Genomic DNA, 55,235 nt, shown 5'->3' with positions numbered 1-55,235 from the left:
GCGCTGACCGCCCACGGGATCGGGTACTGCCTGGTCTCCTCCAGCGGTCACGAGCGGATCCGTGTCGGGCACCGGGTGGCCGGCCTCGACGGGTGGTTCGAAGAAGAGTGGATCTTCAGCGCGGACGACGTGGGCCTCGGAAAGCCTGCGCCCGACCTCTACCTGCACGCCGCACGGCAGATGGGCGTCGAGCCCGCGCGGTGCGTCGTCATCGAGGACAGCCCCCGCGGGGTCCGGGCCGCCGTGTCCGCCGGGATGGACGTGTACGGGTACACGGCGCTGCTGCCCGCGGACGAGCTTCCCGGAGCCACCGGGTACTTCGGCGACATGATGCAGCTCCCGCTGCTCCTGCAACTCCCCGTGTGATCTCTCTACCCACGGGTAGCACCGGGGCCTACGCTGACCCGCCATGACTGATGATGTGCGGCTGCGCGGCGGCCGCGGCGCCCTGGGCTTCAGCTTCTTCGTTCAGGGCGTCACCTTCGCCCTGCTCGTCACCCGGATCCCGGCCATCCAGGACCGGTACGGGATATCCGACGGGCTGCTGCCCGTCTTCCTCGCCGCCGTCCCGGTCCTCGCGGGCGTGGCGAGCGTCGGCACCGAGCACCTGGTCAAACGGGTCGCGCCCAGTGTCGTACTGCGGTGGGCCCAGCCGGTGGTCCTGCTGTCCCTGCTCGGGGTGGGGGCGGGCGAGCGGCTGTGGCACGTGGCGGTGGCCCTCGGGGCGTTCGGGCTGTCGGTGGGGGCGCTGGACGCCTCGATGAACATGCTCGGGGTCAGCCTGCAGCGGGCGTACGGGCGCAGCATCATGCTGGGCTTCCACGCCGCGTACAGCCTGGGCGGGATCCTGGGGGCGTCGGCTGCCTGGTACGGGGCGCACGCGCACCTGGGCCTGTTCGTCGGCTACCTGCCGGCCGTGGCCGTGCTGTTGCCGCTGGTGCTCGTGGGGAGCCGGTCCTACGTGGACCGGGCGGGCCGCGCGGACCGGACCGGGCCGGAGGGCTTGCCGGAGAAGGGGCTGGGCGCCGGGGGGTTCGCGCTCCTGCTGCCGCTGTGCCTGGTGATGGCGTGCGCGTACATCGGGGACTCGACGGTCGCGAACTGGAGTGCCAAGTACCTCCAGGACGTGCTCGGGAGTTCGGAGCAGACGGCGACCGTCCCCTACAACGTCTACATGGTGACGACCCTCGTGGGGCGGGCCGTCGGGGACCTGGGCGTGCGGCGGTTGGGAGCCGTGGCCGTGGTGCGCGGCGGGGCGCTGCTCGCCGCCTGCGGGTTCGCCGTCGTGGCGGCCGCGCCGGGAGTGTGGACGGGGATGCTCGGTTTCACGCTGCTGGGGGTCGGGCTGTGCGTGATCGTGCCGCAGACCTTCGCGGCGGCGGGGCGGCTGTTCCCCGGGGCCTCCGACACGGCGGTCGCGCGGCTGAACATCTTCAACTACGTCGGGTTCCTGATCGGTTCGCCGCTCGTCGGCGCGATCGGCGACGCCTGGAGCTACCGGGGCGCGATGCTGGTGCCGATGGTCCTCGTGCTGATCACGCTGTTCCATGCCCGCTCGTTCGGGCCGCGGGACGCCCGATACGGTGTCGACCATGAGCGGCGAGCCGGTGACCGGGCTGTTGATGTGGGACGAGGCGGTAACGGGGTATGACTTCGGACCGGGCCATCCGATGGACCCGGTGCGCCTGGCGCTGACCATGGGCCTGGTGCGCGCCTTCGGTCTGGACCGGGCGATGGAGGTACGGGCGGCCCCCGCGGCCGGGGACTCGACGCTGAGGCTCGTCCACCGGGAGGACTACGTCGCCGCTGTGCGCGAGGTCTCGGCAGACCCCGGCGTCGCGGACGGTTCGTACGGGCTGGGCACGATGGACGATCCGGCCTTCCGGGGGATGCACGAGGCGTCCGCGCTGATCGCGGGGCAGTCCGTGGCGGGCGCGGAGGCGATCTGGCGCGGCGAGGCCGAGCACGCGGTGAACTTCGCCGGCGGGCTCCACCACGCCATGCCGGGCGGGGCGGCCGGGTTCTGCGTGTACAACGACGCGTCGCTGGCCATCGCCCGGCTGCTGGAGCTGGGGGCGGAGCGGGTCGCGTACGTGGACGTGGACGTCCATCACGGGGACGGAGTGCAGGCGGCCTTCTGGGACGACCCGCGGGTGCTGACCGTCTCGCTGCACGAGCATCCGCGGACGCTCTTCCCGCAGACCGGCTGGCCGGAGGAGACGGGCGGTCCGGCGGCGGAGGGTGCGGCGGTGAACGTGGCGCTGCCGGCCGGTACCGGGGACGAGGGGTGGCTGCGGGCGTTCCACGCGACGGTGCCGGAGCTGCTGGCGGACTTCCGGCCGCAGGTGCTGGTGACCCAGCACGGCGCCGACACGCACTTCGAGGACCCCCTCGCGCACCTGGCGGTGTCCCTGGACGCCCAGCGGGCCGTGCAGGAGGCCTGTCACGGGCTGGCGCACGAGTACGCGGACGGGCGGTGGCTGGCGCTGGGAGGCGGCGGGTACGCGGTGGTGGACGTCGTACCGCGGTCGTGGACGCATCTGGTGGCGATCGCCGCGCACCGGCCGGTGGACCCGCAGGCGGCGGTCCCCGCTTCGTGGCGCGAGGAGGTGTACGCGCGGACGCGGCAATGGGCGCCGGGGCGGATGACCGACGGGCGCAGTCCGTCGTGGCGGGACTGGGACGCGGGCTACGACCCGGCGGACCGCACGGATCAGGCCGTTCTCGCCACGCGACGGGCGGTCTTCCCGCTGCGCGGCATGCTGACTTGACCGCGGGGTGCCGGTGCGGTCCGTGATGCATCGTTACGCCAACTGTGGGGCTGTTCGCCGGAATTGATGCCCCGACATATGTGGTGGGGGAGCATCGGAGGGTGTTGAGCACCGGCGCGCTGCGTGCGCATCTGCTGGCCGCCCGGTTGGCCGGGCCCGTCGCCACCTCCCGGGAGGAGAGCCTGCGCAGTTACCGGCTGTTCGCGGCGCGGGACCCGCGGGTGCTGCTGGGGCTGGATCCCGAGGGGGGCTGGGGTGAGGGTGACCTGCTGGGGCTGATGGCGGACAAGTGCGGTGTCTCGGCGGATCCTTCGCACGTCAGCGGGCCGGACGTGATCGATCCGGAGCGGACGGTGGCCGCGCTGGAGGCGTTCGCGGGGCGGCTGCGGGAGGCGGCGAGGGCGCGGTCGCGCGTGCTGTTCGGGACGGGGCATCCGCATCGGCTCCTGGGCTTCTACGCCGGTTTGGCCGAGGCGATGTCGGCGGCGGGATGTGTTGTCCTCACACCGGCGCAGGGGGTGTGTGTCGACATGGCGACCCGGTTCGGCGTACGCACGCACTGCATCGACTACGTACGGGGGGTCGCGCTGGTGCGGGAACCCGGCGCGCGGGCGCCGGGTAGTGCGACCGGCGTGCACAGCCATTCACCCCTGCCGGTTCGGATGGCGCTGGGGGCCCTCGCGGAGGCCGGTGAGCCCCTCCCGGACCTGGTGGTGGGTGACCACGGATGGGTCTGCGGCGCAGGTCAGCTCGGCGTGGAGGCGATCGGGCTGGCCGACACGGACGATCCCGCTCTGTTCGTCGGGGAGGCCGAGGGGCGGGTCGCGGTGGCCGTTCCGCTTGATGATGCCGTGCGATCGGACTACTACCGTCCGCTTGCCCGGTACGTGTTGGGCCGGGCGTGTCTGACGGGATGACAGGAGTGGCCGCAGCTCCTCTTCCCCACTCGTATCACGCGCCCCTACTCTGGGGAGTGAGCGTGCGACGACGAGGAGTAACCGGAGGGGAAGCCGGTGCCCGTCATGCGCGGAAGGTCAAGGTGTGTCATGGCTGCTGGCGAGAGGCCTCTCAGTGAGGTTCAGTTCCTGACCGTGGCGGAGGTCGCCTCGGTGATGCGAGTGTCGAAGATGACCGTGTACCGGCTGGTGCACAACGGTCATCTGCCCGCAATCCGGGTGGGCCGGTCCTTCCGGGTCCCCGAGAACGCGGTCCACGAGTACCTCCGAGAGTCCTATGTGGGGGTGGAGTCGGCCTGAGACTGACGGGTCATGACGCCTTCGTAACCCCTGGGAAGCAGTCGGATTACGGGCTCGGAGCTTGGGCGGGTAGGCTAGGCCGACGTAGGTCGTGTGGGCCCAGACGCCCCGCACCAGTGAAGAGAAGTGAGCGAGGGTAGTCGTGGGCTCTGTTATCAAGAAGCGGCGCAAGCGGATGGCGAAGAAGAAGCACCGCAAGCTGCTCAAGCGCACCCGCGTCCAGCGCCGTAACAAGAAGTAAACGGCAGCTGTACGTGTTTCTCCGCAGCCCCTCCACCATCCTTGGTGGAGGGGCTGCGGTGCAGCCGGGTACTTCTTCGAGGGAGGCGCTGAGCTCGTGGGGAAGGTCGTACTCGTCACCGGGGCTGCCCGGCAGCTGGGCGGCCGCTTCGTGCGGCGCATCCAGCGCGACCCGGAGGTCGAGCGGGTGATCGCGGTGGACGCCGTGGCACCGCCGCACCGGCTGGGGTCGGCGGAGTTCGTGCGTACGGACATCCGGCAGTCGTCGATCGCCAGGGTCCTTGCCGAGCACGTGGTGGACACGGTGGTCCATCTGGCGGTCACCGGTGGCCGGCCGGTCGCGGGCGGCGCGCACAGCGCCGTCAAGGAGACCAACGTCATCGGGACGATGCAGCTCCTCGGCGCCTGCCAGAAGTCGCCGACGGTACGGCGGCTCGTGGTGAAGTCCAGTACCAGCGTGTACGGGGGCACCCCGCGGGATCCGGCCGTCTTCACGGAGACGACCCAGCCGAAGTCGCTGCCGTCGGGCGGCTTCGCCAAGGACGCCGCCGAGGTCGAGGGGTACGTACGGGGCTTCGCGCGCCGGCGGCCGGACGTCGCGGTGTGCGTGCTGCGGTTCGCGAACATCCTGGGGCCCTTCGCCGATTCGGCGCTCGCCGAGTACTTCTCGATGCCGGTGATGCCGACCGTGCTGGGCTACGACCCGCGGCTGCAGTTCGTGCACGAGGACGACGTGCTGGAGGTGCTGCGGCTGGCCGCGCGGGAGCCCCGGCGCGGGACGCTGAACAGCGGGACCTTCAACATCGCGGGTGACGGCGTGCTGCTGCTGTCGCAGTGCTCGCGGCGGCTGGGGCGGCCCACGCTGCCGCTGCTGCTGCCCGCGCTCACCTGGGTGGGGTCCGCGCTGCGGGCGGTCGGGGTCACCGACTTCTCGGCCGAGCAGACGAGGCTGCTCACGCACGGCCGGGTCGTGGAGACCACGCAGATGCGCGAGGTTCTCGGCTTCGAGCCGCTCTACACGACCACCGAGACCTTTGCGGACTTCGCGCGGAGCCGGGGCAACGGGCTGCTGCCGCCCGAGCGGGTCGGGCGGGCCGTGGACCGGGTGGCGGCCATCCTGGACGCGGGGGGCCCGCGGGACGACGTCGACACGGTTGAGGGAGCGAGACGATAGTGGCGGACGCCAAGGTCATTCCGTTCGACGAGGACCGGCCGCGCCGGCGGATGCCCCGCCGGGTGCGGTCGGTGCAGGCGGCCGAGCCGGTCGTGCAGGAGCCGCCGCCGATGGAGGTGCCGGCTCCCGCGCCGGAGCCGGAGGCGGCCCCGGTGGAGCGCGGTGACGTCTGGGACCGGCGGATCGCCGGCGGCCTGGCGTTCCTGCGCCGGCGGGTCACCGGGGAGTACGAGGTCGACGACTTCGGCTACGACAAGGAGCTGACGGACCAGGTCCTGATGTCCCTGATGCGGCCGCTGTACGACAAGTACTTCCGGGTCGAGGTCAAGGGCATCGAGAACATCCCGGCCGAGGGCGGCGCGCTGATCGTGGCGAACCACTCCGGGACGCTGCCGCTGGACGGGCTGATGCTCCAGGTGGCGGTGCACGACCAGCACCCGGCGGAGCGTCACCTGCGGCTGCTGGCGGCGGACCTGGTGTTCATGCTGCCGGTGGTCAACGAGCTGGCCCGCAAGGCGGGGCACACCCTGGCGTGCGCGGAGGACGCGCAGCGGCTGCTGGAGGCCGGGGAGCTGGTCGGCGTCATGCCGGAGGGCTTCAAGGGGATAGGGAAGCCGTTCGGGGACCGGTACAAGCTCCAGCGGTTCGGGCGCGGCGGGTTCGTGTCGACGGCGCTGCGGGCGGGCACGCCGATCGTGCCCTGCTCGATCGTAGGGGCGGAGGAGATCTACCCCATGGTCGGCAACGCGAAGACGCTGGCGCGGCTGCTGGGGATCCCGTACTTCCCGATCACGCCCACCTTCCCGTGGCTTGGGCCGCTGGGGGCGGTGCCGCTGCCGACGAAGTGGACGATCCAGTTCGGTGAGCCGATCCCGACCGACGGGTACGCCGCGGAGGCGGCGGAAGACCCGATGCTGATGTTCAACCTGACGGACCAGGTGCGGGAGCAGATCCAGCACACGCTCTACAAGCTGCTGGTGCAGCGCAGGTCGGTGTTCTTCTGACGGTGGTGGGCCGGGGCTGCACCGCCCGGCCCACCACCGTCTCCGCCGGCGTCCCTACTCCGCGTCCTCCGCGCCGAGGCCCAGGCCCGGGAGGAGACCCGGGAGCAGGGGCGGGAGGGTGATCTCCGGCTTCGGGTTCTCCGGGGTGCCGGCGGAGGGCTGTGCCGACTGCCCCGCGGGCGGGCTGAGCAGGTCGCCCGTACCGCCGAGGAGGCCGCCGTCGGCCGGTGGCCGCGTGCTGCCCGAGGGGGACGGCGCGGGGCTGTTGCCCGACGGCGTGCCCGCTGCCGGGCTGGACTGCTTGGCACCACCGGGCGTTTCCGGCTTGGCGGGGGACCCCGTCGAGCCGGTGCCGCCACGGGTCTGCTCGGGCGGCTTGGGGAGCAGGCCCTGGAGCGGTGCCACGTCTTCGTCTATGGCCTGGAAGACGGATTCCACTTCGCCGCCGACGTCGGTGAGCTGCACGGGCAGCTTCTCGCGCAGCTTGCCCCAGGCGTCGCGGTGGGAGCGGGAGAACGACGACAGCGTCTGGATCGGGCCGAGGGAGCCGTCCCGGTCGTACGCGGCCTGGAGGAGGCGGTGGCCTTCCTCCGCGTCGTGCTTGACGCCCGAGAGCGCCCGCCGGATCGCGCCCAGGGACTCGTGGTCCAGGGTGCCCGTCCGGCCGCGCTCCATCAGCCTGCGGGCCTCCGAGAGACGGTTGGAGGCCCGGTCGAGATAGAGCTCTCCGCGCTCGGCGTCGTCGTCGGCCATGCCCAGCTTCAAGTCCTCCATGCCCCGCTTCACGGGGTAGAGGTGGTCACCGGGCAGGGCGTCGGAACTGGCAGCGGCCACTCCGCTGAAGGCCCCCGCGGCCACACCCACGGTGAGGCCGCCCGCTGCGATGCCCTTGGACCAGCGGGAGCGGGGCCGCAATTTCCGGAGCGGGGTCGCCCGGTGGGCGCCGCGGCCGGTCCGCTGCTCGGGCATCAGAGGGTCCGAGGCGGCACCGCCCCCGGCCCTCTCCTCCAGCACCATGGCCTCCATGGCGGCAACGAGCTGCGCCCGCTGCACCACTTTGACCTCGGGGTCCAGCACTGGGCGCGGCATCCGTTCGCCGAGCACGCTCGCCAGGGCCAACAACCGGTCGTGGTCAGCAGGTTCGGCAGGTGCCTCGGACTGCTCGGCCGCCGGGTCCGGTTCCGAAAGGTCGGATGGGTTCCGATCCTCCAGGGCCTGGGCGAAGGCGTTCGCCCGCCGGTGCGGGGTCACGTTCGCGATCACTGGCGGCACCTCCTCTCGTCATGACGATCGACTCCCCAAGGTGTCCGGAAGGTTGCCTTCCTTGAGCACATCCACACTTTCGAGTGAGCGGCTTCAGGCAGGGCGTGTCCACAGGGAGCCTGCATTCCGCACAACGAGCGTCGCGGCAGTTGGGTTACGGACGAAGGATGATCGGACCACAGCGTCATCGAGGGGTCACCGGATGTGAGGTCGGTTGGTGTTGTCTGGACAGGTCCGTCAGCGGGCGTCTTCGGGGAGGAGGCGGGCCAGGGTGCGGACGGCCCGGTACTGGAGCGTCTTGATGGCGCCCTCGTTCTTCCCCATCACCCTGGCCGTCTCGGCGACCGAGAGGCCCTGCAGGAAGCGCAGGGTCACGCACTCCTGCTGCTGCGGATTCAGCTTCCGTACGGCTTCCAGCAGGGCCGCGTTGGAAAGGGACTCCAGGACGGAGTCCTCGGGACTGCGCTCCACCTCGTTGGCGTCGAGCATCTCCCCGGTGGTCACCTCCAGCCTGAAGCGGCTGGACTTGAAGTGGTCCGCCACCAGGTTGCGGGCGATCGTCACGAGCCAGGCGCCGAAGTCGCGGCCCTGCCAGGTGAAGGTGGAGATGCGGCGCAGGGCGCGAAGGAACGTCTCGCTGGTGAGGTCCTCCGCGGTCGCCTTGCCGCCGACGCGGTAGTAGATGTAGCGGTAGACCGTGTCGCTGTACTGGTCGTAGAGGCGGCCGAAGGCCTCGGCCTCTCCGGCCTGGGCGCGTTCGACCAGGTCCATCATGCGGGCCTGGTCGCTGTCCGCAAGGGGGCGGCGGGGGGCGGCCTGGGTGCTCGTGCCGGCTGCGCCGTTCGAGCCGCCGGCCGCCGAGCGGCCTCGTCTGCCCACCGTCGCCCCGCCGTCGGTCAGGGCGTAGCAGGGACCGGCCGGGCCGAGGCCGGCAGGAACCGCGGCGGCGAAGGCGGGGGCGGTGTACGCGGTGGGGACGAAGCCGCGCAGGTGGTCGAGGACCGTTGCGCGCAGCTGAGCCAGGCCCGAGGCGTCAACCCCGACAGGTGGGTACACGGGACTCCCAGAGGCAGAGCTTCCATCACGTGCAGTGCGGAACCGTTCACCCGTCGTGGCGACAGATGGCCGGTGGCATGCGTTTGAGGAGAATAACGCTTCGTACAGGCAGCGCTACACCCAGTTGCTCAAATCACCGGTTCCGACACTTCTGTTGCGTGTCGAGGGCATATTCGGTCGCGGTTGGTGATCGATTGTTGATCACTTGGGTGCGCGGAATGGACGCTTCAAAGGGGGCCCGCGACCGAGTCGGGCAGGGCGGAGTGCCGCGCCCGGGGCGCGGGTAGAGGTGAGCGAATGCCCGTGGCAGGGCGCGCGTGCGGCGCCGGCGTCCGGGGGTGCGGTGCGGGCGAGTTGTGGCCTGGTCCTGGGCCCGGAGCGGCTACTTGCGGCGTCGGTGCAGGGCGATGGCCGCGGCCGCGCCGCCCGCGATCGCGCCGACTCCGGCCGCCGCCGGGACGCCGACCTTCACGGCCTTGCGGCCGGTCCGATAGTCGCGCAGCCGCCAGTCGTTGGTCCGGGCATGCTTGCGCAGTTTTGTGTCGGGATTGATCGCGTACGGATGTCCGACCAGTGACAGCATCGGGATGTCGTTGTGCGAATCGCTGTAGGCGGCGCAGCGTTCGAGTTCGAGGCCCTCGGCGGCGGCGAGGGCGCGGACCGCCTCGGCCTTGGCGGGGCCGTGCAGCGGCTCGCCGACCAGGCGGCCGGTGTAGACGCCGTCGACTGACTCGGCGACGGTGCCCAGGGCGCCGGTCAGGCCCAGCCGCCGGGCGATGATCGTGGCCGTCTCCACCGGGGCGGCGGTGACCAGCCACACCTTCTGGCCGGCGTCGAGGTGGGCCTGGGCCAGGGCGCGGGTGCCCGGCCAGATCCGCTCGGCCATGTACTCGTCGTAGATCTCCTCGCCGATCGCCATCAGCTCGGAGACCTTGTGGCCCTTGACGATGGACAGGGCGCTGTCGCGGGCGTCCTGCATGTGCTCGGGGTCCTCGACCCCGGCGAGCCGGAACCAGGCCTGCTGCCAGGCGAAGCGGGCGAGTTCGCGGCGCCGGAAGAACTCGCGCTTGTAGAGGCCGCGGCCGAAGTGGAAGATCGCGGCGCCCTGCATGACGGTGTTGTCGAGGTCGAAGAAGGCGGCGGCGAGGTCGTCACCGGCCACGGGGAAGACGGGCTCGGCGGGGCCTTCTTCCGCTTGCCGTTCTTCGAGGAGGTCGAGGTCGGCTTCCTCGGCCTCGGCTTCGGTGAGCCGGTCGGCCCCGGCCTGCGCGGTCTTGCGGGCGGCTTCGGCCGAGGCCTCGCCTGCCAGCACGCTGCGTGCGGTGGCGGAGCGCCTGCGAGTGGGGAGCCATCCGAGAGCGGCCATGACGCGAGCATAGCCACTGTGTTCGGGAGTTCCCGAACCGGTGGGAAACGGAGGCGTTAACTCTTCGCGGCGCCACCGGGCGCGGCGGGCCGGCTCGTCCGAGCGGCCGGGCGGGACGCGCGGGGCGGCCGGGCGGGCGCGGGAGAATGGGGACATGAGCCCTTTGTTGCGCCGCAAAGAGAAGAAGAGCCCCGGCGAGCGGATGGTGACCCTCATCGGGAAGCCGGGGTGCCATCTGTGCGACGAGGCCGAGGAGGTCGTCGCGAAGGTGTGCGCCGAGACCGGTGCACAGTGGGAGAAGAAGGACATCTCGCAGGACGAGGAGCTCTACCGGCTCCACTGGGAGCAGATTCCGGTGGTCCTGGTTGACGGCGAACAGCACACCTTCTGGAGGGTGAACCCGGACCGCCTTCGGCGGGCGTTGGGTGGCTGACCCTCTTCCCGGTTACCATCATGGGCGATTTGTGGGGTCTGGGGGCGTATCTGTGAGGAGTGTGCACGGTTTTGCCCCCTTTGGTATTTGAACGGGTTCGGCGTGCCGTCGGTTCCGGGATTGCGTGCCGATGTCGCGTGACCCCGGTCACTTTGGCCGGACAAAGCGGACACAATCTTTGTGCACGCGTTCACAAAGGCATAGCCTGCTATCGACGGGGCGGTCCTGGGACAAGAGGCCGCCTGCAGCCCCGCTCATCCCGCAGGAGCATCGTGGCAACTGGCCGAACTCACCGACCGGCGACCCGCAGCCGAGGTATTCCCGAGGCCACTGTCGCCCGGCTTCCGCTGTACTTGCGTGCCCTGACCGCGCTCTCCGAGCGATCGGTCCCCACGGTGTCCTCCGAGGAGCTCGCGGCCGCGGCCGGAGTCAACTCCGCCAAGCTGCGCAAGGACTTCTCGTACCTGGGTTCCTACGGCACCCGCGGCGTCGGCTACGACGTCGAGTACCTCGTCTACCAGATCTCGCGTGAGCTCGGCCTGACCCAGGACTGGCCGGTCGTCATCGTCGGCATCGGTAACCTCGGCGCCGCCCTGGCCAACTACGGCGGCTTCTCCGCGCGCGGCTTCCGCGTCGCGGCCCTCATCGACGCCGACCCGGCGATGGCCGGCAAGCCGGTCGCCGGCATGTCCGTGCAGCACACCGACGACCTTGAGAAGATCATCGAGGAGAACGGTGTCTCGATCGGTGTCATCGCGACGCCCGCCGGCGCCGCACAGCAGGTCAGCGAGCGGCTGATCGCGGCCGGGGTCACCTCCATCCTGAACTTCGCCCCCACCGTGCTGTCCGTGCCCGACGGCGTGGACGTGCGCAAGGTCGACCTCTCCATCGAGCTTCAGATCCTCGCCTTCCACGAGCAGCGCAAGGCCGGCGAGGAGGCCGCCGCGGCCGCGTCCGAGCCGGGCTCCGTCGTGGGCGGCGCCGCACCCGCCGCGGCCGTCGTGCCGCCGGCCGGGCGCACCGCCGCCGAGGCGCGCAAGGGCGGCCCCGAGGGCGACGTCCCGGCGGTGATGCCGGCATGAGCCTGCTCGTCGTCGGGCTGAGCCACCGCAGCGCACCCGTGAGCGTGCTGGAGCGCGCCTCGCTGTCGGCCGACGCCAAGACCAAGCTGCTGCACGACACCCTCGCCGCCGAGCCGGCGACGGAGGCGACGGTGCTCGCCACGTGCAACCGCATCGAGCTGTACGCGGACGTGGACAAGTTCCACGCCGGCGTCGCCGAGCTGTCCACGCTGCTCGCCCAGCACAGCGGTGTCGCGCTGGAGGAGCTCACCCCGTACCTGTACGTCCACTACGAGGACCGGGCGGTGCACCACCTGTTCTCGGTGGCGTGCGGACTGGACTCGATGGTCGTGGGCGAGGGGCAGATCCTCGGTCAGATCAAGGACGCCCTCGCGCTGGGCCAGGAGCTGCACTCCGCCGGCCGGCTGATCAACGACCTGTTCCAGCAGGCGCTGCGGGCCGGCAAGCGGGCGCACTCGGAGACCGGGATCGACCGCGCCGGCCAGTCGCTGGTGACCTTCGGCCTGGAGCAGCTCGCGGTGCGCACGCCGGTCGGCGAGTGGGCCCACGGCAAGCGGGCCCTGGTGATCGGCGCCGGATCGATGTCCTCGCTCGCAGCGGCGACCCTCGCGCGGGTCGGCGTCGCCGAGGTCGTCGTGGCGAACCGGACCGCCGAGCGGGCGGAGCGGTTGGCGGAGATTCTGGTTGCCTCAGGCACGGGTGTGCGGGCTTCCGCCATCCCGATGGCCGAGGTCGCCGATGAGCTGACACGAGTCGACGTGGTGGTGTCCTGCACCGGGGCCACCGGGCTCGTGCTGACCGCCGACGACGTGCTCGCCGCCGTGTCCTGGGGCGCCGCCCCAGACCCCGCGCCTCAAACGCCGGCGAGGCTGGATTCGGCTGCCGCCACCGGTTCCGTGCAGGCGCCGCCGGGGCTGGACGCCGACGTGCTCGCCCGGCTGGTCGCCGCCGCCGAGGCCGGCGGACGGCTCGCCGACGCGGGCGCGGCACGGACCATCAGCGCGCCCGTGGACGCCGACGCCGACGGGTGCCCCGTGGGGCCCGACGGACGCTCCGCGCTGACCGGGGTCGACGCCAACTCCCTCGAACTGCACGGGACCTGGGCCGACCAGGGCGAGGCCGCCGCACAGCGGCAGCCCCGCAGGAGCGCCCGTACGCACACCGACGCGACCGCCGTCCGGCTCGCGCTGCTCGACCTGGCCATGCCCAGGGACATCGACGCGGCCGTGCACCGGATCCCCGGCGTGCGGCTCGTGGACATCGAGTCCCTCGCGGAAGCCTCCGCGGACGCCCCGATGGCGGCCGACGTCGACGCCGTGCGCGGCATCGTCTCCCAGGAGGTCGCCGCCTTCGGTGCGGCGCAGCGGGCCGCGCACATCACGCCCACCGTCGTCGCCCTGCGGGCCATGGCGGCCGAGGTCGTGGCCATGGAAGTGGCCCGCCTCGACGGACGGCTCCCCGACCTCGACGAGCGACAGCGCGCCGAAGTCACCCAGACCGTGCGCCGCGTCGTGGACAAGCTCCTCCACGCGCCGACCGTGCGCGTCAAGCAGCTCGCGAGCGAGCCCGGCGGCGCCGGGTACGCCGAAGCGCTGCGCGAACTCTTCGACCTCGACCCTCAGACGGTTGCTTCCGTCAGCCGGGCGGACGCGGCCGATCCGAAGAACGACGACGACCCAGGACGGGCATCATGAACACACGTCCCGACCAGCCGCTGCGGCTCGGTACGCGGCGGAGCAAGCTGGCCATGTCCCAGTCGGGGCACGTCGCCGACGCGGTCCGGGCGATCACCGGCCGGCCCGTCGAGCTCGTGGAGATCACGACGTACGGCGACGTCTCGCGCGAGCACCTCGCTCAGATCGGCGGGACCGGTGTGTTCGTCACCGCCCTGCGCGACGCGCTGCTGCGCGGCGAGGTCGACTTCGCCGTGCACTCGCTGAAGGACCTGCCGACAGCGCAGCCCGACGACCTCGTCATCGCGGCCATGCCGCGGCGCGAGGACGCCCGCGACGCGCTCGTCGCCCGCGACGGACTGACCTTCGAGCAGCTGCCCGACGGCGCCCGCATCGGTACCGGCTCGCCGCGGCGCACCGCCCAGCTCAACCACCTGGCGCGCTCGCAAGGCAAGCGGATCGAGACCGTCCCGATCCGCGGCAACGTCGACACCCGCATCGGATTCGTCCGCGACGGCGAACTCGACGCCGTCGTCCTGGCGGCCGCCGGCCTGAACCGGATCGGCCGCGGTGACGAGGCCACCGAGCTGCTGTCCGTCGACAGCATCCTCCCCGCCCCCGGCCAGGGAGCCCTGGCCGTGGAGTGCCCCGCGTCCTCCACGGACCTCATCGCCGCGCTCGGCCGGCTCGACGACCCGCACACCCGGGCCGCCGTGACCGCGGAGCGTTCTCTGCTCGCCGCCCTGGAGGCCGGCTGCAGCGCACCCGTGGGCGCGTTCGCCGACCTGCTGGCCGACGGACGGATTGTCAATGAAATGCGCCTGCGCGGCGTCGTCGGAACCCTCGACGGCTCGACGCTGGTGCAGCTGTCCACCACCGGTCCCGTGCCCCAGTCGTACGACGAGGCCATGGCGCTCGGCCGCGAACTCGCGGACGAGATGCTGGCCAAGGGCGCGGCCGGTCTGATGGGGGAGCGATCGCTTTGAACCCCTCAATTCCGACCACCTCCGCTTTTCCGGCCGTCGCCGCCCACGGACGCGTCACCTTCCTCGGTGCCGGCCCGGGCGACCCGGGTCTGCTGACGCTGCGCGCCGTCGAGGCGCTCGCCGCCGCGGACGTACTGATCGCGGAGCCCGAGGTGCTCGAGGTCGTACGGACGCATGCGCGCGCGGGTGTCGACACGCCGCAGCTGACGGTAGCTGACGAAGTGTCAGCAGCCGCCGGGGTCCCGGTGATCCGGGACGCGTCCAATCTTGTCATGGAGGCCGCACGCTCCGGCAGGCGGGTCGTGCGTGCCGTCACCGGCGACCCCGGACTGGACGGCAACGCCGCCGACGAGATGCTCGCGTGCGCCAACGAAGGAATCCCCTTCGAGGTGGTGCCCGGCGTCGCGACCGCCGTCGGCGTGCCCGCGTACGCCGGTGTTCCGCTGCGCGACAAGCAGGGCGCGGACGTCCGGTTCGTCGACGCGAAGACCGCCTCGGCGCGCTGCTGGAGCGAGGTCGGGACCAGCGACGGCACCCTCGTCGTCTCCGCGACCCTGGAGACCGTCTCGGCCGCCGCGGCCGAGCTGGTGAGCGCCGGGCGCAAGCCCGACACCCCGCTGACCGTGACGGTCTCCGGCACGACGACGCGGCAGCGGACCTGGTGCGCGACCCTGGGCACGATCGCCCAGGTGTTCAAGCAGGGCAAGGTGCTGCCCTCGCCCGAGGGCGCCCGCCCCGTCATATGCGTGGTCGGCGAGCACGGCGCCGCCGCGCGCCGCGAGGACCTGTCCTGGTTCGAGTCGAAGCCGCTGTTCGGCTGGCGCGTCCTCGTACCGCGGACCAAGGAACAGGCCGCTTCGCTCTCCGACCAGCTGCGTTCCTACGGCGCGGTGCCGCACGAGGTGCCGACCATCGCCGTGGAGCCGCCGCGCACCCCGCAGCAGATGGAACGCGCGGTGAAGGGCCTGGTGACGGGCCGCTACGAGTGGATCGCCTTCACCTCGGTCAACGCCGTGAAGGCCGTCCGCGAGAAGTTCGAGGAGTACGGGCTCGACGCCCGCGCCTTCGCGGGCATCAAGGTCGCCGCCGTCGGTGAGCAGACCGCGGCCGCGCTGGTGGAGTTCGGCGTCAAGCCCGACCTGGTGCCGAGCGGCGAGCAGTCCGCGGCCGGACTGCTGGAGGACTGGCCGCCGTACGACCCGGTCTTCGACCCGATCGACCGCGTCTTCCTGCCGCGGGCCGACATCGCCACGGAGACGCTGGTCGCCGGGCTGATCGAGCTCGGGTGGGAGGTCGACGACGTCACCGCCTACCGGACCGTGCGCGCGTCGCCGCCGCCGGCGGACACGCGCGAGGCGATCAAGGGCGGCGGCTTCGACGCCGTTCTCTTCACGTCCTCCTCGACCGTCCGCAACCTGGTCGGCATCGCGGGCAAGCCGCACAACGTGACGGTCATCGCGTGCATCGGGCCGGCGACGGCCAAGACCGCCGAGGAGCACGGCCTGCGGGTCGACGTCCTCTCCCCGGAGCCGTCGGTGTCGAAGCTGGCGGAGGCCCTCGCCGAGTACGGCGCGGCGCGCCGCGAGGCGGCCAAGGCTGCCGGCGAGACGGTGTTCCGCCCGAGCGAACGCCGCCCGGGCGCGCGCAGGCGTCGTACGACGTGAGCGGCTTAGGCGGCCGGACACGGCCTACGGTACGGGTGAGGGGCCCGGGTGCGGACGGATACCGCGCCCGGGCCCCTCGCGCGTAATCCCGTTGTGCGGCGGACTCCTGCCCGGAAAGGATCGCCGCCAGACGGAACGGGAACAAGGGGGAGCGGAATGGCGGACGGGGACGCGCAACTGGTGGCGGCGGTTCGGGCAGGGAACCTCCGGGAGGTCAACGCCCTGCTGTGGCCCGGGGGTAATCCCGACGCGGCCGACGAGGACGGCCTGCCGGTGCTGTGCACGGCGGTGGCCGCAGGCGAAGAGGAGATCGCCGAGGCCCTGCTGCGCGCCGGAGCCGATCCCGACGCGGTGGGCGCGGACGGCGCGCCCGTGCTGTGGACAACGGTAGCCGCGTTCGCCCACAGGCCCGTCGCAGCCCTCGTAACGGCAGGGGCCGACCCCCACCAGGTACTGCCGGACGGAACGACCCCGCTGCTGCGGGCCGTCGAGGGCGGCTCCCCGGCCACGGTCACGGCGCTGCTGTGGGGGCAGTACCTCCCGGCGCCGGAACTGCCCCTGGCGCAGCCGGTGCGCGAGCGGCTGCTCGCCGCGGCCCGCCACTGGTACGAGACGGGCGCGGAGGCGGAACTGCGCCGCCGCACCGGCGCCACCGGCCCGGCGAAGACCTCGACCGTCGACGACGACTGGCACGAGGTCGAGCAGATCACGCTTGGCGGGCGGACCGTCCGCGCCGGACACGGCGCCGTCCTGACCACCCTGGAGGCGGCCTTCGGCGTTCCGACCCCGCTGACGGAACTGGTGGCCCGCGCCGTCCGGCACCCCGACCCCGGCCACGTGGACTGGCGCGAGTCCAGCACCCGGCTGGGCAGACGCTCCGACGAGGAAGCCCGGGAACTGGTGACGTCCCTGCGGCATCATCCGTCCGCAGACCATCGGCGCTTCGCCGCCGACGTGCTGGGGTCCCGGCGGTACTTCCTGAAGGGCACGGCGTACCCGCACCACTCGGAAGACCGCGACTTCCTCGCCGCCTGGGCGGAGACGGAGACGGACGCCGTGGTCCTTGCCGAGGTGCTCCGGGCCCTCACCGAGCACGCCGAGGAACACCCCCGACTGGAGGCCATCGGCCTCCGGCACGCCGCCCACCCCGATCCGCTGGTGCGCCGGATGGTGTCCGACTGCCTCTGGTGGCCCGACCGGCACCTGAGGGTCGAGGCCGCTGCTGCGCTACGGGCCCTGACACACGATGCGGATGCCGAGGTGCGCTTCCAAGCCGCGCTGATCCTGGTCGGGGACGAACGCCAAGACCTGGACGGACCCCGGGCTGTCGTACGGGACCTGGTCCGCGACCCGCACAGCCCGATGCGCGGGGGAGCCGCCGAGGCCCTGGCCGAGTCCGACGACTGCACGGCCGACGCCACGGAGCTGCTGCTGTCTCTCCTGGACACCGACGACCGCATCCTGCGCCTGGTCGGAGCCTACGGCCTGGCCCGGCGGGACGACCCTCGCACCCCGGAGGCGTACGCGCGGGTGGAGGAGCTCGGCCCGATCCACCTGCCCGACCACCGGGCGAACGCGCTCGAAGACTGGCTCGGACGCAGTGAGGCGTTGCCCCACGGAGGGAACGGATGACGGAGGGGGACGCCGCATTGCGGCGGCGGTAAGGGCGGGCGATTCCGAGCCGGTACGCGACCTGCTCGGCGCGGGCGCCGCCCCGGCACGGTGGGGGACGACGGCCTGCCGGTGCTGTGCGCGGCGGTGGCGGCGTTCGCGTACGGGGTCGCCGAGGCACTGGTCGCGGCAGGCGCCGACCCGGACCAGCGACTGCCGGACGGCACGACCCCGCTCCTGCGGGCGATCGAGGCGTCCGAGGCTGCCTGCGCCACCGCTCGGGGCGCGGACCGCGCGCCGGAGATCACCGAGGACCAGGACGTCCGGCTCAGCGGCGCCTACGGCCTGGCCCTGCGCGACGACCCGCGCACGGCGGAGGCGTACGCGCGCGGGGGCCGACTCGATCGGCCGGAGTTCGAGCACGACCCCCGGGCGGACGGCCTGTGGCGCTGGAAGCTCAGGAACGCACCCAGCGGGTGAGGCCCGCCCAGGCGGTGGAGGCGAGGGTGAGGACGGGCCCGTCGGCGACCTTGGAGTCCCGCACGTGCACCTGTGCGGCGGGGCAGGCGGCGATCTCGACGCACTGCCCACCTTCGTCGCTGCTGTAGGAGGACTTCCGCCAGGCGAAGGCGGCCTCCAGGCACTGGCCGCCCTCGCTGCCGCTGTAGCTGGACTTGAACCACTTCAGTGGGGTGCTCATGTCTCTCCTAGCAGCCGGTCCAACAGGTCCTTCGTCTCGCCGAAGTTGAGGGCCTGTGACCGCAGCCTCGCATACTTCTGGGAGAGGATGCTGACCTCGTTCGGGTCCCTGACGAGGAAGCTACCGCGCTGGGTTTCCGAGTAGGCGAGGTGCTGGAACTCGGGTGTCTCCAGCAGGGTGAAGGCGCCGTCGAGACCTGCCTGGGCGGTGAGCCCGAGGGGCAGCACCTGAAGGGAGAGGGCCGGGCGGTCGGCGCAGGCGCGCAGGTGCCGGAGCTGCTCCCGGTGGACCTCGTCCCCGCCGATCCGGTCCCGCAGGGCCGCCTCCCAGATCACGAAGCTCAGGGTGGGCGGGACGGCGCGGCGCAGGATCTCCTGGCGCTTCATCCGGTGCGCGGTCTGCAGCTCTATCTTCTCCTCCCCGACGAAGGGGACGCGGCAGCCGAGGACGGCGCGGGCGTAGGCCTCGGTCTGGAGCAGCCCCGGAACGGTCAGGGTGTCGTACCACGACAGCGCCAAGGCCTCCGCCTCCCGCGCCATGTACTCCTCCGCCCAGGCCGGGACCATGTCCACCTCGGGGAGGCGGTTGGCCGCGACCGACAGGAGGCCGGGCAGTGCGAGAGCGCGGTCCATCTTCTCGGCGACGTTGGGCATCAAGGTGCGCCTGCCCTGCTCGATGGAGGCGATGGTCTCGACGTCCATGTGCAGCGCCTCCGCGAAGGCGCGCTGGGTCAGTCCTTTGGCGATGCGGGCGGAGGCGACCTGAGCCCCGACCATCTTCATCGCCGTCTCATTGGGCCGCGGCCTCTTGCGTACTGGCATGTCCGTTGAACTCCCCGCCTCGGCGCGCGAGATACCCGTCCCAACCCGTACTCCTCAAGGAGTACGGCTTGCTCGTCTCCTCCACGCTAGTCACGCAGGGCGACGATCGACGGGTGAACGTGGAAATCCAACCGGCCCTGCTGCGCGAGCGGTTCTATCCCCGCAGCCGCCAGACCGTGCGCCCTGCCAGGGAGTTCGCGGCAGAGACACTTCACGCGTGGGGTGTCACATGCCGCCACGACGACGTGTTGCTCTGCGTGAGCGAGCTGGCGACCAACGCCCTGCTGCACGGCGTCCCGCCCGGCCGCGGCTACCGGCTGCGGATGCTGCGCTACGAAGGGGCCGTACGGGTCGAGGTCCATGACAGCGGTGGCGGCCGGCCGCAGATCGCGGATCGCGACCCGGGCGCCGAGGGCGGGCGCGGGTTGCTGCTGGTGGCGGCGGTTGCGGACCGGTGGGGGACCGGGGCACGGGTACCGGGAAAGGTGGTGTGGTGCGAGTTCGTCGTCGGGGCGGGCGGGCCCGGGGTCGGGCTCTAGGCTTGTGGCGACTGCTGTCGAAGCTCGAAGAGGCGACTGAAGATGAGCGCGTACGGATCCTTCCCCGGTTCGCGGCCCCGCCGGCTGCGCACCACCCCGGCGATGCGGCGGATGGTCGCGGAGAACCGGCTGCACCCCTCGGACCTGATCCTCCCGGCGTTCGTGCGCGAGGGCATCAGCGAGCCCCTCGCCATCTCGGCCATGCCGGGCGTGGTCCAGCACACCCGGGACACCCTGCGGAAGGCGGCCGTGGAAGCGGTCGAGGCGGGCGTCGCGGGCATCATGCTCTTCGGCGTCCCGGCCGACGAGAACAAGGACGCGCTGGGTACGGCGGGCACCGAGCCGGACGGCATCCTGCAGGTCGCGATCCGCGACGTGAAGGCCGAGGTCGGCGACGACCTGGTGATCATGTCGGACCTGTGCCTCGACGAGTACACCGACCACGGCCACTGCGGCGTCCTCGACGAGCACGGCCGCGTCGACAACGACGCGACGCTGGAGCGCTACGCCGAGATGGCGCAGGTCCAGGCCGACGCTGGCGTCCACGTGGTCGGCCCCAGCGGCATGATGGACGGCCAGGTCGGCGTCATCCGCGACGCCCTCGACGAGACCGGGCACGAGGACGTCTCGATCCTCGCTTACACGGCGAAGTACACCTCCGCCTTCTACGGCCCCTTCCGCGAGGCCGTCGCCTCCTCCCTCCAGGGCGACCGCAAGACGTACCAGCAGGACCCGGCGAACGCCCGGGAGTCCCTGCGGGAGCTGGCCCTCGACCTGGAGGAGGGCGCCGACATGGTGATGGTCAAGCCGGCCGGTCCCTACCTCGACATCCTGTACCGGGTCGCGCAGGCGGTGGACGTACCGGTGGCGGCGTACCAGATCAGCGGCGAGTTCGCGATGATCGAGGCGGCTGCGGAGAAGGGCTGGATCGAGCGGGACCGGGCCATCCTGGAGACCCTGCTCGGCATCAAGCGCGCGGGCGCGGACACGATCCTCACCTACTGGGCGACCGAGGTCGCGGGCTGGCTGCGCGAGGCCCGCTGACGCTCCTTTCGTCCTACGGCCAGTCGACGAGGCCGTGGAAGACGATGAAGTCGAAGACGACGGCGGCCGGGGCGATCACGGCCGGCCACACCCTGGCGGCGGCATTGCCCCGCCGCCAGGGCAGCGCCCACGCGGAGAGCAGCACGACCAGGACCACCACCAGGCCGAACCCGAAGACGGGGAAGGCGAGGTTGTAGGAGTCGTCGAACCGGCCGCTCACCGCACCCCCGCAGGAGTCGCAGGCCATCGGAGCCAGCCCGACGAAGAAGAACGCGACGGCCGCCATCGGCAGCGTCAGCAGGGTCGAGACGAGCGGCGCGACGAACGCGCGCGGATGCCGGTCGGCGCCGCTGTCCGGGGCCGGGGCCGGGGCCGTGGTCGGGTTCATGCCTCCAGTGAACTCCGCGACAGAACGGCGAACATGAGTGCGCGTACTCAGGTGCGCGGCGCGGAGGTCTGTGAACCTCATAGGCATACGTGCGCACTTTGCACGTCGTACCGAGAGGTTCTGTATGCAGGCTGAACACCTGTCCGTTGCCGACCAGGCGTCCTGGGAAGGGGCGATCCGGCACCTGTACGAGGACGCGACCACCTTCAGTGCGACCGGTCCGCGCGCGCACGAGGACTGGCGGGCAGACGTGCTCGCCGTCATGGCGCGCGCCGTCCCCGACCCGCGCGGCTGGGCGGGGCTCGACGACACCGCGAACGAGCGCTCTCAGGAGCACCCGGACTTCCCTTTCTGCCGTCCGGCTTTCAGATCCGATCCGTCCCGCCCGCTCACCCCGGCCGACATCGCGGAACGGTTGCACGAGATCAACCGTGCGAGTGCCGAGAACCTTCTCCTTGCGCTCACCGACGGCGGCTGCACCCTGCGGAACCTCGAACGGTTCACCGAGAGCTTCGACGAGCTGCAGAACATGGCCCGCACCATCCTCGCCCGCTACGGGGACACGTTCACGTGCTACACCAACGTCACCGTCGGTGCGCGCAAGGACGACACGCTGGACTTTGGGGCGTCCCACTGGGGCTACATCCCGATGACCTTCTACTGGGAGGACGCCGGCCTGGTCATCGTCTCCGACACAGAGGTCGGGTTGTTCTGGACCTTCGCCTGCTGAGCCGAGAGGAGGAATCCATGCAGACACGATCCACCGATGCCGCCACCTGGGAAGCAGCTCTGCTGCGGCTCCTGGAGGAGGTCTACACCTTCGCTTGGAGCGGGCCTCGGTTGCACGAGGACTGGGCCGAGGACGTCTGCGCCGTCATGGAGCGGTCGGTCGCCGACCCACGGGGGTGGGCCGTCCTGGAAACGCACACGCACACGGTGGTACGGGAGAGCGGCTATCCCTCTTATCCATTCCATGCGCTGACTGCCGAGGAATTGCGGGCCGGGCTCCGGCCGATCACGGCCGGCGCCGCCGTCGAGCTGCTTGCCTCGCTCGCGCAGGAATGGTTTTTCGAGAGCAACCCGGTCCGGTTGAGGGAAGACCGGGACATGGTGCTGGCGGACGCCCGGACCCTGCTGGACCGCTTCGGCCCGGACGCGGCGTTCTGGACCTCTTCCCGCCTCGCCCGTACTAGCGACGCGCCCGACTTCCTGGCACAGGACCTCAGAAGCGGCCACCCCTTCACCGGCTACATGATGGACCTCGGCCTGATCGCGGTGTCCGCCGACGAGGTCGGAGTCTTCTGGTCGTTCAACGCGCTGTGAGCGCGGGGCGGTGGATCGGCCGCTACGCGCTCCTCGACGACCGCGTCTGCCTCTCATCTGAGCTGACATGGGCAGACCGGGCGGGCGGAAGGCTGATTCATCGGCCGGTTCGGAAGGCGCGGGCGAGCCGGCCGGAAGCCTGAGTAGCGCAGCTTCCCGTGAGACCGAGTCGGCCACCCGCAGCTCCCCGGCTTGCAGCAAGAACCCTTCGGGCGTCGACGTGTCAAGTACGCATGTGGGCCTGGGAGGTTCACGCCGTCTCTGGCCGACACGCCTGAGTACGCGCACTCAGGCGTGCAGTTCGACAATATGCGAACCTCATAGGCAGTACGTACGAATTCGGCACGGCAGTGCTGGCGAGGGGTGGACATGCAGGACAGCGATCTGAGGGTTTCGGAGGACGGCCTCACCCGGCTCGCTGACGACCTGGACCAGATGCAGGGCCATCTGGAACGGCAGATCCGCGACATGGACCGGGTGGTCGACAGCATCGCGGCCGGCTGGCAGGGTCCCACGGCTACGGCCTACCGCTCCTTGCATCGGGGAGCGGCAGAGGACGCCGTGCGGATCCGGCAGGTGCTCGCCCTCCTCGAAGAGGCCACCCGGGCTGCTCGTGACGGCTTCACAGCCCAGGAACTGGAGATCTTGGCCGCGTTCAAGCGTGTACAGAGCCAGGAGGACGTGGCGGCGTCTGCCGAGGAATTGACCGTGCCCGACCAGGCTCCAGCGGCTCCGCAGAGCCGTCTGCAGGACATCTGAGAGCAGCGAGGAACAGCCCCACCATGTCGGACGACGACCGCATAACCGTCGATTTCGCCACCTTGCAGCGCCTTTCCGGCGACCTGGAGGAGATCCTCAAGAACCTCAACGAGAAGCTCGACCTGCTCTACGAGCGCACCAAGAAGGCCGTTCTGAGCTGGGACGGCGAGGCACGGCAGGCCTTCATCGACGAGCTCGACAAATGGGATCGCTCGGCCCAGGACCTCAAGGCCGCACAAGCCTGGCTCCACGAGGTCGTGGTCAAGGGACACCTCAACTACGCGGCGGCGAACAAATCCGTGCTCCAGGGTTGGGGAGGCGGCGCCTGATGGCCGGCCCCACCCCGGGCCCCACCCCGGCGCAGCCGCCTGCCGGAGGCGGCAACATCGACGTCAAGCCGTCGAGCCTGTGGACCGTCTCCGGCCGGGTCGCCGGTCAGCAGGACCCCATGATGCGAGGTGGGAACACACTCGTGCAGGAGCTGCAGAAGTACCCGGACGCCGGTGGGGCGGGCACCAGCGCCGAGAAGTTCGCACAGGCCTACAAGAAGATAGGCAACCGCTGGCTGGAGGTGTTGGGCAAGAGCGTGGTCAGCATCGGTGGTGTCGCCGTCGGCTTCACGGAGACCGCCAACGCCTACACCAAGGCCGATGCGGCGGCCCATCCCAAGCCCGGGAAGGCCGCGGAGCAGCGCCCCCTGCCCACGGTCATCGACAAGGACCCCAAGTTCGCCAGCGTCCCCGACATCAAGTGGGGTGACAACGACGGCGGAGACGACCTGATCCGCGGGGCGATGGAGGGCATACCGGAGATCGTCCGGGATGTTCTGCAGCCCGCCGCGAAGAACATCTTCCGCGTCGGCAAAGTGGCGGACGTCTACCCCTTCCCGCAGCAGCACTACCTCAACTCGCACTGCCACAGCTGGATGAACGCCTCGACCGTCCCGGGCAACACGGCGGCCGAGCTGACGAGCATCATCGGCACCATCACCAACCACGGCCGGGCCGACTGGGAAGCCGCCATGCGGACGTTCTGCAGTGCGCTGTGGGGTGCGACGGCCTGGGGGCAGTCCGGTCCGTCCCGGCACGGCTACCAGTGGGCGCACACCACCGGCCCGCACGGGGCACAGGTGGCCACGGGCAGTCAGCCGGTGATGGCCGTCCTGGCCGACGTGGCGATCAAGATCAGCGACTGTCTGCGCGAGTATGCGGAAGCCGCCGTCGAGCTGAACCACGACGTCTTCGAAGAGCTCAAGCGGGCCATGAAGAAGGCCGCCATGAGCATCATCGACGACCTGGAGAAGGCCAAGGAGAAGCCCAGTCTCAAGACCATCGCCGGCGCCGTCACCAGCGTGGCCAGCGGGGCGGGTGGCGCCGTCGGGCTCCTTCTGAAGTTCGACGTCAACACGGTCCTGAACCTGGACAAGGCCAAGCTCAACCGGATCGTGGACGAGTACACCGGCATCGTGGACGGCCTCACCACGCGCATGGAGGCGCTCCAGAAGGTCCTGGACGAAGCGCACATGAGCACCCCGAAGTTCGAGGCCGGCGTCGCCCGCGCCCACGGATTCGGCTCCCGGTCGCTCAACGACTTCAAGCACGAGCAGCAGTGGACCGTTCCGGGCTCGAACGGCAACGTGGCCTTCGACCTGGCCGCCAACGAGTACCTCGGCGGTGGTCACACCCTGGACAAGCACGTGGGCAAGACCGACGAGCAGCTCGCGCAGCGCTTGCGCGACCAATCCGAATCGGCAGCTTCGTGGCCCGAGGGCAGGAGACCCACCATCGGTGGTTCGTCAAGTTTCAAGACGATCGGGGACGCGCAGCGGCTTACCGAGCAGAACCTCAGGATGAAGCAGTCCGAGATCGATGCCTGGCTCGCCTCCAACCCCCAGGACGGCCAGAACAAGCCCTTCGTGAGCGAGATGCCCAACGGTGAGGTCAGCGGCACCTACGTCTCCAAGCAGCAAATGGACAACCAGGACGGGTCCCCTGGCAAGATTGCCGGGACGGGCTACAAGGACCACGGCCTCAAGGCGCCGGCGGTCGACGTCACATGGGTCAAGACCGTCCTCAAGTACGATTCCAGACTCGATCCGCCGTACGTCATCTACACCTCGATGCCCGCGCCCCGACCGAAAGACCTCCCGGCACCCTGATGAATTCCCTGGACAGCACCGCTTGGGAAGCTGCACTGCTGCGGCTTCTGGAGGAGGTCTTCACCCTGGCCAGGAGCGGCCCCCGGTTGCACGAGGACTGGGCCGAGGACGTCTGCGCCGTTATGGAGCGGTCGGTCGCCGACCCACGGGGCTGGGCTGGCCGCGAATCGGATGCGTTCGACGTGGGTTGGGAGAGCGGCTATCCCTTCTATCCGTTCCGTGCGCTGACTGCCGAGGACCTGCACGCCGGGCTCCGGCCGATCACGGCCGGAGCCGCCGTCGAGCTGCTCGCCTCGCTCGCGCAGGAGTGGTTCTTCGAGAGCAACCCGGTCCGGTTGAGGGAAGACCGGGACATGGTGCTGGCGGACGCCCGGACCGTGCTGGACCGCTTCGGCCCGGATGCGGCGTTCTGGACGTCTTCAGATCTGGCCCGTACCTGCGACGCGCCCGACTTCCTGGCACGGGAACTCGAAGGCGGCCACCCTTTCACCGGCTACATGATGGACCTCGGCCTGATCGCGGTGTCCGCCGACGAAGTCGGTGTCTTCTGGTCGTTCAACGCGAATTGAGACAATGATCCGATGCTGACCCGATCCGCCACCTACCCCGACCGGGAGACCGCACAGTGGGCCACCCAGCAGGTGGTGACCGCCAATGAGCAGGTCATCCACCGCTGGCTCGCCCAGGGAACGCGGGCCCGACTCACCATCGAGGCCGCCTGGCCGTCCCGTGAGGAGCCCGTCGGCCGGGTGCAGTTGGAGGCCATGCTCCTTGCCGGACAGGGGCCCGTCGACGTCCGCGCCGCCCGCGTCGTACTGCGTCGCGAGCCGGACAGCCCGTACGGATTCGTCGTCCAGACCACCGTCCCGTTCTACCTGTAGAGGCAACCGACCGTGCCCATGAAGCCCCTCGAACACGACCGGCGCTACGGCGAGCTGGACCAGGTGATGCGTGCCTACCTCGGCCGGCAGGGGGAGGACACGGCCGAGCGTCGCAGCCCTGCGCTGGACGCCTATCTGCGCCACACCTGGCACACCCGCCCCTGGGCCATCGCGGAGGCGGAGCGCCAGCTGCGCGAGTACAGCCGCAACCCTCCGGGGCGCCTGCGGATCGACCTCGGAGAGTTCTACGCCGTCCCCGACGTCGGGATTCCGCAGGCCGCGATCGGGGACTGGCTGCTCGTGCTCGCCGACCACCTCAAGCAGAGCGTCGAGGACGGCGAGGTGCCCCCGCCGGCGATCCCGCAGACGCACTGGGAGTGGCACGCGCGGTTCCCGGAGACCGCCCAGCTGCTGGGCGGCTGGTTCTCGCAGGACATCGTCGACGAGTTCCCCGACCACGCAGCGGCGGTCGCGGACTACGCCGCCACCACCGACCCGCAGCTCGTCGCCCGTCTCGTCGGTGAGCTCCACGAGCTGATCGCCCTCCCGATGGACGAGGGCGACTACGCCCTGGCCGCTGCGGAACTCGGCATGGAGGTCAACCCGCCCGAGCCGTTCTCGTACGGGGCGTGGTTCCAGTCGGTGGCGACAAGCCTGGCCGGCGGCTGACCAGCCCGAAGAACCGCCGTGCGCGGCTCTGATGCTGCCGGGCCTTACCCCGCCGGTCCGGCCGTTTCGAGCGGCTGGCGCCGTGCCTCGCCTGGTCTGGTTCCGGTCGCGTCCGTCGGGGCGTGGGCGCACTCTGGAGGGAACAGGTGACCCTGGAGGTGATGCACCATGGCCACGCTCGTCGGGTGGCATGTGGAGCTCGAATTCACCGAGGAGGGCCACCGCACCAGTGCGGCGGCCCTGGTAAGGCTCGGGGACGGCTCCGAGATCAGGGCGCGGGGCTATGCCTTGCGTCATCCCTCCGACCCGGAGCAGATGAGGGTCGGGGAAGAGATCGCGGGCGCTCGTGCGCTCATGGATCTCGCGCAGCAGATGTTGCAGAAGGCCCACTCGGAGATCGACGAGGCGACGGGCCGTCATTCCTACCCGCTCAACCGCTGAGCGGGCGGGCACCACCGGCCCGCTGAGGGGCTCCTGACGGAGCCGCTCAGCGGGTCCTGCTGCGGAACAGGACGCCGGCCAGGACCACGGCCACGGCGGTGATGCCCGCGCACCAGGTCAGGGCAGTCCAGGGGGCGCTTCCCGCGGGCTGCGCGAGGAGCAGCGCGCGCAGGGATTCGATCACCGGGGTCAGCGGCTGGTGCTCGGCGAAGCCGTGCAGCCAGCCGGGCATGGTCTCGATGGGGACGAAGGCGCTGGACGGGTAGGGCAGGAACATCATCAGGAAGGTGAAGCCGCCCGCCGCCTCCGGCGTCTTGGCGAGCAGGCCGAGTACGGCGGCCAGCCACGAGATCGCCGTGATGTAGGTCAGCAGCAGCCCGGCGGCGGCCAGGAAGGCGGCCGGGCCGGCCTGGGGCCGGAAGCCGATGGCGAGGGCGACGGCGAGGACGAGGGTGGTGGAGAGCAGGTTGCGCAGGACGGAGGCGGCGACGTGTCCGGCCAGGATGGGGATGCCGCCGATGTCGAGGGTGCGGAAGCGGTCGATGATGCCGGTCCGCATGTCGTCGGCGACGCTGACGGCAGTGGAGGCCGCGCCGAAGCCCGCGCAGAGCAGCATGGCGCCGGGGACCACGTACGTGACGTACTGCGTCCCGGTGTCGATGGCCCCGCCGAAGAAGTAGACGAAGATCAGCATCAGCATCACGGGCAGCATCAGGGCGGCGATCAGGGCGTCCGGGCTGCGGCGGCTGATGCGCAGGCTGCGGCCGGCCAGGGCGAGGGCGCTCACGGGTGTGGCGGTGATCATCGGTCGGCTCCCGTCAGGGCGAGGAACACGTCGTCGAGGGTGGCGGTGCGGACGGCGAAGCGGTCCACGGCGGTGCGGTCCGGGTCGAGTTCGTCGAGGAGCGCGCGGACGTGGGCGGCGCTCCCGTCGGTGGTGACGCCGAGGGTGAGCTCGTCCGGGGCGAGGTGGACGGCGCGCGGGACGAGCGCCTCGTAGGCGGCCCGGTTGGTGAGGGTGAGGTCCAGCCGGTGGCCGGCGACGCGCGCCTTGAGCTCCGCGGGCGTCCCCTCCGCGGCGATCCGCCCGTCGGCGAGGACGGCGACGCGGTCGGCGAGCCGGTCGGCCTCCTCCAGGTACTGGGTGGTGAGCAGGACGGTCGTGCCGTCGGCGCGCAGCTCCCGTACGAGTTCCCACAGGTCCTGGCGGCTGCGCGGGTCGAGGCCGGTGGTCGGCTCGTCCAGAAAGATCACCTCGGGGCGGGAGACGAGGCTCGCGGCGAGGTCGAGGCGGCGTCGCATGCCGCCCGAGTACGTCTTGGCCGTGCGCGCGGCGGCGTCGGCGAGGCCGAAGCGGGCGAGGAGTTCGTCGGCGCGGGTACGGGCGGCGCGCGGGGTCAGCCCGCAGAGCCGGCCCATCATGCGGAGCGTTTCGGCGCCGGTCTGGAGGTCGTCGACGGCTGCGAACTGGCCGGTGAGGCTGATGCGTTCGCGCACGAGGGCCCGCTCGGTGACGGTGTGGTGGCCGGCGACGCGGGCGGTGCCCGCGTCGGGGGTGGTGAGGGTGGCGAGGATCCGGACGGTGGTGGTCTTTCCGGCGCCGTTGGGGCCGAGGAGGGCGAGGACGCTGCCGCGGGGGACGGCCAGGTCGATGCCGTCGAGGACGCGGACGTCGCCGTATGACTTGGCCAGGCCGGTGGCGTGGATGCCGAGGGCGGGTGGGGCGTCGATGCTGGCGGCGGTGACGTGGGCGCCGAGGGCGCCGGAAGGGTGTCCGGAGGCGCCGGAGGGGTGTCCGGAGGCGTGTGTGGTCATGAGGGATGGGGCTCCCTTCTCCCTCTTCTGCGTATGCCTTACGCTCTTCTGTGTAAGTAATACACAGAACTAGGATGGGGGTCAATCGAGGAGTGGGCGGTCATGGCGGACGAGGACGACGAGGGCAGCGCGACCGGGCTTCCGGCCAGCCTGGAAATGGCCTGGGGGCTACGCGAACGCCCCGGCAAGGGGCCGCGCCCCACGCTCACGCTGCCGCGCATCGTGGAGACGGCCGTGGCGCTGGCCGCCGGTGAGGGGATGGACGCCGTCTCCATGGGCCGGGTGGCCAAGGAGCTGGGCGTCTCGACGATGTCCCTCTACCGGTACGTCACGGCCAAGGAAGAGCTCTACATCCTGATGTCGGATGCGGGCGTCGGCGCCCCGCCGGCACTGCCGCCCGAGGCGGACGGGTGGGGCTGGCGCGAGCTGCTGACGCAGTGGGCCTACGCCCAGCGGGCGGTGCTCATGGCCAACCCCTGGATCCTTCGCATCCCGATCACCGGGGCGCCGGTCAGCCCGAACCAGCTGGCCTGGATGGAGCGTGGGCTCGCGGCGCTGGCGGACACGGGGCTGGGAGAGGGCGAGAAGATCTCGACGATCATCCTCATCGGCGGCCTGGTCCGTAATGAGGCGACGATGGCAGCCGACATGATGGACGCCATCGTGAAGTCCGGCGTCGCGCCGGACCAGGTCCTGGGCCGGTACGTGCGCACGCTGCGGCTGATGACCGGCCCGGACACGCACCCGGCCGTGACGCGGCTGCTGGAGTCGGACGCGTTCACCGGCTCGGACGAGCAGGACTTCCAGTTCAGCTTCGGCCTGAACCGCATCCTGGACGGCCTGGCGACGCTGGTCGCAGGGCGGGCGGAGGCGGGGGCGGGGGCGGGGGCGGGGGCAGCGGGGTCGGGGCCGGAGGCGGGGGCGGGCGGGGTGTGAGCCGGACGGGATTGCCGGGTGGGGCGGGGGCTTTGGGAGGTCGGGAGCCGCTCGGGCGGTGTCAGGGATGTGCTGGGGGTTTCCCTGATCCCGCCCTAGCGGATTCCGCCCCCAGGCCGCCCCGCGCTTTCGGATGCCGCCCTGTGTGAACCCCTCGCCGGGGCGGGCGTCAGGGGGTGTGTCCCGGCCGCCGGTGGTCGTGCCGTGGCTGCTGCGAAGTCGGCTGGTGGGAGTTTTGGGGGGTATTCGCGTCCCGGGTTCCTTCCGCCCGCTGTCGCGGATGGCGCGGCGGCAGGCGGAAGGGAGGGGGGCCGGTCAGGCGGGCTGTTCCGGGGCGGTCGCCGTGATCACCGAGAAGACGCCGCCCTGGGGGTCGGCGAGGACGGCCATGCGGCCCGCCACCATGTCGAAGGCCGGGGCCATGACGCTGCCTCCGGCGCGTTCGGTGGCGCCCTGGATCTCGTCGACGTCGTCGACGTGGAAGTACGGCATCCAGTGCGGCGGCACCCCGGCGGGCAGCTTGGCGAGGTCCATCATCCCGCCGACGGCTCGGTCGCCGACCTTGAACTCCGTGTATTCCCCGGCGTCAGGCATCTGGGACTTGGCCGTGGTGACGGGGAGGACGGCGGTGTAGAAGGCGGCCGCGGCGGGGACGTCGGCGGTGTTCAGCTCGTTCCAGATGAGGGCGCCGTGCTCGTTGACGATTCCCGCGCCGTCGAAGGTGCCGGCCTGCCACAGGCCCACGGCGGCGCCTGTCGGGTCGGTGATCACGGCCATCCGGCCGAGGTCCATGACGTCCATCGCGCCCATCATCACCGAGCCGCCGGCGTCGATGACCGACTTGAGGGTGGAGTCGATGGAGTCGGTGGCCAGGTACGTGGTCCACGCGGTCGGCGGCATCGGGTCGGGCACGGAGCCGTCCGGGTTCGACGCCTTCATGATGCCGGCGACGGGCTTGCCCTTGAGGAGGCAGACGGAGTAGCCGCCCTGCTCGGCCGGGCCGACCTCGCCCTGCCAGCCGAAAAGGTCGCAGTAGAAGTCGAGGGCCGCCTGCTGGTCGGGGACCATCAGGTCGATCCAGCACGGGGTGCCGGGCTTGTAGGGGCCGTTCATGTCGGGCACGGATGCCTCCGCTGGTGGATGGGGGAAGGACGCGCCGACCCCTACCCGGCCCCTGCGGCCCGAATCGACCCGTTCGGGTGATGGGCGAACCCTGCACCCTTGGGGTGGCTCACCCACGCGATGCGGTGTGGAGAGCGAGACGGAAGCCCGCCAGCGGCAGTTGGCGGACAAAGGTGCACACCAGTGCGCGAGCCCCGTGCACCTGCTTATGGCCGTCGTCGCGCGGCAGCACGGGCTGACGGTCCTCCATAAGGACGCCGACGGCCCCCGGCGCGGAATGCGCCGGGGGCCGTCGTGCGGTTCAGGGCACGATGTCAGAGCTTCTCGGGGGTGCGGATGCCCAGGAGGGACATGCCCTTCGAGAGGGTGCGGGCCGTCAGCTCGCACAGGAACAGGCGGTTCTCGACCTGCTCCGCCGTGTCCGCCTTCAGGACCGGGCACTGGTCGTAGAACGTCGTGTACAGCGACGCCAACTGGTACAGGTACGCCGCCACCTTGTGCGGGGCGTGGTCCGCGGCCGCCTCGGCGATCAGCTCGCCGAAGTGGTCCAGGTGCAGGCCCAGCGCGCGCTCGGCCGGGGCCAGCCCCAGCTCCGGGTGGGCGACCGGCCGCAGGTCGCCGGCCCGGCGCAGGATCGACTTGATCCGGGCGTAGGCGTACTGGAGGTACACCGACGTGTCGCCGTTCAGCGAGACCATCTGGTCCAGGTCGAACTTGTAGTCGCGCGAGGCCGACGTCGACAGGTCGGCGTACTTCACCGCGCCGATGCCGACGTACTGGCCGTTCTCGACGATCTCGGCCTCCGTCAGGCCGACCTTCTCCGCCTTCTCCCGGACCACGGCCGTCGCCCGGTCCACGGCCTCGTCGAGCAGGTCCACCAGCCGGACCGTCTCGCCCTCACGGGTCTTGAACGGCTTGCCGTCCTTGCCGAGGACGGTGCCGAAGGCCAGCTGCACGGCCTTGACGTCGTCGTTCAGCCAGCCCGCCCGGCGCGCCGTCTCGAAGACCATCTTGAAGTGCAGCGACTGCCGCGCGTCGACCACGTAGATCAGCTCGGTCGCCCCGAGGTTGGTCACACGGTCACGGATCGCGGACAGGTCGGTCGCCGCGTAGCCGAAGCCGCCGTCCGACTTCTGCACGATCAGCGGGGTCGGGTTGCCGTCCGGGCCCTTGACGTCCTCGAAGAACACGCACAGCGCGCCGTTGGAGCGGACCGCGACGCCCGACTCCTCCAGCAGCTTGCACGTCTCGACCAGCATGTCGTTGTAGCCGGACTCGCCGACCACGTCCGGGTCCTGGATGTCCATGTCCAGCTTGTTGAAGACGGAATAGAAGTAGATCTTCGACTCGTCCACGAACCGCTGCCACAGGGCCAGCGTCTCCGGCTCGCCCGCCTGCAGGTCCACCACACGCGCCCGGGCCCGCGTCTTGAACTCCTCGTCGGAGTCGAAGAGGGCGCGCGAGGCCTTGTACAGGCGGTTGAGGTTGGACATGGCCTCCTCGCCGGAGGCCTGCTCGTCGCCGTCCCCGGACGTGTGGTCCAGCTCGTGCGGGTGCTCCAGCAGGTACTGGATGAGCATGCCGAACTGGGTGCCCCAGTCGCCGATGTGGTGGCGCCGGACCACCTTCTCGCCCGTGAACTCCAGGATCTCCACCATCGCGGCGCCGATCACGGCGGACCGCAGGTGTCCGACGTGCATCTCCTTGGCGACGTTCGGCTGCGCGTAGTCGATCACCGTCGTGCCCGCGGACGCGTTCAGCGGGACGCCGAGCCGGTCGTCCGCCGCGCGGGCGGCCAGCGTAGAGATGATCGCCCGGTCGGCGACCGTGATGTTCAGGAAGCCGGGGCCCGAGACCTCGATCTCCTTGATCAGCTCACCGGTCGGGATGCCCTCGACCACGGTCGTGGCCAGCTCGCGCGGGTTGGCCTTCGCCTTCTTCGCGAGCGCCAGGATGCCGTTGGCCTGGAAGTCGGCCCGGTCGCTTCGTCGCAGCAGCGGGTCGGCGCCACCGGCCTCCGGCAGGGCGGAGGCGAGGGCGTCGGCGACGCGCTGGTTGACGGACGAAGCGAGCGAAGGGACCGAGGCCATGAGCTGCCGTTCCTGTGAGGTTTCGTACGCGGGTCGTACTTGGTTGTACTTGGGTCTTCCGACAAGTGCCGAGTATCCCACGCGGGCGCCATCCGTTTCGCGGGATATCACTGGGCGGAAGCAACCCCGGAGTGGCTGCTTCCGTCTGGGAGAATGGCCGAAGCCAGCATTCGAGATAGAAGGACGTGTCGTGGCTCAGAGCGCGCAGAGCAGCACCGAGACCGACTGGGTCTCCCGTTTCGCGGACGAGGTCATCGCCGAGGCGGAGCGCCGAGCCCCGGGCAAAACCGTTGTCGTCGCGTCCGGTCTCTCCCCCTCCGGCCCGGTCCACCTGGGCAACCTCCGCGAGGTCATGACCCCGCACCTGGTCGCCGACGAGATCCGCCGCCGCGGCCACGAGGTCCGCCACGTCATCTCGTGGGACGACTACGACCGCTTCCGCAAGGTCCCCAAGGGCATCCCCGGCGTCACCGAGGAGTCGCACGCCCAGCACATCGGGCGCCCGCTGACCGCCGTCCCCGCCCCCGAGGGCTCCGCGTACCCGAACTGGGCCGAGCACTTCAAGGCCGCCATGGCCGAGTCGCTGGACGAGCTCGGCGTCGAGTACGACCCCATCAGCCAGACCGAGCAGTACACCACCGGTGTCTACCGCGAGCAGATCCTGCACGCGATGAAGCACCGCGGCGACATCGACGCCGTCCTCGCCCAGTACCGCACCAAGGTCAAGCCGGGCGGCAAGAAGCCCCAGCAGAAGCCGGTCGACGAGGCCGAGCTGGAGGCCGCCGAGGGCTCCGGCGCCGCCGCCGAGGACGACGGCAGCGCCGGCGAGGGCGGCTACTTCCCGTACAAGCCGTACTGCGGCCAGTGCGGCAAGGACTTCACCAAGGTCACCTCGTACGACGACGAGACCACCGAGATGACCTACGTCTGCACCGAGGACGAGTTCACCGAGACGGTCAAGCTCAGCGAGTTCAACCGCGGCAAGCTCGTCTGGAAGGTCGACTGGCCGATGCGCTGGGCCTACGAGGGCGTGATCTTCGAGCCCTCCGGCGTCGACCACTCCTCGCCCGGCTCCTCCTTCCAGGTCGGCGGCCAGATCGTCCACATCTTCGGCGGCGAGCAGCCGATCGGCCCGATGTACGCCTTCGTCGGCATCAGCGGCATGGCCAAGATGTCCTCCAGCAAGGGCGGGGTCTTCACCCCCGGCGACGCCCTGAAGATCATGGAGCCGCAGCTCCTGCGCTGGCTCTACGCCCGCCGCAAGCCCAACCAGTCCTTCAAGATCGCCTTTGACCAGGAGATCCAGCGCCTCTACGACGAGTGGGACAAGCTGGAGGGCAAGGTGGCGGACGGCTCCGTGCTGCCCGCCGACGCCGCCGCCCACAGCCGCGCCGTCCGGGTCGCCTCGCACGAGCTGCCCCGCACCCCCCGCCCCCTCCCCTACCGCACGCTCGCCTCGGTCGTCGACATCACCGCGGGCCACGACGAGCAGACCCTGCGCATCCTGGCCGACCTCGACCCGTCGCAGCCGCTCACCTCCCTCGACGAGGTACGGCCGCGCCTGGACCGCGCCGAGAACTGGATCACCACCCAGGTCCCGGCCGACCAGCGCACCCTCGTACGCGAGGAAGCCGACACCGAGCTGCTGTCCTCCCTGGACGACGAGGGCCGCGAGTCCCTGCGCCTCCTCCTCGACGGCCTCGACTCCCACTGGTCGCTCGACGGACTCACCACCCTCGTCTACGGCGTCCCCAAGGTCATGGCCGGCCTCGAACCCGACGCCAAGCCCACCCCCGAGCTCAAGGTCGCCCAGCGCACCTTCTTCGCACTGCTCTACCGGCTCCTCGTCACCCGCGAGACCGGACCGCGACTGCCCACGCTGCTCCTGGCGGTCGGCGCGGACCGCGTGCGCAAGCTGCTCGCCGTCTGACGCCCCGCCGCCGACGGCGGCCACGGCGACCGGACATACGGAAGGGCCCGCACCCCTCGGGGTGCGGGCCCTTGCGCGTACTGCGTCGCGCTATGCGATGTGCTCGTTCTCCAGCTCCCGCTGGTAGCGCAGCTTCAGCTGCGGGAAGATCTTGCGGATCAGCGAGCCGCTGCGCGGGTGGACCACCCCGTAACGGTCGGCCAGCAGTATGTCGAGCTGCTCGGCGGTCAGCATCTCGCCGCTCTCCACCAGGTGGGTGCGGAAGACCTCGTACGCCGCCTCCGCGAACTTCTCCGCGTCCCCGTCGACCTCGGCTCCGGCCTCGGCGGCCGGGTCCGCCTCGGAGCGGGGACCGGGAACGGGCACCTGCATCTGCTGCTCGTCCGGGCCCATCGGGGGCAGCACCGGGGTCGGCTCCAGACCCTCCACGTACTGCGGGTTGTAGCCGCCCTCGTACGCGGCCTGCGGCGCCTTCGGAGCGGCGAACCAGGCGCTGTTGTGGGCCGCCGGCATCGCCGTCGGATCCACCGCGAACGCCGGCGGGGCAGGGGCGGCCGCCCCGGACACCGCCGCCTGCTGTGCCTGGACCAGGGCCTGCGCCTGCGCCTGTGCCTGGTTCGCGTTCGGCTGCGGCACGTCCGCCGCCGACGCCTCCAGCGCCGGAGCCGCACCCGTGAGCTGCTGCTCCAGCGGCGGCAGCACCGCCGGGTCGATCCCCGTCGCCGCCAGCGCGTCCGGCGCCGTCTGCGAGAGCGGGACACCGATCCGCGCCAGCTTCAGCGGCATCAACGCCTCCACCGGCGCCTTCTGCCGCCAGAAACGCCCGTACCGCGCCTGCAGCCGCGCCTGGTAGATCAGCCGGTCCTGCTCCATGCCGATCGCCTGCTCGTACGAGCGCAGCTCCCACAGCTTCATCCGCCGCCACAGCTTGAACGTGGGCAGCGGCGACAACAGCCACCGCGTGATGCGCACGCCCTCCATGTGCCGGTCCGCCGTGATGTCCGCGATCCGGCCCACGGCGTGCCGGGCGGCCTCCACCGTCACCACGAACAGGATCGGGATCACGGCATGCATGCCGACCCCGAGCGGATCCGGCCACGACGCGGCGCCGTTGAACGCGATCGTCGCCGCCGTCAGCAGCCACGCCGTCTGACGCAGCAGCGGGAAGGGGATCCGCATCCAGGTCAGCAGCAGGTCCAGCGCGAGCAGGACGCAGATGCCGGCATCGATGCCGATCGGGAACACCAGGGAGAAACTGCCGAAGCCCTTCTTCTCCGCGAGCTCGCGCACCGCGGCGTACGAGCCCGCGAAGCCGATGCCCGCGATGACGACGGCTCCGGCGACCACGACACCGATGAGTATTCGGTGCGTACGAGTCAGCTGCATCGCGGCCACCCGCGATCCCCTCCCCTTGTCGAGCACAGACCGAGCGCTTACCGCGCCTTTACGGAGCAGCGGCAGGCACAGCGTACGGGTGACTGGATGTCAACGCTCCAGGAGGCCCCGACCCCGACCCACCACGCTCCTACTGGGGCTGGGGGGACTGCGGCTGCTCCGCCGGCTTGTTGGCGGTCGCGACCGAGGCCACGGCCTCCTTCGCCGCGGCGAGTGCGTCCTGCAGCAGCTTCGCCTGGTCCGGAGCGCCGGCGCCCTCGTAGGCCGCGCCGTTGTAGTCGAGCGTGATCACCACGTTCTGCGTGCGCGCCACGATCGTGGTGTTGAAGAAGTCGACGTCCTTCTTCACCGAGTAGACGACCGACGTGCCCTGGTCGCCCAGGCCCTCGGCCGGCTCGGCCTTCACGTTCTGCGCGCCCTCGGTGGCCTTCGCCGCCTCGACCTGCTTGCCGTACTGCTCCTCGGCCCGCTTGTTGGCGTTGCCGAGCGAGGCGTGCGAATCGGTACGGAACAAGGAGAGCGAGAGCCAGCGGTACTGCGAGCCCTTCAGACCGTCCTCGTCCAGACCGTTCCAGGAGCAGCTGGCGCGGCTGGCCAGGTCGTTCGACTTGGTCGCCGTGCCGTTCTTGTCCTTCGCCTCCGGCACGAGCGTGTCTATCGTCGCCGTCTGGAGCGCCTTGCAGGGGTCCGGGAGCGCGGCGAACGCCGCCTTCTCCAGCTCCGGCTTCTTCGACTTCTCGCCGGGCTTCGAAGAAGCGGACGAACCGGACTTCTTGTCGCCCTTCGCGGCCGATTCCTTGCCCGAGTCGGAGGAACACCCGGCCATGGTGAGGATCACCGGGACGGCTGCGCAGGCGAGAACGCGGGTGAGGCGCGAGGCTGATCGGTGCATGGTTCCTTCAGTGCTCTGGGGGTCTTCTTCGGTCTTCTTCGGGTTTTCTTCGGACGCGGGACCCGGTCAACGGTAGCCCGATCGGGTGCCCGACTGCTGTGCGCGCCGTCACGCCGGGGCGGGGCGCGCACCGCTCACTCGTTGAAGCGCTCGGCGAGCGCCAGCGCCAACTGCCGTGCTCTGTCCTGGGTTTCGGTGCTCGACGGGACCGTGCCGGACACGGCCGGCTGCACGCTGTACTCGACCTTGACGATGACATTCGAGGTACGGAACACAATCCGCACGGTGCGCGACTGCGCGGCCGTGGCCCCGGCGGGGCTCAGCTTGTCGTCCAGGAAGGCCTCGGTGCCGAGCCCTTCCAGGACGCGTGAGCCGAGCTCGGGCTGCGGGGACGGACTCGTGCCGGGGGCCGGGGTTCCCGCGGCCGGTGCTCCGGCCGGTGCTCCGGCCGACGGTGAGCCGCTCGCGGGCGGGGGCGTGGAGGCGGCCGGGTTGGCCGGGTTGCCGGGATTGGCCGGGTTGGTGGCGCCCGGGCCGGGGGTCGTGACCGGTCCGGGGAAGGGCAGGTGGGCGTCCGTGAGCAGGCGTACGTACACCTGCTTCGCCTTGTCGTCGTCGCTGGTGGTGGCGCGGTCGTAGGAGACGACGCGTTCGAAGCCGACCGACAGCAGCCGGGTCTCCTCGGTGGTCTGCGCGGTCCAGCGGCAGCCGACGTGCCGGTCGCCGTCGTAGGAGGAGTCGGCGACGCCTGCGTAGAGCTGGTCGAGCTGTTCGGGGGTGAGGCCGTCCGGCTCGGGGAGCATGGCCTTGAGCTTCTTGCTGTCGGCGGCCGCCCTGCAGGGCGCGGGCAGGCTGCGGTACTTCCCCGGCTGGGCGGGTGCGGCGGCGCCACCGCCGGCCTTCGAGTCGCTTGTGCCCGCCCTGTCGCTCCCGCCGGTGCACCCGGTCAGGCCGGCCGCCCCGGCCGCGAGCGCGGTGATCATCGCGATGCCGGGCAGGACTCGCCGTACCGCCTTGCGCTGCACGTCCACTGGCTCCCTTCGACCGGCGGGCCCCCCGACGGTCAGGAAAATGCGTTGCCGCGACTTGGGCACGGCTGGACACAATGTCTATCGCACACGCTGGTGCTGGCGCCGGTCCCCTGTCGTCTTTGGGATCAAGAGCGAGGCTTTTGCGCATTCTCACCTTTCTGTTGTTTTCGGGGGATTGATTCCTTATGTCGTATGTAGAGGTACCGGGCGCACAGGTCCCGATCCGGATGTGGACCGACCCGGCGTCGGTCGAGGCCGGCGCGATGCAGCAGCTCCACAACGTCGCCACCCTTCCGTGGATCAAGGGCCTGGCCGTCATGCCGGACGTCCATTACGGCAAGGGGGCCACGGTCGGCTCGGTGATCGCCATGAAGGACGCGGTCTGCCCGGCGGCGGTGGGCGTGGACATCGGCTGCGGCATGTCGGCGGTGAAGACGTCCCTGACGGCCAACGACCTCCCGGGGGACCTCTCCAAGCTCCGCTCCAAGATCGAGCAGGCGATCCCGGTGGGGAACGCGATGCACCGCGAGGCAGTGGATCCGGCACGCCTGTACGGGTTCGCCGACTCGGGCTTCGGGGATCTGTGGGAGCGCTTCGACTACGTCGCGGATGCGGTGAAGTTTCGGCGGGATCGCGCGATGCGGCAAATGGGAAGCCTTGGTCAGGGCAACCACTTTTGTGAGGTTTGTATCGATACATCCGGTTCGGTGTGGCTCATGCTGCACTCGGGCTCGAGGAACATCGGCAACGAGCTGGCTGCCTTCCACATCGGTGTCGCCCGCGGACTCTCGCACAACCAGAACCTCGTCGACCGGGACCTGGCGGTCTTCCTCGCGGCCACGCCGGAGATGGAGGCGTACCGCAACGACCTGTTCTGGGCGCAGGAGTACGCCAAGTACAACCGTGCCGTGATGATGAGCCTGTTCAAGGAGGTCTTCCGGAAGGAGTTCCGGAAGGCGAAGGTCTCCTTCGACCGCGAGATCAGCTGCCACCACAACTACGTGGCGGAGGAGCGGTACGACGGCATGGACCTGCTGGTCACCCGCAAGGGCGCGATCCGCGCCGGCAGCGGTGACTACGGGATCATCCCCGGCTCCATGGGCACGGGCTCGTACATCGTGAAGGGCCTCGGCAACGAGAAGTCCTTCAACTCGGCCTCGCACGGTGCGGGCCGGAAGATGAGCCGGACGGCGGCGAAGAAGAAGTTCTCGGCGCGTGACCTGGCGGAGCAGACCAAGGGTGTCGAGTGCCGCAAGGACTCGGGTGTCGTGGACGAGATCCCGGGTGCGTACAAGTCGATCGAGCAGGTCATCGACCAGCAGACGGACCTCGTCCAGGTCGTGGCCAAGCTCAAGCAGGTCATCTGCGTCAAGGGCTGAGGCCGGGCGCGATCGTCGGGGGAGTGGAGGGGCCCGGACCGGTGAAGACCGGTCCGGGCCCCTCCGCGTCGCCGCTCAGACCTTGTCTGCGCGCAGACGCCACATCCGCATGTTGCAACTCTGCTCGGTCCGGTCGAGTGCGACGGCTGCCGCAGCCGGGTCGTTCAACCGCAGGAGGGTCTCGTCGTCCTGCGGACTCCACCGCCGACGGGGCGGGGCGACCCGCATATTCGCCGGCCGAACCCAACTGTGGATATCGGCGGCCTTGTCCTTCTTACGTTCCAGGCCCAGACAGCCGTCGTAGTACAGGTGCGCAGCCAGGCCCTGGGCCGCCTCCTTGGTGTAGAGGATGTTGTAGATGCCATCCCGCGCATTGCGCTTGATGGTCCGCTCGGCTCCAGTGATCTTCTTGGCGTAATGGCACAGGTAAGCACCCAGCGCCGTGCTCGCGGTGGTGAGCGAGACGAACGGCAGGCCCGTGCTCGTGTAGCCGACGGATCCGTCGGCGTCGATGACTCCCCGGAGGTAGTCGCGGCGTGAGAACTCCACACGGGGAGGCCTGATGTTCATGGACTTGCGTCCGTAGGGGAGCCCCAGTTCGTTGAGCGTTCTCCGGCCTTCGAGGGAGTAGAGGTTCCACGTGGCTGAGATGTGGGAATCGGAGAAGTTGGTTGCCCGGGTGCGCTCGGAGATCGAGCTGTAGTAGGGCGTGAGGCGTTGGAACTCGCGAAGGATCTCGATGTCCCGCGCATTGACCTCGGCGGTGAGCTTGCCCTTCTGCCCGCTGCCCTGCGCCAGGTGCCCGTCGGCTTGCAGGAAGCCGAACATGTAGGCGTAGCGGGGGTCCTGGAGGTCCATGAAGCGCGCGGGGGCGCTAGGGTCCTGGTCAGCCATGAGGAAGGTCTCTCTTCCTGGTTGGTGAGGCCCTCGGGCGGGACTGCAATCCCGGTCGGGGGCCGTTCGCGTTGAGGCTGAACCTAGGCGTGGGTCTGGCGTGCGTTACGCCGAACGGGCTTCGTTCACCCGAACGCATGGCGGAATGCCGGGGTCCGGGACGGTGCGAAGTCGCGTTCATCCCTGTTCCCAGGTCCAGCTCGCGCCCGCCGTGTCGGCCAGGGTGAGGTCGACGGCCGCGCCCGCACTGTGCGGAGCGATCTCGGGCGGGGGAGACGTATCGGCTCGTCGGCGAGCGGATCTGCTCGGTCTGCCACTCAGGGTTGCCGGTGCGCAGCCGGTCGGCGTACTCCTCGAAGTGCATCCGTTGGAGTGCGGGTGGCCGGTAGCCCTCGACGAACAGCAGACGGCCCCCGGCGGAAGCAGGACGTCCACGAGGCGTGCACCGCATGCCGCAACGCGTGTCGCTGCGGCCCTGGGATGCGCACTAGAGGTTGCGGTGGACCTTGGTGTTGGAGGCCTGGGCGCGGGGGCGGACCACCAGGAGGTCGATGTTGACGTGGCTGGGGCGGGTCACGGCCCAGGTGATGGTGTCGGCGACGTCGTCGGCGGTGAGCGGTTCGGCGACGCCCGCGTAGACCTTCTCCGCCTTCTCGGCGTCGCCGCGGAAGCGGGTCTTCGCGAACTCGTCGGTCTTGACCATGCCGGGGGCGATCTCGATGACGCGTACGGGCTGGCCGACGATCTCCAGGCGGAGGGTCTCGGCGAGGACGCGGGCGCCGTTCTTGGCGGCGACGTAGCCGGCGCCGCCCTCGTACGTGGCGTGGCCGGCGGTGGAGGAGAGGACCACGACGGTGCCGTCGCCGGAGGCGGTGAGGGCGGGGAGCAGTGCCTGGGTGACGTTGAGCGTGCCGATGACGTTGACCTCGTACATGGTGCGCCAGTCGGCGGGATCGCCGGTGGCGACGGGTTCGGCACCGATGGCGCCGCCGGCGTTGTTGACGAGGACGTCGCAGCGGTCGAGGGACGCGGCGAGGGCGTCGACGGCGGCGCGGTCGGTGACGTCGAGGGCGTGGGCGGTCGCGGAGTGGCCGGCCTCGGTGAGCTCTGCGGCGAGGGCCTCGATGCGGTCCTTGCGACGGGCGGTGAGGACGACGTGGTAGCCGGCCGTGGCGAGCTGCCGGGCGGTGGCCGCGCCGATACCGCTGCTCGCGCCGGTGACTACGGCGGTTCGGGTGGCGGCCGTGCTCATGTGCGTGCTCCTCGGTCGTTCGTACGGGCGTTCCCCGCCAGCATAGGCGCGGGCGATCGGCACGGGTTCGAAGGCAGGTACGGCGGATGGGGGTGGGCGCGCCCTCATTCGTGTGATGGTCCGACCGGCCGGGGGGTGGTGGGGGCTAGCCTCCGCGCGAGACGCGAGGAGGTGGTGGCGGTGCGCCGTGTCGCCGTACGGAGTGTGGTGGTGGCGGGGTTGCTGGCGTTCGGGGCTGGTGTGCCCGGGCCGGCGCAGGCGTCGGCGTGGGCGCCGGTGTCGGCGTGGGCGCCGGTGGGGGCCGGGCCGGAGGCCGACGTGTCCTACCACGGCCGGGTGGCCCTGTCGGGGTCGCAGCTGAGGGTGTGGCTGGTTCCGGAGAACGACGGGCCGGCCGCGCTGCCGAACGCGACGTTGCGGGTGCGGCTGTCGGCCGATCTGGCGGACCGGCAGCAGCTGGCGGAGGGCTGTGCGCGGGCGGGTCTGCGCGAGGTGGTGTGCGAGACGGGGCCGCTGCCGTTGCACGGGCGGGGCCGCCACGTGGGGCTGGCGCTGGAGCTGCGTGAGCCGGTGCCGGAGGTGGTGGTGCGGGTGGACACGTGGTGGAACGGCGGTGCCACGGACCGCAACCACGCCAACGACGATCACGTGGTGCTGGCCCTGGACACGGGTGACGCGTACGCCTTCTAGCCGAAGTGGCCCGGGGGCCCCGGCGTTCCCGGGCGCGGGGTTTCCTGCCCGGGGTTCTCGGCCCCGGGGTTCGCGGCCCGGGGCCCGGCCTCGTCAGGCGGTGCCGAATTCGACGAGTGCCTCGTCGACGATGCGCTCCAGGCGGGCGTGGTGGGCGCCGCGCCAGTAGACGCGCTCGCATTCGGTGCACTGGGCGAAGACGTCGTAGGAGCGGTGCGTGCCGTGTTGCAGGCGGTCGCCGACGCTCTCCTTGTCGGCCTCGTGGAGCGGCCCGTTGCAGGCGGTGCAGCGGGTCCACGGGGCGAGGGCGGGAGCGAAGCGGCCGAGGACGTCGCGCAGTTGCTCGTCGGGGTTGTCGCTGTAGACGTACGCGCCGGCGAAGATCTCGCGGCGGCGGAGCAGCCCGCGGTCGCGGGAGAGCAGGACGCGCTGCTCGGCGGCGGAGCGGGTGGCGAGGGCGGGGTCGCCGATGTCCTCGTTCTCGTAGGCGGCGTCGACGCCGAGGAGGCGCAGGCGGCGGGCGAGCGTGCCGAGGTGGACGTCGAGGAGGAAGCGGAGGGGGGCGCCGGGGACGTGCTGGGGGCGTTCGACTCCGAACACCTCGACGTTCTGGCCGTCTTGGGGCACGTAGGAGACGGGCACCTCGTGGCCGTCGACGAGGAGGCGGCCGACTTCGGTGAGCGGGACCCCGGCGGATTCGACGACGTGGCCGAGGCTGGAGGCGCCGTCGGTGGCGGTCGGTACGCGGTCCGTGCGCCGGCTGGGCGGGGCGAAGAGGCGCAGTTCGGGGGCGAGGGTGAGCTGAATGCCGGGTCCGTTCACCCTGTCAGCATGCCACCCCGTGGTGGGTGGTCGCGCCTGATTTCAGGAGGCCGCGGCGGCTCGGTCGTAGGTGTCGCGGTGGGCGCTGACCTCGTCGAAGTGGTTCTCGGCCCAGATCTTCACGGAGGAGAGCAGGCAGCCGAGGCTGCTGCCGAGGTCCGTGAGCCGGTAGTCGACGCGGACGGGGACGGTGGGGGTGACGCGGCGGGTGACGAGGCCGTCGCGTTCGAGGGAGCGCAGCGTCTGGGTGAGCATCTTCTGGCTGACGCCGGGGATCTTGCGGCCCAGGTCGCTGTAGCGCATGGAGCGGTCGTCGGCCTCGCCGAGGGCGCTGACGACGAGGCCGACCCACTTGTCGCTGATCCGGGCCAGGAGCTGGCCGGTGGGGCACTCCTTGACGAAGGCGTCGTAGGCGGAACGGGCTTCCTCGCGGCGGGCCGCGGCGGTGCTGGTGGCCATGGGGTCCCCACTTCCAGGTCCGGTACGCACCTTCAAGTGCGTACTTACGGAAAGAGAGTACCTCTCCCTAGGTTAGTGGTCGTCAGGAACGGCGCGGAAAGCGCCGACTGTGAGGACACAGAACGCAGAACGGGGAGAACGATGGGCGAGCAGACGATGCTGGCGGCCGTGGTGACCGGTTTCGGCGGCCCGGAGCGGGTCGAGCCGGCGCAGGTGCCGGTGCCGCGTCCGGCGCCGGGCCAGGTGCGGATCCGGGTCGCGGCCGCGGGGCTCAATCCGGTGGACGGCGCGGTCCGCGCCGGGGTCTTCGGCGGCGCCGGGCAGCGGCTCGGCCTCGGCTGGGACGTCGCCGGGGAGATCGACGAGATCGGTCCCGAGGTGACCGGCTGGAGCCGTGGGGACCGGGTGGTGGGCCTGCACCACGGCGCGGTGAAGCCGCTGGGCACGCACGCCGAGTACGTGGTGCTCGATGCCGGCGCCGTGGCCGCCGCGCCGGCCGCGGTGGACGTCCTGGCCGCGGCGGCGCTGCCGCTGGCAGGCCTGACCGCCGCCCGCGCCGTGGACCAGCTGGGGCTGGCGCCCGGCTCCTCGGTGCTGGTCACCGGTGCCGCGGGCGTGGTCGGCGGCCTGGCGGTGCAGCTCGCCGCGCGGGCCGGCCTGGTGGTGACGGCCCTGGCGGGCCCGCAGGACGAGGATCTCGTACGGTCGCTGGGCGCGGCCGCTTTCGTCCCGCGCGGCGGGGCTCCGGCCGGGCCGGTTGACGGGGTGCTGGACGCGGCCGTCCTGGGTGGGGCCGCGCTGGCCCGCGTCCGCGACGGCGGGGTGTACGTCGGCCTGATCCCGAACCACGCCCCGGCGGCGGAGCGCGGCATCCGGGTCGAGGAGCAGGAGGTAGCCGCGGACGGGGAGTTGCTGGCCCGTCTGGTGTCGCTCGTCGACGCGGGCGCGCTCACCCTGCGGGTCTCGGACGTCTTCCCCCTCGCGGAGGCGGCGAAGGCGCACGACCGGCTCGCGACGCCGGGCGTGCGCGGCCGGATCATCCTGACGGCGTGACCGTGCGCGGCGGCCCCACCCGGTAGCGCCAGTCGAGGCTCGGGTGGGGGACGCCGGGCGGGTACTCGAAGTCGACCTCGCCGAGGCATTCGAACCCGGCGCGCCGGCAGACGGCGTTGGAGGCGGGGTGGTCCGTGCCGGGGAAGGCGTGGACGCTGTCGCGGGAGCCGTGGGCCCGTACGTACGCCAGGAGTTGTGTGAGGGCGGCGACGGCCAGTCCGCGGCCCTGGAACTCGGGCAGGATGCCCCAGCCGGCCTCGTAGACCGGCTCGCCCCGCCACTGGCGTTCCCAGAAGCCGGTGGATCCGGCGCTCTCGCCGGTTTCCAGAACCACGCGGAACATCCGCCCGGCGGCGGGCTCCCGCGCGCTCAGGGCCTCGTAGCGCCGCTGGCGGTCACGGAGCTTCCCGTCCGGCTCGGGGCCGCCGAGGTGCTGCGTCATGGCCGGTTCGTTCGAGCGTTGCAGCAGCCGGAAGTCGGCCTCGGACCACGGCTCCAGTCGTACGTGTGTCTCCATCCGCCCACCCTACGGATCCCGAGAATTTTGTCGCATCTTCGCACCCCGTCCGGGTGCCGGGGATCCGGACAGCGCGCGTCCGTGGAGTTCCGCCTCTATCCGGGCGTGGCTGACCTGCGCCGGGTCCTTGATCGAAACGTGGGCGGTGCGCCGAAATGGAGGGCGGGCGGGATGGATTTCAGACACTGAATGATCAATTCCAAACGCCAGCGGTCCCTCTTGCAAAGCGAATTGACCTTTTGCTTCCGAACGGCGTGGCTTAGCCTGACTCTCAGCCGACCGGGGGGAAGGGCTTCGGCTGCCCTGCCCTCTCACTGCATCAGTCACCACCCGACGAGGGGGAGTAACGAGTGTTCAGTAAGAGGATTTCGGCCGGATTCATCGCGATGGCGGCCGTCGTCGGCGTCGTCGCCGCGGCGCCGTCCGCATCGGCCGTGGACCGTACCTGCTACGACGGCAATTTCTGCATCTACAAGGACCGGGACTACTCCACCAACAACTCGATGTACCGGACGAAGTACGAGTCCGCCCGCTGGGACATCGACATGCCGGCCGTGTACGAGGCCGACAGCTCATGGTGGAACCGGCGCGGCCAGTCGTCCAAGACCTACGGTGGTCGCTGGATGTCGTGGGGCGTCGAGGTCTGTCTCGTTCCCGGCGGTTCCGTGAACTACTACTGGGACGCCAACGACGATGGTGCGAGCAACACGCTGAACGACGGCTCCGGCTGCTGACCATCGCTCGGAGGCCGGGCCTTCCGGAGGACACGGACATTGAACAAGCGCAGTCGGGTTGTGACGGCGATCGCGGTGGTGGCGGTGTTGACGGGCTCCGCCTCCGCCTGCTCGGAGGAGTCCCCCAAGGACATGGAGGCGGCCCGCAGGGCGCAGACCGCGCTCGACAGTGCCAACGAGGCGCTGGAGCAGGAGCGTGAGGCCGAGACCAAACTGATCCGCAAGTGCATGAACGACCAGGGCTTCAAGGTCTTCCCGTCCGACGGTGCCGACAGCGACAGCGACAACGGCAGGAAGCGCAGCGAAGACCTCACCCCGTCACCCGAGACGGCGCGCACCGTGGGCTACGGCGCGGACCCGCGCCGGTCGGACAACCAGAAGGCCCGCGAGAACGGCGACGACTTCGACGCGCTGCCCGAGGACGTCAAGCGGGCCCACAGCATGGCCATGGACGGCTATGTCGACAAGCCCGAGGGCGGTGTCGAGTTCGACTTCGGAGGCGGCAAGGTGATGGTGCCGTCGCGGGGCTGCCGCGGCGAAACCCTCAAGGCCGTGTACGGGGACGTGAAGGAATACCTGCGCCTCAACTGGACGGTGTACAACACCGTGAAGCAGAACAGCGCGCACATCCTCGCCGACGACGACGCGTACCAGAAGGCGTTGTCGGAATGGGCCTCCTGCATGAAGTCCGGCGGATATCCGGAGATTCCGACTCCCGAAAAGGCCAGGGAGGCGGCGCTTTCGTATTATGCGAATGTCCAGGACGGGGACACCGCCGCGCTCGACAATGCGCAACGTGCCGAGATCAAGCAGGCCACCACCGATGCCGAATGCGGTACGAAGGTCGGGCTCAACACGAAAGCGCGGGAGGCCAAGAGCAAGGCGTCCGCCGATTCGCTGGTGAAGCACGAAGGGGAGATCACCGCCTGGCTGGAACTCGTCACGAAAGCCAAGGGCAGGGCACAGGAACTACTGCGAGAGACGTCGTAACACCGTGATGAGCCTCGAACGCACCGCGGAGTCCCAGGTGAGCGAGCCGTCCGGCGGGCGGGCCCGGCACAGGTCCAGGAGGGGCCTGGCCACCGCCGCCGCCGTCGTCGTGCTGTTCGGGAGTTCCGGATCCGTCTGGTGGATCGCATCCCAGGCCAGAACACCCGAGCAGCGTGCCTCGAACGCCGCGGCGCCTCCGCCCTCCCAGATCACGGGGAAGGTCTCCGACCAGCAGCTCGTGGAGAAGCTGGAACTGACCGGGAAGGTCGAGACGGCCTCCCGGACGCCCATCACCGGCGTCCAGCCGCAGGGCACCAGCCGCGCGGTCGTGACGGCCCTGCCCGCGACCGCGGGCAAGAGCCTCAAGGCCGGCGCGGCCGTGGCCGAGGTGTCGGGCAGGCCGGTCCTCCTCCTGCCGGGACGCTTCCCCGCGTACCGGGACCTGAAGGCCGGCGACAAGGGCCCGGACGTCCAGCAACTGCAGCGCGCACTCGCGCCGTTGTACGGGACGGCCGTGAACGGCACGTACGGACAGGCCACCGTCGACGCGGTGCGCAAGCTGTACGCGGCGGCCGGGTACGAGGCGCCGTCCGGGCAGGGGCAGGGGCAGGGCCCGAGCCGGGGCGGCGGAGGTGCGAGTGGCGCAGGTGCGAGTGGCGGCGGGGGTGCCCCGTCCGGCACCGCCCCCCGCGGCGGCGGCGCGGAGACCGACGGCGGCACGGGCGCGGCGCCCGGTACGAACGGTGCCGCACCCGGGGTGCCCACCCGCGGCCCCGACGTGCCGCCCGCCTCCGGACCCGCCAAGCCCGGGGAGGTGCTGCCGGCCGCGGAAGTGGCGTTCGTCAGCGCCCTTCCCGCCACGGTGGTGCAGGTCACCGCGGCGGTGGGCGACGCGGCCGAGAAGCCGCTCGTCGTCCTCGGCAGCGGGGGCCGTCAGGTGCGGGCGCCCCTCACCGCGGACCAGCGCACCCGGTTGCGGGACCTGCCGAACGACGCGGTCATCCGCTTCGGCACGGGCCCCTACGCGGGCCGGGAGGGCAGCCTGGGCTCCCTCGCCGGGTCCTCCGACGCCAAGGGCGGCGACCAGCAGGGGAACGCGAAGACCGGCGGGCAGGACGGCGGGAGCACGTCCGCCGCCGCTACCGCGGGCGCGGGAACCGGCAACGGCGGTGGCGGCGGAGGTGGTGGCGGTGGCGGAGGTGGTGGCGCGGGTCAGCACGAGGCGCTGTTCGTCCCCGGCGGCTCGGAGGCGGAAGAAGGGGCGGTCCAGCAGATCAGCGTCGAACTGCGGCGCAGCCCCAAGGGCGCGCTGACCGTTCCGGTGTCAGCCGTCTGGACCGACCTCGGCGGCGCGTCCACGGTCACCGTCACCGAGAACGGCAAGGAGCGCAACGTCCCCGTCGAGGTGCTGTTCACCCATGAGGGCCTCACCGCGGTCAACGCGCTCGACGCGAACCTCGGCGCCGGCCAGACCGTCGTCCTCGTGCGCCGAGGAAAGGCGGCGGACAGCTCCGAAGGGGGCAGGGATGGCTGAACCGGCCCCCGTCATCGAGATGGCCGGCATCGCGAAGACGTACCCGGGGCCGCCGCCCGTGCACGCGCTGACCGACGTCACGCTCGACATCCGGCCCGGCCGGCTCGCCGCGATCGTCGGTCCCTCCGGCTCGGGGAAGTCCACGCTGCTGAGCGTGCTCGGGCTGCTCGACGTCCCCACCCGCGGCCGGTACCTGCTGGAGGGCAGGGACACCACCGACCTGTCCGAACGGGCCCGCACCGCCCAGCGGGCCTCGACGCTCGGCTTCGTCTTCCAGGCCTTCCACCTGGTCCCACACCTGACCTGCGTGCAGAACGTGGCCCTCCCGCTCGTCCACCTCGGCGTGCCCCGTGCCCTGCGGCGGCCGCAAGCCGTGGCGGCCCTGGAATCCGTTGGCCTGGGGCACCGGCTGGACGTCAGACCGACCACGTTGTCCGGCGGGGAGCGGCAGCGGGTCGCGGTCGCGCGGGCGATCGTCCACCGGCCCGCCGTCGTATTGTGCGACGAGCCGACCGGCAACCTGGACACCGCGAACTCGGCCCGCGTCATGGACCTGTTGACCGGACTGGTGGCGCAGGACCGGGCCGTCGTCGTGGTCACGCACGAACCCGACGTGGCGGCCCGCGCCGACCGCGTCTTCAAGGTGGTGGACGGCCGTGTTTCCTAGCCGCGGGAGGCGGTCGGGCAGCCGTGGGACGCGTGGGCCGTCCGCGGAGGGGACAGCGGCGCCCCGGACGTCGGCGGCGGACCTGCTCGTCCAGGCGTTCCTCGCGCTGTTCGGCCGCCGGTTCCGCACCCTGCTGACGATGGTGGGCATCTCCGTAGGGCTGGCCGCGGCACTCGCCACGCTGGGCATCACCGCCAGTGCGGCCGGAGCCGTCTCCGACCAGTTCGACGCCCTCAAGGCGACCCGGGTGACGGTCAAGTACCCGTCGGAACCCGTCGCCGGGATCCGGCCACGGCCGGACGGCGGCGACACCCAGCGGGTACGCGGCCTCAACGGCGTCCGCACCGCGGGTCTCGTCAGCAAGGCCGGTGAACAGCCGGTGGTCTCACGGCTGTCGGGCACGTCGAACGATCTGCCCGAGGGCACGGTCCTTGCAGCGCAGCCCGACGCACTGGCGGCCATGTCGGCAGAACTCACACAGGGCCGGTGGTTCGACACCGGACACGACGCGCGGCGGGAGCGGGTGGCCCTGATCGACACGGCCGCCGCGTCCCGGCTGACCGTCGACGGCGGCGCCGGCAACTCCGTGATCCACGTCAACGGCGTCGCGTTCAGCGTGCTCGGGGTCTTCCGCGCCCCCTCCGGCGACACGAACCTCACCGGATCCGTGGTCGTCCCCTACTGGGCCGCCCTGCAGGACCCGGCCGGGCTGGGCTTCGCCTCCGCGGAAATGATCATCCGTACGGATCTGGGCGCCGCCGACCAGATCGGTGCCGAGGCCCCCTTCGCCCTGGCGCCGGGCGCCCCGGACAAACTCGTCGCGCTGGTCCCGCCGGACCCCCGGTCCCTGCGCCAGGGCGTCGAGTCGCAGACCCGGGCCCTGTTCCTGGGACTTGCCGCCGTCTCCCTCGGCGTGGGGGCGCTCGGTGTCAGCAACACCGCCTACGTGTCCGTACTGGAACGGCGGTCGGAGATCGGCCTGCGCCGTGCCCTGGGCGCCTCCCGGCGGGCGGTGGCCGGGCAGTTCTGCATCGAGAGCGGTCTGGTCGGGCTCGCCGGCGGCGTCGTCGGCACGGTGCTGGGCATCCAGATCACCGCCGTGACCTGCCTGGCCAAGGACTGGCTGGTGGTCCTCGACCCCGCTCTCACGTCGGCGGGGCCGCTGGTGGGCCTCGTGGTGGGTCTCGCCGCAGGGCTGTACCCGGCCCTGGCGGCCGCCCGCATCCTGCCCGCCGAGACCCTCCGAACGGGCGTGTAGTCAGCCGCGCTGGAAGAACTCCACCTCCGCGACGGCGAGATGGCGGTCCGCAGCCGAGCCGGCCGGTTCCTCCAGAGTCAGCCGGACCGTGGTGGCGTGGCTGATGCCGAGGGGGAAGGTCTGCGGGCCGGGCTTGTCGCTGAGGACGAGCTTCTTGTGGACCGTCGCGCCGTCCCGGTCCGTCACCTCCATGTCGATGCGCAGCGCGCGTCCCTGCTTCGCGTACTCCTCGGGTGCGGATGAGGCGCCGTTGGTGACGATCACGGCGACGAGGCGGAACGGCTTGCCGAAGGCGTACGTCACGGAGGCGCCGGGGGCGGGCGCGCCCCAGTAGCGGTTGCTGAGGCCGTCCGTGGTGTGGGCGACGGGGTGTCCGGGGAGTTCGGCGCTCGCCCGGACGCGGGTCGGGGTCACCGCCTTGGCCTTGCCGAGCTTGTCCCGGGTGTCCTCCACGAGGTGGCGTCCGGCCGGCAGCAGCAGGAAGCCGGCCGCGCAGAGGGCCAGTACGACGCCCAGGACCACCAGGAAGCGGACCAGGCGGCCGGAGCCGGCCCGGGTGCGGCGGCGGAACGGCCAGACGGTCCGCCACCACGGCAGGGGGGCCGCGACGGTGGTGGGCGTCAGGGGTGTGGCGCAGCGGCGGCAGAAGCGGCGGTCGGGCGGATTGGGCGTGCCGCAGGCCGGGCACGGTGCGCCGGTGACGTCGTCGCCGGCGGGGAGGGGACGTACGACGGGGCGCGGCGCGACGGCCCTGGCGGGCAGCACGGGAGCCGGGGACGCCACCGCTGGGGTGGCGGGCGGGCGGGGTGCCGGCGCCGCCGGGCGTGCCGGGGCCACGGGCGCGGGCGAGGATCCCGCCGCGGCGCCGGACGGCGCGCCCGGACGGGGCTCCGCCCCTGCGGCCGCGGACCGGCCGGACCCGGCGTCGTGGCCGGCGGCCGCGGCTGTGGCCGCGGCCGGATCGGACTCGGCGCCGGCGGGCGCGATGGCAGCCGAGGCCGGGGCGGGCCTCCTGCGCAGCCAGAACAGCCACCGCTCCACGCGGGGCGCGGACTGCGCCCCGGCGCGCGCGGACGGCTCGGACCCCGCCTCCGCGGTTGCCTCGGCCCCGACGGCGGCCGGTGAGCCGATACCTTCCGGGCCCCTGCCGCCTCGGGCGGCGGCGTCCTGGGCCGTGCCCTGTCGGGGAGTGTCGGCCCGGGGCGTTCCGACCTGAGAGGTGTCCTCTTGGGCCGTGCCGCTTTGAGGGGTGTTCCGCGTTCGGTCCCGCTCACCGACGACGCCCATGTCGACCTGAGGGGTGCCCTGGGTGGTGCCCGCCCGCCGGGTGTCTTCCCGAGCCGACCCGTCCTGGGTCCGTCCGCTCCCGGCCGTGCCGACCTGAGAGGTGTCCTCTTGGGCCGTGTCCCCGCGGGGCGCGTCGCCCCGGGGGCTGCCCTCCTGGGCTCCGCCTCCACGAGGTGCGCCGCCTTGGGCCGGACCGTCCTGGGGGGTGCCTTCCTGCGTCCGACCGCCGTGGGCCGTGCCATGGGCCGTGCCACCGGTGGGCGAGCCGTTCCCGGCCGTGCCCTCCTGCGGCGCTGTGCCCCGAGGGACGGCCCCGTGGACCCGCCCACCCCGGGTCCCGCTGCGAGGCGTCCCGCTTCCGGCGGTGGTCTCAGCAGCCGTGCCGTCGCCGTCGTCCTGACGGGTTGCCTCCTCGGCCGTGCCCTGTCGCGGAGTGCCCACGCCAGGGGCAGCCCCCGGGGGCGTGCCGCCCTGAAGGGTGCCGTCCCGGGTGTCGTCCTGGGCCCGTCCACCGTGGGCGGCGGCCCCCCGCGGGGCTGCGCCCGGCCGGGTGTCCTCTCCCGCCGTGCCGTGCTGGGGCGGCCGCCTGCTCCGGGCCGTCTCGCCCTGGAGGGTGGCCTCCTCGTCCCGTCCACCGTGGGCGGCCCCCTGCGGGACCGCCTGCGGGGCTGCGCCCTGCCGGGACGTGCCGCCCGGGCGCGTGTCCTCTCCAGCCGTCCCGTCCTGGGCCGTGCCGGCCTGACGGGCGGCACCGCGGGGCGTGCCTTCCGGGGTCCCACCGGGGCGTGTGCCGCCCTGGGCCGTGCCGCTCCGGGTGGCCCCCTGGGCGTGCCCCTCGGGGGCGTGCCCCTCCTGGGGCAGGGCCCCGCCCGGCGGGCCTCCCTGGGACGTGTCCTCCTGGCGTGTTGTGGCCCACCGAGGGGTGGTCTCCCGGGCCGGGCCGTCCTGGCCCGTCTCGTCGTCGGGCGGGCCGTCCTGGGGCGTGCCTCCGGTACGGGGGGTGGGGCGGGCGGGGGACGACCAGTTGAGGTAGGCGCCGCAGTTGGTGCAGAAGTCGTCCGTCGGGGCGGTGGACACCCCGCATGCGGGACACGTACGCATGCCGTCAGCTCCCTTCGGCCGCGGGCGGCCCGGGCAGGATCTCCACCCGGCAGGCCGTGTGGACGGGGCACAGGGTGCGGACGAGGGCGCGGACCCGGTCCGCGTCCACCTCGTAGGCGGCGCCCCGGCCGCGCGGCCACACCCGTACGAGGACCTCGCCGGCCGGCGCCGGGGACGGTTCGCCGCCGGCCGTGCGGGACCAGACGGCCGTGCCGTCCCCGCTGACGTCGGCGGACACGCCGAGTACCAGGCGCAGGGCTTCGACCAGGCCGCGCCGGGTGCCGCGCCACCGGTGCAGTTCCACCGCGCGGGCCACCGCCTCGCGCCGCAGTGCGGTCGGCCAGTCGGGGTCGTCGGCGCCGCCCACCCAGGAGGCCAGCCAGGCCAGGAAGTCGGCCGGGGCAAGCCGGGGGTCGAAGTACGAGGGCAGGTTGTCGAGGGTGGTGAACACCGGGGCCAGGACGGTGTCCAGGCCGGCCGTGAACCGCTGGGCGAAGTCGTCGTCGGCGTACAGCGCGGGCAGTTGCCCGCCGATCGGGTGCCGGCTGGGAAGGCCGGGTACGGCGGCCCGGCTCATCCGTGCACCCCCGTCCCCGGCTCGGGCTCGGTGACGACCACCTGGTGCTGGTAGGAGAAGACGAGCGTGCCCGCGCCGATGTCGATGCGGTCGACGGGGGCGCCGCGCCGTCCCGTGATCGGGTCGGCGGCGAACATGCGGATCTCCTCCACCAGGACGTCCCCGATGGCGCGTTGCAGTACGCCGAACACCTCGCCGTACTGCACGGGCCGGCCGAACGGCCAGCCGGTGCCGTCGGGCCCGCCGTGCAGCGGGTTGAGGTGCCGGTACAGCGCGGCGAGCGCCGCGTCGCGCACCCGGTCGGCGTCCGCGGCGGGTGCCGACAGCCGGGCGACGACGGTGACGCCCTGGTAGACGGGTGGTTCCACGACGAGGCTGGTGCCGATCAGGCGCCGTTCGTCGAGGGTGTCGGTGATCGCGGTGAGGACCTGGTCGGAGGGGATCAGCTGCTCGAAGCGGAGCCGGTCGCCCTCGTCGGCGACGGCGTCCGGCACCACCAGGACCCGTACCGAGCCGGTGCCGCGTCCGCCGTCCGTGGCCGGCAGGCAGCGGACGCGGCGTACGGAGGGCGCCGCCCGGCGGGCGATTATCTCGTAGTCCTCGGCGGTCACGGCGCGTTCCTGCATGCGCAGGGCCTCCGGGGCGCGCAGCTTGGCGTTGTCGATGGTCTCCCCGGCGACACCGCCGCGTGCCGCTTCCCGGTTGGTGACGCGGGCGACGTACGGGACGGAGCTGCGCAGTACGGAGATCGCGCCGCGCGAGACGTTGCCGGCCGGGCCGCCGCCCGTGCGGTAGCGGGCCACGCGGATCTGGGAGCCCTTGGGCGGTACGGCGCCGCAGGCGCGCAGGGTGCCGTCGGCCTCGCGCAGCACCGGCGGGAAGGCGAACTCGCCGGTGGTGGCGTCGACGCGGACGTGCCGGTCGTCGGGCCCGGAGCGGCCGAAGTGCTCGACGACGTCCCAGCGCTGCCAGCCCTCGGGGGAGGAGACCTCCACCACCGGGGGTTCCCCGTCGAGGAGTACGGGCGGGCGGCCGAGGCGGAAGCTCTGCCCGGCCACGCCCTCCGACGCGCCGAGCGGTACGTCGCTGACGCGCTCGGCGTGTTCCACGGTCATGGTGCCGCCGACGGTGAAGACGGCGGCTTCGCGGACGGTGGGGGACTCGGAGTAGAAGGGCTGGCCGGGCTCGGGCTCGGTGACCCGGCAGCGCAGCCAGCCGGCGCGGGCCCCGCCGATCACGGACGCGGTGTGCCCGGCGGGTACGTACACGATGATCTCGCCGGGCCGGTTGAGGCCGCCGGTGCTGTCGGAGTCGGTGGCGCAGCGCTGCCAGCGGCCGCCGTCCCAGGCCTCCCACACCAGCGGGGGCTGGCGCGGGTCGACGCCGACACCCTCGACGCGGCTGTCCAGGCGTACCGCGACGACGCAGCGCGGCACGGCCGTCGGGAGGCCGAAGAGCAGGGCGTCGCCGGGTTCGGGTGTCGACTGGAAGCACGGTATGTCGCGGCC

The 55,235-nt window shown here is 71.6% G+C and carries 57 protein-coding genes and 1 pseudogene (2 of these 58 only partly in view); 36 read left to right on the top strand and 22 right to left on the bottom strand.

The window, feature by feature from the left end:
* The 8 genes from AB0F82_RS27440 to AB0F82_RS27405 all read left to right on the top strand — a co-directional run.
* Positions 1-366 carry the 3' portion of an HAD family hydrolase gene (locus AB0F82_RS27440; protein ID WP_356815731.1) on the top strand. Its footprint begins 288 nt before the window's first position, so 366 of the gene's 654 nt are visible here — the last part of the coding sequence; its start codon lies beyond the left edge, outside the window; it ends in the stop codon at positions 364-366.
* Between the two features lie 43 nt (positions 367-409).
* Positions 410-1,651, top strand: coding sequence for an MFS transporter (locus AB0F82_RS27435; RefSeq protein ID WP_362632113.1), 1,242 nt, complete (start codon positions 410-412; stop codon positions 1,649-1,651).
* Complete coding sequence (locus tag AB0F82_RS27430; RefSeq protein ID WP_362632125.1) at positions 1,623-2,771, top strand: acetoin utilization protein AcuC; 1,149 nt, start codon at positions 1,623-1,625, stop codon at positions 2,769-2,771. The genes AB0F82_RS27435 and AB0F82_RS27430 overlap by 29 nt, the downstream gene beginning before the upstream one ends.
* Before the next feature lie 101 nt (positions 2,772-2,872).
* Positions 2,873-3,688 carry a phosphatase gene (locus tag AB0F82_RS27425; RefSeq protein WP_362632123.1) on the top strand — a complete coding sequence of 272 codons (816 nt, stop codon included), beginning with the start codon at positions 2,873-2,875 and terminating at the stop codon, positions 3,686-3,688.
* A gap of 129 nt (positions 3,689-3,817) precedes the next feature.
* Entirely contained in the window at positions 3,818-4,027 is a 210-nt protein-coding gene (locus tag AB0F82_RS27420; protein WP_008738568.1) for a helix-turn-helix domain-containing protein, read from the top strand.
* Between the two features lie 142 nt (positions 4,028-4,169).
* Entirely contained in the window at positions 4,170-4,268 is a 99-nt protein-coding gene (locus tag AB0F82_RS27415; RefSeq protein ID WP_003948845.1) for a 30S ribosomal protein bS22, read from the top strand.
* 96 nt (positions 4,269-4,364) lie between these two features.
* Complete coding sequence (locus tag AB0F82_RS27410; protein WP_362632112.1) at positions 4,365-5,441, top strand: NAD-dependent epimerase/dehydratase family protein; 1,077 nt, start codon at positions 4,365-4,367, stop codon at positions 5,439-5,441.
* Positions 5,441-6,445, top strand: coding sequence for a lysophospholipid acyltransferase family protein (locus tag AB0F82_RS27405; RefSeq protein WP_362632111.1), 1,005 nt, complete (start codon positions 5,441-5,443; stop codon positions 6,443-6,445). The genes AB0F82_RS27410 and AB0F82_RS27405 overlap by 1 nt, the downstream gene beginning before the upstream one ends.
* A 54-nt stretch (positions 6,446-6,499) precedes the next feature.
* Here the strand turns inward: AB0F82_RS27405 and AB0F82_RS27400 are convergent, their stop codons facing one another.
* From AB0F82_RS27400 to AB0F82_RS27390, 3 genes are all read right to left on the bottom strand, one after another.
* Complete coding sequence (locus tag AB0F82_RS27400; RefSeq protein WP_356815738.1) at positions 6,500-7,708, bottom strand: DUF5667 domain-containing protein; 1,209 nt, start codon at positions 7,706-7,708, stop codon at positions 6,500-6,502.
* A gap of 237 nt (positions 7,709-7,945) precedes the next feature.
* Positions 7,946-8,764, bottom strand: a complete 819-nt coding sequence (locus AB0F82_RS27395) for an ECF subfamily RNA polymerase sigma factor, BldN family (RefSeq protein WP_030833467.1) — start codon at positions 8,762-8,764, stop codon at positions 7,946-7,948.
* 382 nt (positions 8,765-9,146) lie between these two features.
* On the bottom strand, positions 9,147-10,130 hold the full coding sequence (locus tag AB0F82_RS27390) for an HAD family hydrolase (protein ID WP_362632109.1): 984 nt from the start codon (positions 10,128-10,130) through the stop codon (positions 9,147-9,149).
* A gap of 154 nt (positions 10,131-10,284) precedes the next feature.
* Here AB0F82_RS27390 and AB0F82_RS27385 point away from each other — a divergent pair, with 154 nt between their 5' ends.
* From AB0F82_RS27385 to AB0F82_RS27355, 7 genes are all read left to right on the top strand, one after another.
* Positions 10,285-10,563 carry a glutaredoxin family protein gene (locus AB0F82_RS27385; RefSeq protein WP_031155320.1) on the top strand — a complete coding sequence of 93 codons (279 nt, stop codon included), beginning with the start codon at positions 10,285-10,287 and terminating at the stop codon, positions 10,561-10,563.
* 272 nt (positions 10,564-10,835) lie between these two features.
* Positions 10,836-11,645: a redox-sensing transcriptional repressor Rex gene (locus AB0F82_RS27380; RefSeq protein WP_362632107.1), complete on the top strand. Its 810-nt coding sequence runs from the start codon at positions 10,836-10,838 to the stop codon at positions 11,643-11,645.
* Entirely contained in the window at positions 11,642-13,339 is a 1,698-nt protein-coding gene (locus AB0F82_RS27375; RefSeq protein ID WP_356815475.1) for a glutamyl-tRNA reductase, read from the top strand. The genes AB0F82_RS27380 and AB0F82_RS27375 overlap by 4 nt, the downstream gene beginning before the upstream one ends.
* Positions 13,336-14,304, top strand: a complete 969-nt coding sequence (hemC, locus tag AB0F82_RS27370; RefSeq protein ID WP_362632105.1) for a hydroxymethylbilane synthase — start codon at positions 13,336-13,338, stop codon at positions 14,302-14,304. Before AB0F82_RS27375 ends, hemC begins: the two co-directional genes overlap by 4 nt.
* On the top strand, positions 14,301-15,968 hold the full coding sequence (locus AB0F82_RS27365; RefSeq protein ID WP_356815471.1) for a bifunctional uroporphyrinogen-III C-methyltransferase/uroporphyrinogen-III synthase: 1,668 nt from the start codon (positions 14,301-14,303) through the stop codon (positions 15,966-15,968). The genes hemC and AB0F82_RS27365 overlap by 4 nt, the downstream gene beginning before the upstream one ends.
* A 156-nt stretch (positions 15,969-16,124) precedes the next feature.
* Complete coding sequence (locus AB0F82_RS27360) at positions 16,125-17,600, top strand: ankyrin repeat domain-containing protein (RefSeq protein WP_362632103.1); 1,476 nt, start codon at positions 16,125-16,127, stop codon at positions 17,598-17,600.
* A 90-nt stretch (positions 17,601-17,690) separates the two neighbouring features.
* Positions 17,691-18,059: a hypothetical protein gene (locus AB0F82_RS27355; protein WP_362632101.1), complete on the top strand. Its 369-nt coding sequence runs from the start codon at positions 17,691-17,693 to the stop codon at positions 18,057-18,059.
* On the opposite strand, the gene AB0F82_RS27350 is transcribed toward AB0F82_RS27355, so the two are convergent.
* Both AB0F82_RS27350 and AB0F82_RS27345 read right to left on the bottom strand, forming a co-directional pair.
* Entirely contained in the window at positions 18,037-18,279 is a 243-nt protein-coding gene (locus AB0F82_RS27350; protein WP_362632098.1) for a DUF397 domain-containing protein, read from the bottom strand. The genes AB0F82_RS27355 and AB0F82_RS27350 overlap by 23 nt on opposite strands.
* On the bottom strand, positions 18,276-19,061 hold the full coding sequence (locus AB0F82_RS27345; RefSeq protein ID WP_362632096.1) for a helix-turn-helix domain-containing protein: 786 nt from the start codon (positions 19,059-19,061) through the stop codon (positions 18,276-18,278). Before AB0F82_RS27345 ends, AB0F82_RS27350 begins: the two co-directional genes overlap by 4 nt.
* Positions 19,062-19,213: 152 nt before the next feature.
* Here AB0F82_RS27345 and AB0F82_RS27340 point away from each other — a divergent pair, with 152 nt between their 5' ends.
* Complete coding sequence (locus AB0F82_RS27340; protein WP_362632095.1) at positions 19,214-19,639, top strand: ATP-binding protein; 426 nt, start codon at positions 19,214-19,216, stop codon at positions 19,637-19,639.
* Positions 19,640-19,681: 42 nt separating this feature from the next.
* On the top strand, positions 19,682-20,683 hold the full coding sequence (gene hemB, locus AB0F82_RS27335; RefSeq protein WP_031155334.1) for a porphobilinogen synthase: 1,002 nt from the start codon (positions 19,682-19,684) through the stop codon (positions 20,681-20,683).
* A 13-nt stretch (positions 20,684-20,696) separates the two neighbouring features.
* Here hemB and AB0F82_RS27330 read toward each other — a convergent pair whose 3' ends face one another.
* Positions 20,697-21,071, bottom strand: a complete 375-nt coding sequence (locus AB0F82_RS27330; protein WP_362632093.1) for a hypothetical protein — start codon at positions 21,069-21,071, stop codon at positions 20,697-20,699.
* Positions 21,072-21,195: 124 nt separating this feature from the next.
* On the opposite strand from AB0F82_RS27330, the gene AB0F82_RS27325 reads away from it, so the two are divergent.
* The 9 genes from AB0F82_RS27325 to AB0F82_RS27285 all read left to right on the top strand — a co-directional run bounded on the left by AB0F82_RS27325 (position 21,196) and on the right by AB0F82_RS27285 (position 27,302).
* Entirely contained in the window at positions 21,196-21,801 is a 606-nt protein-coding gene (locus AB0F82_RS27325; protein ID WP_362632091.1) for a hypothetical protein, read from the top strand.
* Between the two features lie 17 nt (positions 21,802-21,818).
* The gene (locus tag AB0F82_RS27320; RefSeq protein ID WP_362632089.1) at positions 21,819-22,394 is read left to right on the top strand and encodes a hypothetical protein; all 576 of its coding nucleotides are present in this window, start codon (positions 21,819-21,821) and stop codon (positions 22,392-22,394) included.
* Between the two features lie 369 nt (positions 22,395-22,763).
* Positions 22,764-23,153 carry a WXG100 family type VII secretion target gene (locus tag AB0F82_RS27315; protein WP_030965254.1) on the top strand — a complete coding sequence of 130 codons (390 nt, stop codon included), beginning with the start codon at positions 22,764-22,766 and terminating at the stop codon, positions 23,151-23,153.
* A gap of 23 nt (positions 23,154-23,176) precedes the next feature.
* Positions 23,177-23,482: a WXG100 family type VII secretion target gene (locus AB0F82_RS27310; protein WP_030027030.1), complete on the top strand. Its 306-nt coding sequence runs from the start codon at positions 23,177-23,179 to the stop codon at positions 23,480-23,482.
* Positions 23,482-25,311 carry an RNase A-like domain-containing protein gene (locus AB0F82_RS27305; RefSeq protein ID WP_362632086.1) on the top strand — a complete coding sequence of 610 codons (1,830 nt, stop codon included), beginning with the start codon at positions 23,482-23,484 and terminating at the stop codon, positions 25,309-25,311. Before AB0F82_RS27310 ends, AB0F82_RS27305 begins: the two co-directional genes overlap by 1 nt.
* A 122-nt stretch (positions 25,312-25,433) precedes the next feature.
* Complete coding sequence (locus AB0F82_RS27300; protein WP_362632084.1) at positions 25,434-25,880, top strand: hypothetical protein; 447 nt, start codon at positions 25,434-25,436, stop codon at positions 25,878-25,880.
* Positions 25,881-25,892: 12 nt separating this feature from the next.
* Positions 25,893-26,192 carry an RNase A-like domain-containing protein gene (locus AB0F82_RS27295; protein ID WP_037918680.1) on the top strand — a complete coding sequence of 100 codons (300 nt, stop codon included), beginning with the start codon at positions 25,893-25,895 and terminating at the stop codon, positions 26,190-26,192.
* Between the two features lie 12 nt (positions 26,193-26,204).
* Complete coding sequence (locus AB0F82_RS27290; protein ID WP_356815456.1) at positions 26,205-26,861, top strand: contact-dependent growth inhibition system immunity protein; 657 nt, start codon at positions 26,205-26,207, stop codon at positions 26,859-26,861.
* Positions 26,862-27,029: 168 nt separating this feature from the next.
* On the top strand, positions 27,030-27,302 hold the full coding sequence (locus tag AB0F82_RS27285; RefSeq protein ID WP_030027023.1) for a DUF1876 domain-containing protein: 273 nt from the start codon (positions 27,030-27,032) through the stop codon (positions 27,300-27,302).
* Positions 27,303-27,348: 46 nt separating this feature from the next.
* On the opposite strand, the gene AB0F82_RS27280 is transcribed toward AB0F82_RS27285, so the two are convergent.
* Positions 27,349-28,107, bottom strand: coding sequence for an ABC transporter permease (locus AB0F82_RS27280; protein ID WP_362632080.1), 759 nt, complete (start codon positions 28,105-28,107; stop codon positions 27,349-27,351).
* Complete coding sequence (locus AB0F82_RS27275; RefSeq protein ID WP_362632078.1) at positions 28,104-29,117, bottom strand: ATP-binding cassette domain-containing protein; 1,014 nt, start codon at positions 29,115-29,117, stop codon at positions 28,104-28,106. The genes AB0F82_RS27280 and AB0F82_RS27275 overlap by 4 nt, the downstream gene beginning before the upstream one ends.
* 102 nt (positions 29,118-29,219) lie before the next feature.
* Here AB0F82_RS27275 and AB0F82_RS27270 point away from each other — a divergent pair, with 102 nt between their 5' ends.
* On the top strand, positions 29,220-30,053 hold the full coding sequence (locus AB0F82_RS27270; RefSeq protein ID WP_362632076.1) for a TetR/AcrR family transcriptional regulator: 834 nt from the start codon (positions 29,220-29,222) through the stop codon (positions 30,051-30,053).
* A gap of 315 nt (positions 30,054-30,368) precedes the next feature.
* Here the strand turns inward: AB0F82_RS27270 and AB0F82_RS27265 are convergent, their stop codons facing one another.
* Both AB0F82_RS27265 and argS read right to left on the bottom strand, forming a co-directional pair.
* Positions 30,369-31,166, bottom strand: coding sequence for a VOC family protein (locus AB0F82_RS27265; protein WP_362632121.1), 798 nt, complete (start codon positions 31,164-31,166; stop codon positions 30,369-30,371).
* A gap of 323 nt (positions 31,167-31,489) precedes the next feature.
* Positions 31,490-33,265, bottom strand: coding sequence for an arginine--tRNA ligase (argS, locus tag AB0F82_RS27260; RefSeq protein WP_356814737.1), 1,776 nt, complete (start codon positions 33,263-33,265; stop codon positions 31,490-31,492).
* Positions 33,266-33,455: 190 nt separating this feature from the next.
* Between argS and lysS the strand changes: the two genes are divergently transcribed.
* Positions 33,456-35,195, top strand: coding sequence for a lysine--tRNA ligase (lysS, locus tag AB0F82_RS27255; protein ID WP_356814736.1), 1,740 nt, complete (start codon positions 33,456-33,458; stop codon positions 35,193-35,195).
* Between the two features lie 90 nt (positions 35,196-35,285).
* Here the strand turns inward: lysS and AB0F82_RS27250 are convergent, their stop codons facing one another.
* From AB0F82_RS27250 to AB0F82_RS27240, 3 genes are all read right to left on the bottom strand, one after another.
* The gene (locus AB0F82_RS27250) at positions 35,286-36,590 is read right to left on the bottom strand and encodes a DUF2637 domain-containing protein (protein ID WP_362632073.1); all 1,305 of its coding nucleotides are present in this window, start codon (positions 36,588-36,590) and stop codon (positions 35,286-35,288) included.
* Positions 36,591-36,720: 130 nt separating this feature from the next.
* Complete coding sequence (locus AB0F82_RS27245) at positions 36,721-37,482, bottom strand: DUF3558 domain-containing protein (RefSeq protein ID WP_356814734.1); 762 nt, start codon at positions 37,480-37,482, stop codon at positions 36,721-36,723.
* 134 nt (positions 37,483-37,616) lie between these two features.
* Positions 37,617-38,507 carry a DUF3558 domain-containing protein gene (locus AB0F82_RS27240; RefSeq protein ID WP_362632070.1) on the bottom strand — a complete coding sequence of 297 codons (891 nt, stop codon included), beginning with the start codon at positions 38,505-38,507 and terminating at the stop codon, positions 37,617-37,619.
* A gap of 191 nt (positions 38,508-38,698) precedes the next feature.
* Here AB0F82_RS27240 and AB0F82_RS27235 point away from each other — a divergent pair, with 191 nt between their 5' ends.
* A complete protein-coding gene (locus AB0F82_RS27235; RefSeq protein WP_362632068.1) occupies positions 38,699-39,892 on the top strand; it encodes an RtcB family protein in 1,194 nt (397 codons plus the stop codon).
* Between the two features lie 75 nt (positions 39,893-39,967).
* Here the strand turns inward: AB0F82_RS27235 and AB0F82_RS27230 are convergent, their stop codons facing one another.
* From AB0F82_RS27230 to AB0F82_RS27220, 3 genes and pseudogenes are all read right to left on the bottom strand, one after another.
* Positions 39,968-40,786, bottom strand: coding sequence for an LAGLIDADG family homing endonuclease (locus tag AB0F82_RS27230; RefSeq protein ID WP_362632066.1), 819 nt, complete (start codon positions 40,784-40,786; stop codon positions 39,968-39,970).
* Positions 40,787-40,955: 169 nt separating this feature from the next.
* Positions 40,956-41,201, bottom strand: a pseudogene (locus tag AB0F82_RS27225) (M15 family metallopeptidase); the annotation flags it as partial.
* Positions 41,202-41,273: 72 nt separating this feature from the next.
* Positions 41,274-42,038 carry an SDR family oxidoreductase gene (locus AB0F82_RS27220; RefSeq protein ID WP_362632064.1) on the bottom strand — a complete coding sequence of 255 codons (765 nt, stop codon included), beginning with the start codon at positions 42,036-42,038 and terminating at the stop codon, positions 41,274-41,276.
* A 180-nt stretch (positions 42,039-42,218) separates the two neighbouring features.
* Here AB0F82_RS27220 and AB0F82_RS27215 point away from each other — a divergent pair, with 180 nt between their 5' ends.
* On the top strand, positions 42,219-42,728 hold the full coding sequence (locus AB0F82_RS27215; protein WP_362632062.1) for a hypothetical protein: 510 nt from the start codon (positions 42,219-42,221) through the stop codon (positions 42,726-42,728).
* 93 nt (positions 42,729-42,821) lie between these two features.
* Here the strand turns inward: AB0F82_RS27215 and AB0F82_RS27210 are convergent, their stop codons facing one another.
* Both AB0F82_RS27210 and AB0F82_RS27205 read right to left on the bottom strand, forming a co-directional pair.
* Positions 42,822-43,550, bottom strand: coding sequence for a Mut7-C RNAse domain-containing protein (locus tag AB0F82_RS27210; RefSeq protein WP_356814728.1), 729 nt, complete (start codon positions 43,548-43,550; stop codon positions 42,822-42,824).
* A gap of 42 nt (positions 43,551-43,592) precedes the next feature.
* Positions 43,593-44,009 (bottom strand): winged helix-turn-helix transcriptional regulator, encoded by a 417-nt coding sequence (locus tag AB0F82_RS27205; RefSeq protein WP_356814727.1) that lies wholly within the window; start codon positions 44,007-44,009, stop codon positions 43,593-43,595.
* A 156-nt stretch (positions 44,010-44,165) separates the two neighbouring features.
* Between AB0F82_RS27205 and AB0F82_RS27200 the strand changes: the two genes are divergently transcribed.
* Positions 44,166-45,062: an NADP-dependent oxidoreductase gene (locus AB0F82_RS27200; RefSeq protein ID WP_362632120.1), complete on the top strand. Its 897-nt coding sequence runs from the start codon at positions 44,166-44,168 to the stop codon at positions 45,060-45,062.
* On the opposite strand, the gene AB0F82_RS27195 is transcribed toward AB0F82_RS27200, so the two are convergent.
* Positions 45,046-45,579: a GNAT family N-acetyltransferase gene (locus tag AB0F82_RS27195; protein ID WP_362632059.1), complete on the bottom strand. Its 534-nt coding sequence runs from the start codon at positions 45,577-45,579 to the stop codon at positions 45,046-45,048. The genes AB0F82_RS27200 and AB0F82_RS27195 overlap by 17 nt on opposite strands.
* Positions 45,580-45,929: 350 nt before the next feature.
* Between AB0F82_RS27195 and AB0F82_RS27190 the strand changes: the two genes are divergently transcribed.
* Genes AB0F82_RS27190 through AB0F82_RS27170 form a run of 5 tightly spaced genes read left to right on the top strand, consistent with a single transcriptional unit; the run spans position 45,930 to position 50,762 of the window.
* The gene (locus AB0F82_RS27190; protein ID WP_356814725.1) at positions 45,930-46,313 is read left to right on the top strand and encodes a hypothetical protein; all 384 of its coding nucleotides are present in this window, start codon (positions 45,930-45,932) and stop codon (positions 46,311-46,313) included.
* 60 nt (positions 46,314-46,373) lie between these two features.
* Positions 46,374-47,303 (top strand): hypothetical protein, encoded by a 930-nt coding sequence (locus AB0F82_RS27185; RefSeq protein ID WP_362632057.1) that lies wholly within the window; start codon positions 46,374-46,376, stop codon positions 47,301-47,303.
* Between the two features lie 7 nt (positions 47,304-47,310).
* Positions 47,311-48,837 carry a peptidoglycan-binding domain-containing protein gene (locus tag AB0F82_RS27180; protein WP_362632055.1) on the top strand — a complete coding sequence of 509 codons (1,527 nt, stop codon included), beginning with the start codon at positions 47,311-47,313 and terminating at the stop codon, positions 48,835-48,837.
* On the top strand, positions 48,830-49,504 hold the full coding sequence (locus AB0F82_RS27175) for an ABC transporter ATP-binding protein (RefSeq protein WP_356814722.1): 675 nt from the start codon (positions 48,830-48,832) through the stop codon (positions 49,502-49,504). The genes AB0F82_RS27180 and AB0F82_RS27175 overlap by 8 nt, the downstream gene beginning before the upstream one ends.
* On the top strand, positions 49,494-50,762 hold the full coding sequence (locus AB0F82_RS27170) for an ABC transporter permease (RefSeq protein ID WP_362632053.1): 1,269 nt from the start codon (positions 49,494-49,496) through the stop codon (positions 50,760-50,762). Before AB0F82_RS27175 ends, AB0F82_RS27170 begins: the two co-directional genes overlap by 11 nt.
* Here the strand turns inward: AB0F82_RS27170 and AB0F82_RS27165 are convergent, their stop codons facing one another.
* The 3 genes in view from AB0F82_RS27165 to AB0F82_RS27155 are tightly spaced (at most 4 nt apart) and all read right to left on the bottom strand, a layout consistent with a single transcriptional unit that may run on beyond the window.
* A complete protein-coding gene (locus AB0F82_RS27165) occupies positions 50,763-53,150 on the bottom strand; it encodes an NADase-type glycan-binding domain-containing protein (protein ID WP_362632051.1) in 2,388 nt (795 codons plus the stop codon).
* Positions 53,151-53,154: 4 nt separating this feature from the next.
* Positions 53,155-53,727, bottom strand: coding sequence for a phage tail protein (locus tag AB0F82_RS27160; protein WP_356814719.1), 573 nt, complete (start codon positions 53,725-53,727; stop codon positions 53,155-53,157).
* A protein-coding gene (locus AB0F82_RS27155) for a putative baseplate assembly protein (protein WP_362632049.1) crosses the window boundary here: on the bottom strand, positions 53,724-55,235 show its 3' portion. Its footprint extends 474 nt past the window's final position; only the last 1,512 of its 1,986 coding nucleotides appear in the window; its start codon lies beyond the right edge, outside the window; the stop codon is at positions 53,724-53,726. Before AB0F82_RS27155 ends, AB0F82_RS27160 begins: the two co-directional genes overlap by 4 nt.

It is taken from the genome of Streptomyces virginiae (genome assembly GCF_040638905.1).
Lineage (GTDB): Bacteria > Actinomycetota > Actinomycetes > Streptomycetales > Streptomycetaceae > Streptomyces > Streptomyces virginiae_B.
Note: the sequence above shows the minus strand (reverse complement) of the source record. Positions and strands in the feature narration are given on the sequence as shown.

Excerpts from the sequence above, each read along its gene's own strand:
- AB0F82_RS27435 (WP_362632113.1), top strand. The coding sequence starts at position 410 with ATGACTGATGATGTGCGGCTGCGCGGCGGCCGCGGCGCCCTGGGCTTC.
- AB0F82_RS27430 (WP_362632125.1), top strand. The coding sequence starts at position 1,623 with ATGTGGGACGAGGCGGTAACGGGGTATGACTTCGGACCGGGCCATCCG.
- AB0F82_RS27420 (WP_008738568.1), top strand. The coding sequence starts at position 3,818 with ATGGCTGCTGGCGAGAGGCCTCTCAGTGAGGTTCAGTTCCTGACCGTG.
- AB0F82_RS27390 (WP_362632109.1), bottom strand. The coding sequence starts at position 10,130 with ATGGCCGCTCTCGGATGGCTCCCCACTCGCAGGCGCTCCGCCACCGCA.
- AB0F82_RS27385 (WP_031155320.1), top strand. The coding sequence starts at position 10,285 with ATGAGCCCTTTGTTGCGCCGCAAAGAGAAGAAGAGCCCCGGCGAGCGG.
- AB0F82_RS27375 (WP_356815475.1), top strand. The coding sequence starts at position 11,642 with ATGAGCCTGCTCGTCGTCGGGCTGAGCCACCGCAGCGCACCCGTGAGC.
- hemC (WP_362632105.1), top strand. The coding sequence starts at position 13,336 with ATGAACACACGTCCCGACCAGCCGCTGCGGCTCGGTACGCGGCGGAGC.
- AB0F82_RS27360 (WP_362632103.1), top strand. The coding sequence starts at position 16,125 with ATGGCGGACGGGGACGCGCAACTGGTGGCGGCGGTTCGGGCAGGGAAC.
- AB0F82_RS27350 (WP_362632098.1), bottom strand. The coding sequence starts at position 18,279 with ATGAGCACCCCACTGAAGTGGTTCAAGTCCAGCTACAGCGGCAGCGAG.
- AB0F82_RS27345 (WP_362632096.1), bottom strand. The coding sequence starts at position 19,061 with ATGAAGATGGTCGGGGCTCAGGTCGCCTCCGCCCGCATCGCCAAAGGA.
- hemB (WP_031155334.1), top strand. The coding sequence starts at position 19,682 with ATGAGCGCGTACGGATCCTTCCCCGGTTCGCGGCCCCGCCGGCTGCGC.
- AB0F82_RS27330 (WP_362632093.1), bottom strand. The coding sequence starts at position 21,071 with ATGAACCCGACCACGGCCCCGGCCCCGGCCCCGGACAGCGGCGCCGAC.
- AB0F82_RS27325 (WP_362632091.1), top strand. The coding sequence starts at position 21,196 with ATGCAGGCTGAACACCTGTCCGTTGCCGACCAGGCGTCCTGGGAAGGG.
- AB0F82_RS27320 (WP_362632089.1), top strand. The coding sequence starts at position 21,819 with ATGCAGACACGATCCACCGATGCCGCCACCTGGGAAGCAGCTCTGCTG.
- AB0F82_RS27315 (WP_030965254.1), top strand. The coding sequence starts at position 22,764 with ATGCAGGACAGCGATCTGAGGGTTTCGGAGGACGGCCTCACCCGGCTC.
- AB0F82_RS27310 (WP_030027030.1), top strand. The coding sequence starts at position 23,177 with ATGTCGGACGACGACCGCATAACCGTCGATTTCGCCACCTTGCAGCGC.
- AB0F82_RS27305 (WP_362632086.1), top strand. The coding sequence starts at position 23,482 with ATGGCCGGCCCCACCCCGGGCCCCACCCCGGCGCAGCCGCCTGCCGGA.
- AB0F82_RS27300 (WP_362632084.1), top strand. The coding sequence starts at position 25,434 with ATGGAGCGGTCGGTCGCCGACCCACGGGGCTGGGCTGGCCGCGAATCG.
- AB0F82_RS27295 (WP_037918680.1), top strand. The coding sequence starts at position 25,893 with ATGCTGACCCGATCCGCCACCTACCCCGACCGGGAGACCGCACAGTGG.
- AB0F82_RS27285 (WP_030027023.1), top strand. The coding sequence starts at position 27,030 with ATGGCCACGCTCGTCGGGTGGCATGTGGAGCTCGAATTCACCGAGGAG.
- AB0F82_RS27280 (WP_362632080.1), bottom strand. The coding sequence starts at position 28,107 with ATGATCACCGCCACACCCGTGAGCGCCCTCGCCCTGGCCGGCCGCAGC.
- AB0F82_RS27275 (WP_362632078.1), bottom strand. The coding sequence starts at position 29,117 with ATGACCACACACGCCTCCGGACACCCCTCCGGCGCCTCCGGACACCCT.
- AB0F82_RS27270 (WP_362632076.1), top strand. The coding sequence starts at position 29,220 with ATGGCGGACGAGGACGACGAGGGCAGCGCGACCGGGCTTCCGGCCAGC.
- AB0F82_RS27265 (WP_362632121.1), bottom strand. The coding sequence starts at position 31,166 with ATGAACGGCCCCTACAAGCCCGGCACCCCGTGCTGGATCGACCTGATG.
- argS (WP_356814737.1), bottom strand. The coding sequence starts at position 33,265 with ATGGCCTCGGTCCCTTCGCTCGCTTCGTCCGTCAACCAGCGCGTCGCC.
- AB0F82_RS27245 (WP_356814734.1), bottom strand. The coding sequence starts at position 37,482 with ATGCACCGATCAGCCTCGCGCCTCACCCGCGTTCTCGCCTGCGCAGCC.
- AB0F82_RS27235 (WP_362632068.1), top strand. The coding sequence starts at position 38,699 with ATGTCGTATGTAGAGGTACCGGGCGCACAGGTCCCGATCCGGATGTGG.
- AB0F82_RS27230 (WP_362632066.1), bottom strand. The coding sequence starts at position 40,786 with ATGGCTGACCAGGACCCTAGCGCCCCCGCGCGCTTCATGGACCTCCAG.
- AB0F82_RS27220 (WP_362632064.1), bottom strand. The coding sequence starts at position 42,038 with ATGAGCACGGCCGCCACCCGAACCGCCGTAGTCACCGGCGCGAGCAGC.
- AB0F82_RS27205 (WP_356814727.1), bottom strand. The coding sequence starts at position 44,009 with ATGGCCACCAGCACCGCCGCGGCCCGCCGCGAGGAAGCCCGTTCCGCC.
- AB0F82_RS27200 (WP_362632120.1), top strand. The coding sequence starts at position 44,166 with ATGCTGGCGGCCGTGGTGACCGGTTTCGGCGGCCCGGAGCGGGTCGAG.
- AB0F82_RS27195 (WP_362632059.1), bottom strand. The coding sequence starts at position 45,579 with ATGGAGACACACGTACGACTGGAGCCGTGGTCCGAGGCCGACTTCCGG.
- AB0F82_RS27180 (WP_362632055.1), top strand. The coding sequence starts at position 47,311 with ATGAGCCTCGAACGCACCGCGGAGTCCCAGGTGAGCGAGCCGTCCGGC.
- AB0F82_RS27175 (WP_356814722.1), top strand. The coding sequence starts at position 48,830 with ATGGCTGAACCGGCCCCCGTCATCGAGATGGCCGGCATCGCGAAGACG.
- AB0F82_RS27165 (WP_362632051.1), bottom strand. The coding sequence starts at position 53,150 with ATGCGTACGTGTCCCGCATGCGGGGTGTCCACCGCCCCGACGGACGAC.
- AB0F82_RS27160 (WP_356814719.1), bottom strand. The coding sequence starts at position 53,727 with ATGAGCCGGGCCGCCGTACCCGGCCTTCCCAGCCGGCACCCGATCGGC.